This is a genomic window from Cyclobacterium sp. 10D3-21, assembly GCF_055809755.1.
This window is the reverse complement of sequence record NZ_CM147924.1, coordinates 1,499,459-1,557,129: the sequence shown is the minus strand read 5'-3', so window position 1 is coordinate 1,557,129 and position 57,671 is coordinate 1,499,459. Positions and strand designations below refer to the sequence as shown.

Sequence of the window (57,671 nt, the reverse complement as noted above, 5' to 3'; positions counted from 1 at the left end):
CTGATAAGCTTTGGCCATCAGTTCGCTGATGCTAAAATGCAGGGCACAGTGATTTAGCATTTCCTTGAAATCACCCTCAATTTTCTTGTGCCAATAATTACCCATTAATCCTATGTCAGGTAAAACTTCCAACCAATCATCCATCATATGAAAAACCATTGGTTTTTGGAGGTACTGTTGAACCAGGCTACAAAAAATTATGGCCTCTTTTCGTTGGGCTTGTGAATAAATTACATCAGGATTATAATCCTTTAACCACTTTTTAAGTTCTGGTGAAAGTTGCAATGTTGATGCTCCATTCAATACACCTAGCCACCTCAACATGGGATTGATATACCCTTTTAAAGCCTTTTCCCTAAGTGCAGACTTTTTTATTGGCTTCACCTTTTTTTCTTTTTGACTAATTTGGATTTGGCCGGAGGGGTATTTGCGTTTCATTAGATTAAGAGGAAAACGCCATATATGTTCTTTGTACCCTAATTGGTAGTATTGATCGCAAGTATCAAGCTGCGTTTTTTCATTTATTAAATTTCCCAAACAAGCTACAGCAAGTTTATCTTTTGGCCAGCCTTTGAATAAATTAGAGAGTGTAATACCTCCTCCCGAAATAGTATTAAAAGGTTGATTTAGTATCAAAACTTTTGGAAATGCTTTCATTATTTAGCCGTTAATAGATAAAAATAGGTATTATAAAAAACTGAAAAGGTTCTTAGTTTAAGGCAACTTTAATAGCGTTATCTGACAAATTTCTCAGATCCTTAGAATATCCAATACCTACACAAACCCATAAAAGGATGTAATTCAAATCAGTGTTAAATACATTGAGTGGATACAAGGATAAAATCCAAAGAATAATCCAAATACCTGCCACCTTGGATAATAAATTTTTAGAGAAAAATAAAGCCATAAATGCTGAAGGAATAGCCATAAGCAACATCAGCCCCAGGTGAACAACACCTCCTTTCAGAATAATATTCAAATAATCCGTTTCAATCATGAATCGGTACCCAGAGGTGTCATTCATATCAATATTAGGACACCAATACTTTCCATTTATTCCCCTTCCAATTATCCAGTCTACCGCTTCAAAATCTCTAGCCATGGCTATTTCCACCCCCGTGCGGGTATCCTCTAAACCTCTTTCATTCAATTCACTGAAATAAGTGTATTTGTTTTCTCTATAGAAATTGGGTCCATATACCGCCACCACTCCTAAAAATAGGGCAAGAACGGCACTCATAACCAATTTATAATTTGATTTAAAGTAAAAAATAACAAGAAATAAAAACATATGGGCAACGGACAACACCATTATAGCCCTCCTTGCCTTATAGGTAGCAATCCCAATAATCAACAAAAGTACAATAAAGGCAATAAAATTCCTGAATTTACTGTGGTAAATATAAGTTAAAAGCATAAAAGATATCGGAACTCCAAGATGCTTGTAGAAACCTTCAAAAGTGAATTTTTGTGCTACGTTTTCATCATAATGGGCTAATACCAAATCCATAAACATGAGGTTCAGCAAAAGGAAGGCAATACCATAAATAATAATGACATCAAAAATTCTGGAATAAAACTTTAAATTTTTGGGTATTAGCAATATTAGAGGAAAGAAAAGCTTAATAAAGCTTGAAAAAAACAGCCTTTTGGTAAATTCATAAGTGTATACGTATCCATGAAATAAAATAAAAACGGAGTATATCAAATATATCACCAAAGTGATTCTTAGAAAGTAATTTTTAGTGGTAAACTGAACGGTACTCCCCACCGAATAGATCATTCCCAAAATCGCGATTGCCTGAACTAGCTGAATCACTTTGATCATACCAGTGGCATGGGTGGCTGTAAGTGCCGATCCAATTCCATATACGGCTATGCTGGTCCAGAAAATAAGCATTTTCTTGTCCAGATCAGTCGTAAACCTCCTGTACATCAATATTTGACTAGATGAATCCATTATATATTCCTATTTATCAGCTAATTTAGGGGCTACATTTATGAATTTTTCAACATCAAAAAACAATTCTTCAACTTTCTTCAAGGTCTCCTCATCACCATCCCACCATTTTGACTTAAGTAATGCCTGTATTGTATCATCGTCAAATCTGTATTTCATGATTTTTATTGGACATCCTACTGCAACAGCATAGGGTGGAATGTCTTTACTAACCACAGCACCGGCTCCGATTACAGCCCCGTCTCCTATAGTCACACCATCCAATATAGTCACGTTCGCTCCGATGAACACATCATTTCCTATGGTCACCGGAATCAATTCCTGAATCTTACTCACTTTAGAATAAGTAAACCCAACCTGCTTATAGGGGGAATAAAAGGCCGGAGAAGTAGAAATACCATCAATTGGATGAATTCCCCACCCAGACACCAAATTGGGTCCGATGGAGCAAAATTTACCTATGTTAGTATTGTAAATCCTGGCATTTAGGGAAATATAAGTTCCCTTTCCCACTACGGTATTGCTTAGCATGTGGTATTTATAAACCCGCGCTAAAGGATCAATTTTACAATTAATAAGATTGCTACCTAAAATTTCCCAATGGACCTTTTCGTTTTTTGCTGCAATTTTTGCTAAGAGAAAAAGGTTTGAAAAAAAATTTCCTATCGCCTTGAATATTTTTATTCGTTCCATATGTTTTTTGCAGTTTTATTAAGAATTTTATGGGTTTGTATAGAAAAAACAATCCCCATAACTCCAAAAATAAGGGTACTGGCCATGGTAATACCTACTAAACCAAACCATTTCCCAAGCACGATAGCCAGTGGAATGTTGATCAAGGCAGTTGCAGATACCAAGTACAATTGCAATTTAATTTTCCCAATTCCATTAAGAAAAAAGACGTGCATGGTTTGCCATATCGCTACCACTACATACAAACACATGGCTGCAGACAATGCAAAAGGGATCTCCACAGAATCTCCTACCCAAATTTTGTACAAATAAGGAGAAGCAAATAAGACAGCTACTGAGACCAAAATGGCCAAAAACCAGATTTTTCTCATCTTATTAAGGGTGGTTTTGATCCAATCATATTCTTCCTTAACATAAGCATCTGTAAACGCACTCCACATAGGTGTCACTACAATCCCAAACCCCATCGTCACGACAGCAAATAATTTAAAAGCGATATTGAATGGCGTTACTTCTTCTGGTCCGAACAACTGTGTAATAATCACATTATTTGTACTAAATAAGACCAGGGCACCAATTTGAATGACAAAAAATTTAGCTCCTAAAGACATTAAATCTTTTGCCAGACTGAAGTCTACCATTCTAAAAGAAGGTGCAAATCTTTTGTATTCATGGGAGTAAAACCAGATACTAGAACTAATCAATACCAAAACAGGCGTGAAACTAAGCGCAGCTCCTAAATAAACTAAATTCCCCTCCGTTGTTTTAGTAAGCACGAATATCACCATCAAAGAAAATAAACTGCCTAGAAAATTGAATAAAGATGCTTTGGCAGGCTCTTGATTGGCGGTAAGAACAGTGGTTATTAACTTGAGAACAAACTGAAGACAAAAGAAAGTAAATACTATAAGGGCTACTACTCGCAGTTCATCTCCCAATTCAGGAGAAGTATTTAAAATAGATGCCCAATTCAAAAGCGGGTTAATGCCCAAAAATATCAAGAGCAATGTTCCAATAATAATACTTAAAATTGCATACGTTGTACTTACGTATTTTTTGGCCAGATCGTATTTCCCCTGTGCCATACTCTCCGCAAATTTGTTACGTAATCCATGACCAAAACCTATGTCAAAGAAACCAAACCAAGCCACCATTGAGCTTAAGGTAAGCCATATTCCATAGCTTGTTGGATTGACATAATTGATAGTCAAAGGAACCAAAATCAAACTGATGGCAATACTTCCCCCTTTAATTACAAATGAAGCAAGAATGTTCTTTTTTGCTTTTACACTTCTTTTATGCCCTTTATTAATCGCTTTTGTTAAGGATAAGTAAAGGGACGAAATTTTATTTCTCATATGAAAAAATTCTTTGTTCCTCCCACTAAAAATTAGGTCAAACTTTTTTGGTCATTTTGTTATAAACAGCACGTTTCTTCTTTTTGATATCACCCTTTTGGTAATAATCATAACCATAACTCAATTTAGTTTTTCCATCGTTGAGCACAATGACAAGATTTTTTAATTTTTTCTCCTTATTAATATCATTGACATAGGATATTGTATCCGTTGTAGTATAATTATACCTCATAATGTAGGTAGTGAGGTCTGAAAATCTGGATAGGGAAAAAGCGTCTGCCACTTGCCCTACCGGTGCAGAATCGATAATGATGACATCATAAATCTCTTTAAGCTTGTCCATAAAATAACCCACCTTCGGCAAAAGCATCAACTCAGAAGGGTCATCAGGAAGGGTACCGCAACCTATTAGATCAAGATTCCCTGGAAGTTTATCATTTTTCACAATTACATCTGAAACCGTCATGGATTCACTTTGTAAATAATCGGAAATTCCAATATCACTTTCCATTCCCAGGTATTCCAATAGCAATGGTTTTCGTAGATCAAATTCAAGAACAACCACCTTTTTATCAGCCAAACTCATGCTCACACCTAGATTGAGTGAGAAAAAGGTTTTGCCTTCTCCACTGGAACTGGAGGTCACCAAAATTATTTTTTTATCCTTATTAGGCAGTGCAAATTGAAGATTGGTTCGAATTAGTCTGAACTGCTCAGCTACCGGAGTTCTTACGCCTTTTGAAATAGCTATTGGTACTTTCTCATTGTGGTGGGAAACCTCCCCTAAAATCGGGACATTTGTTTGGGAAGTGACATCTCTCTTAAGCTTGATTTTAGTGTTTAATTGGTGGTATATGAAAACCATTACCAATGGTCCGCCAAAACCCAAAATGAAAGCGAAACCCAAAATCAAAATCTTATTTGGTTTGGTAGGCGTACCTCCAGCCATGGCTGGATCTATAATCCTGGAATTACTCACCGTAGTGGCTGCCAGAGACATAGAAGCTTCCTCTCGTTTTTTTACTAAATATTGAAAATGATCCTGCTTTATTGCTTGTTGGCGATTTATCTCCAATAATTGCCTTTCAATTTCGGGTACTTTTCCGCTTTGAATTTCAACTTCCGTAGTTCTGGCCAATAAATTATCTCTAGCAATTTGCACACTGGATTTAATGTTTTTAATGTTTTCCAGTATGTTTCTTTTCATCGAATTCAACTGCTGATCCTTCTCTAATACCAAAGGATTACCTGGCTGGGTTGTCCTTAGCATACGTTCCCTTTCACGTTGCAAATCATTGAACTGCCTGATGTTTGTCATCAAGGTTTGATCTTCTATATTCAGTGAACTGGATACTGCTTGGAAATTATCTTGTTGATCTTGAAGGTATTTTTCTATGGAGGTTAACACATCCAATTGAATGGAATAATTTGCAAGTTGCTCTTTTCCCTGATTAAAGCTTTCAGCATATTGAAGTGCATCTGAACTCAGTTCAGTGATCTTGTTTTGCGTCTTATATTCTTCAACTTGGGATTCAATTTGCCTTAAGTCATTGGTAACAGAGTCCAATTGCTTTTTTATAAAATCGATGGTGTTTTTTGCCGTTTGATTTTTATTCATCATGGCCTCCCGATTGTACGCTTCGATCAGGTTGTTCATAACCAGCATCCCTTTCTGTGGTACAGGATCAGTAAAACTCAATCTCAGCACACTGGCAAGTTTATTCACTATCATCACATCCAGTTTACCACTATACCTGCCTGGCAACGCATAAGGGTTGTTGAATAAAATAATTAAAGTGCTGGGATACTCCATTTTTTGTACGCGTTCTATTCTCAGTTCTCCAAATGGGAAAATTAATTTTTCTCCAAATTGATGGCTGGAAGTTCTTTCCTCTTCATCTTCCAGACGGAACGAAGTAGAATCAAGTACATGGACTTTAAACTTGGTAAGCATTTCTTTATCAAAGAATGCTGCCGAATCATAGCGATCCAATTTCACATTGATGGGTACCTGAGCACCAAAAATTTCCTTGTCTCTGAAGATATTGTCTTCTACATAATAAGAGACATTAAGATCGAGATCCCGAATAGCTTCATACATCAGACTTACCGATTTGAGAACTTCAGCCTCATTTTCAACGATTTTCACCGATTGATAAGTTTCCAACTCAGAATAAATTGCATTCTGCGAAAAATCGGAACCCTTACTGCTATTAATCAATATGGTTGCGCCAACTGGATATTCCGGCGTCGCATATTGAAAGTACGTATAGGCCAACCCAAAACAAAGCACCACACCGATCAAGTACAAATACCAAAATTTCAGGTATTTCATGATCAAGTATTTATAGTCTGTGTTTTCAACTTGTTTGGGTTGAAAATCATCCATCAGCATATCTGACATTTTCATATATTAAGTCTAATTCTAGTCTAGGTAGAAACGTAGGTTGAACAACAATGACACGCCAATAGAAACCATTAATCCAAGTACGGCAAAGTTCCGCTGGTTGGTGCTGGCCTGTACAGCTTTAATTCTGTCTGGTTCAACATACACCACATCATTTTGATGCAACATAAAATAAGGGGAGTTCAGGATATCTTTGTTGTTAAGGTTAAGTCTTACTACTTTCCTAACACCATCTTCATCTCTAATTACCAATACATTTTCTCTTTTCCCATACTCAGTCATGTCTCCAGCCAATCCCAACGCTTCAAGAATAGAGATTCGGTCTGTTTCCAGAGAAAACGTATTCGGTTTGGACACTTCTCCAATTACCGTAATCTTAAAATTAAGATACTGCACGTTGACTATTGGGTCTTTTACATATACACCCAATCGCTGTGCCATTGTGTCGATTGCTTCTTCTTTGGTAAGTCCTTCTAAAACTACCATGCCAAGAACAGGGAAATTTACCTGCCCGCTTTTGTCCACCAAATACCCTTCGTTGATTGGAACGGCAGCATTCATCATTCTTTCGTTATCAGAAGATGACATCACTCCAGCATTAAACAACAAATTGGACTCGGCATTCAAACTGCTAACGGTAATTTTTAATAAATCTCCTTTTTGAATCGTTGGATCTGGGTAATCAACAATTTTCGTTGAGAAATCTGATTCTGAGTCGATGTCACTAAAATAGACTAGATTCCTTTTCGAACATCCAAATAATCCCGAAACGAGTAAAATAAAAGCCAAACTTTTGAATAGGTTCATGTTTTTCATTTGCTATTGAAATTGTTTATCGATATAACCTGATGAATTATCTTAATTGGGGAGAAAGCTAAAAATTTATTTTGCTAAATAATCCTTTAAACAACTCGCAAGTTACTTAATTATCAGAAGAATATGAACTGGGAGGAATAAATTTAATTCAATTAAACTCATCCTTATTCTTCTTTGTACCCCTTAAAGCCTTAAAAAAACCATGACACATTGGACTTGAATTTCATGAAGTAGATGTATTTTATCTTTTAATCGATTTTTGAATAGATAAAATGCATTTTTTCCATTGCTGCCATTTCTTCCAAATTTCTGATTTTTAAAATCCCCTTCCCCTATATATTGTGAAGTAAACTTGAAATAAAATTCACAATTTTTTAAAAATTCGTTATTTAAAGACTAAAATTTGGTTTAGGGTTTAAGCTGAATAACCCTTTTGCTGTTTAGAAATTTAAAACCTAGTACGCTTTATCACTCTTGGTCATTAAAGAAACAGCAGTATCAATGATAATCTTAATGTCAAAAATTAGACACCATTTTCTAACATAAAAGAAGTCCAATCTGAACCTGGAATACAATTCATGATAGTTAGAAATCTCACCTCTAAAGCCTTTACTCTGAGCAAGCCCAGTGATGCCTGGCTTAACCTGATGGCGAGACATAAAATTATCTATTTCTTTTGCAAACTCGATATTCATAGGTACAGCCTGAGGTCGTGGCCCCACAATTGACATGTCGCCCAAAATTACATTTATAATCTGTGGCAATTCATCAAGACTTGATTTTCTTAAAAATTTACCCAATCGAGTAATTCTTGAATCATTCACTGTAGCCTGTTTGAAATCAGCATCTTTGTTTTTTACCATTGATCTAAACTTATAGCAATAGAACAATTCATTGTTTCTTCCATGTCTGAGTTGTTTAAAAAACACACTGCCTCTGGAATCCAATTTGATCAAAATAGCGATAATTGGAAATAACCATGAAACAACAAAAACAAGCGTAAAAAAAGCGATAGCCAAGTCAAAAACCCTTTTCATCAATCTTTTACTGTAATTGTCCTTTTTACCATACAGAATTCCGATTTCTCTTGGTTGTTGCGCTTTAACAAAATTTTCCTCCCCTAAGGCTCGACCAAATTTTTGGTCTACTAAAACATCTTCCATCTCTAACAATCTTTACGAATCCTCTCGAAAACCTTATTACCTATTTAAAAAACATTAATGTATATTTGAAATACATTTTTACAAATATATAAAGCATTTTTCACAATGCAAGGTTTTAAAAGAAAAATTTCAAATAAAAAACTTTTATCTGTATTTAAAATTCATTTTTATGGTATTAAAATAAACCTCAAGAAGGTAAAGGATAGGGAAATAATTCATTCAGCTGCACATTGAGTGTGTAAAAAGTAAGCTCATTCTTATAAAAAACATTTCCTTTATCTCCTCTACCGAGATCAAGAATAGCTTTTTCTTTTAGTATTGAGGCGGATCAGTATGCAGCTTTATTCTTACTAAAAATAGCGCCGATAGTCCAAAACATAATTTTAAAATCCAATGCAAGAGACCAATTCCGGACATAAAAGTGATCCAACTTAACCCTTCCATATATGTCATGAAAACTCAAAATCTCCCCTCTAAAGCCTCTTGTTTGTGCCAATCCCGATATGCCTGGCTTTACCGAATGCCTAAACATATAATTGCTTATATCAGAAGAAAACAAATAATTCATCGGTACAGCATGGGGCCTTGGTCCTACAACCGACATATGCCCTATTAAAACATTTAAAAATTGTGGGATTTCATCTAAACTGGACTTTCTCAAAAATTTACCAAATTTCGTTACTTGATAGTCCTTCTTCGAGGATGGTTTATTGTCATTATCCTGAACTTTAATTATTGTTCTGAATTTATAACACCGAAAAGTTTTATTACCTCTGCCGTGCCGCAGTTGCTTATAAATTATGGGCCCTTTAGAGTCAATCCTAATTAGGAAGGCAATGATTGGAAACAACCATGGCATAATAAAAGCTATAAATAGCAATGAGAAGATCATGTCAAAGCCCCGCTTCACCATTAAATTAAAATTATCACTTAGGAAAATTTTTCCTTCGGGAGTGATATAACCACTGAGTCTATTGGGTAAAAACACCGGCTCGCCCCTTTTTTGCAAAAATTTTTCCATTATAATGATTTGTAAATCACCTGCCTAAAAGTTATAAATCGTTTTATTGTATTTGAAATACAATAAAGCAAATGTATTCAGCATAAGTGGATTAAACAAATTTTTAGAAAGATTTAAAATTAGCCCCCTTAATATTGCAAAAGGTCCGCCATTAGAAATCAATCCGGCGAACCTTAATTAACCATTTAAATTTTGCTTTTATGCAAAAAAACCCTTTAAACCTTTTGTAATGCTGTAGAATATTCCTTTACTGTATGTATAAATAGTTTAACCTTATCTGGGGAAATATCAGGATATACGCCATGACCCAAATTGGCTATATGTTTGTCTCCTTTGAACTGATCAAGCATTTTTCTGGTTTGCGCGACCAAAATTTCATCTTCCGCATATAAAGCCGCAGGGTCCAGGTTACCCTGCAACACTTTCTCACCATTCATTTGCTTACTGACTGTAGCTACGTCCATGTTCCAATCCATACCCACCACTTCACAAGGGAGATTTTTAATATCGTCCAAGGCAAAATAGGCGCCTTTGGCAAATACCGTAACCGGCACCTCCGTAATGGCTTCACATATACGCCTTATGTATTTCATCGAAAATTCACGGTATTGGTAAGGAGGTAAGATACCCGCCCAGCTATCAAATACCTGAACCAAATTTGCTCCTGCTACGACTTGAGCTTTCAGGTATTTGATTGTGGTTTGAGTAATCATTTCTAAAAGCTGGTGTGCCAATTTAGGATTTTGATATAACATTGCCCTGGCTTTGGAAAAGGTCTTACTTCCTGATCCCTCCACCATATAGGCAAAAATAGTCCAAGGAGCACCTGCAAACCCTATCAATGGGACTCTGCCATTCAATCCTTTTTTAGCCAATCTAATGGCTTCTAATACGTAATTTAAAGAATCATCTGGATCTGCAATTTGCAAACGTTTTAAATCTTTGGCAGATCCAATGGTGTCAGGAAACCAAGGTCCCTTCTTCTCTATCATTTTATACGGCAATCCCATGGCTTCTGGAACAACCAAAATATCCGAGAATATAATCGCTGCATCTACTCCCAAAAGGTCCACAGGCTGGATGGTTACCTCGGCCGCCAATGCAGGGGTTTGAGCCAACTCAATAAAACCACTTACACTCTCTCGAACAGCTCTGTATTCTGGCAATATACGTCCTGCCTGACGCATCAGCCATACTGGAGTTCTTTCTACTTTCTCTCCCTTGATGACCCGTAAAAGTAAATCATTCTTTATTTGCATGCCACAAATATAATCCAACTTACCACAAAAAAGAAAAACAGGACTTAAACAATGCAGGCCATTTCTGAAAAGACAGAAATGGCCCTAAAATCTATAATACAAAAATTGTTTGAAATTCTTAATCCAATTTTAAAACATCCTCTTCACTTACACCTAATGCATTTGTAACCGCCTCATAATCATTAAGGTCAATTTTAGCATTGCTTTGTGCATAGACACCAGGCAAATACACAACTCTAAACACTTGTCCCAAGACCGCCTCCTCAGGCAAGGTGGAAAATTCCACATTACTGTTAATAAATATACTGAGAAAGTTAGAGGTAAATTGATATCCATATTCAACTATTGTTCCTCCTTCATAATAATCCGTTAGAGGCACTGCTCTCCAAACTGGATCATCCTCGAAATACCCAACCAATTTAAATACCAGCAAGTTATCACTGGGTTCTATTTCAAATCCTAAGACAACAAAATAATCATTTTCTTCAGTAAAATCTATTTGCGTCTCTATCACCAGGTTTAGTAATGATAGTCCATCTTCTCCATCTACTCCATCTACTCCGTCAACCCCAGCTACTCCTGGGGGTCCTTGAGGCCCTTCTGGGCCTTCACATGCTGGTAGAATCATCACAGCTACCATAGCAATTAGGTATACAATTTTTCTCATAAAATAAAGTTTATCTTTGGTATATCAACATGAGGTTTATGAAAGATAATGTGTAAAATCCCTAATTACAACAAAACATAAAAAAAAACAGCTTACTGAGAAGTAAACTGTTTAGTCAAGTCAACAATGTGTTTCAACTGGTTTTAATTCAAACGCAGTCGTTGGATATCTTTTTCATCTACCCCCAACATCTCCAAAACTGCATTTTGATCTGAATAATCCATTTTCAAGTCTATCCTGTCAGCTGGTAATATTAAAACCCTGAAAATCTGACTGTCGGTATAGCCAGCCTCTAAGGTGTTAAGATTGAAATCACCAGTTAAAAAAATGGAATAATCGTAAAAAGTGAAATCATAATCATAAGTGAAAATACCATCTGTATGAAATACAACCTGGGGAATTAATCTCCAAATATCATTGCCATCCTGGTCCAATCCTCCTAATCTATAAATCAGCACCTTATCAGATTCCAATATATCAAATCCATATTCACCTCTAATTCCAAAATTACCAGCTTGCGTAAAATCTCCTTCTATCTCAAAAACTTCGCCCACGATATTTGTTCCGTCTGCACCTGAAGGCCCCATAGGCCCAACGGGACCTTCACAGCTCCACATAACAAAGGTTGCCACAAATACCAAAACTGACTTCATACCTAATAAACGATTGTTCCTATTCATAATTTTTAATTTAATTACCCATTTTATTTATAGAATCCAAAACCATACCAAATCTATTATTTTTTGGTAAATTCATTTTGACATATAATCAACTGTATTTTTTTCATATTACTTACTAAACAATAGATCGAAAAACATTACCGGCCTATCAGGACTTGTACCTATATCTCTTTACAGGCGATATTTAGCAATCGCCATTCTATATCATGTGATAAAACCACTTCTTGAGAATGGAAAAAAAATCCCATTGTCATATCATGATTTAAGAACCTACTGGGGCCCAAACTTCAACATAATTACTCGAAATTATTTTATCAATGAAGATACCATTAAGCGTTAACCCATTTTCCTGGGCAAACGCTTGAATAGCCTTCTTCGTTTTATCTGGCCCTGGCATAACAAAGCGACTCATTTCCAAAGTAGCAATAATCACCCGATGACATTCCACAGATTGCTGCATCCATGGTGAAGGCAAGCTTTCATCCAATACATCGGATTCATATCCGATAAAAACATGTAAAGAATCTCTTTTCCCTTCAGGTTCTTTATAGTAAATCGTATGCAAAGGATTGTTTTTTCGTGCAAGCTCTACTTCTCGAAAATATTCCCCTATCGCATCATCCTGAGGTATACCCTCAAAATCCACACCTACCAAATTCAAATCAGAGCAATTCCCCAGCTTTAAATCAATAGGCTTAAAACCTCCCAAATAAAAATAAACTGAAACAAGAGCAAGTAACGAGGCACCTAAAAACGGCACAATGATTTTCCCTTTCATTATTAATTTCCAAATAAATACCTGGCACCTATGGCACCCTGGGCTTTTAGGTGAAGCCTATCTACAATTTCCGTCATAAACCCTACTTCTAAAAAAACACTTATCGGTAAATCCTCAAAGTAATAGGCCGATCCCAAGAAAACTTCAGGACCAAAATCAATATTGGTACGCGTCTCTATTACTTCCGGCGAATTGGGGGTGGCATTTGGAGTAGTATAAAAGTAATCGATATTTACGGAGCGAAACTGCAGTCCCAAACCGGCATATACTGTAAGATCACCTTCAGATATATTAAAATCATCACTAAATGACTCTTCATAAATCCCGCGAGCATGAAGAGAGAAAGCGCCAGATACCTGATGCCCAAAATATCTCGCAGAACTAACAGGTCGATTGTTTTCAAAGGTTCTCCTATAATATTGACTGCTATTCTGACTTCCTCTACCCAAAATAGCCTCAACTGAAAACTTGTCTTTTACGGGCGTTTTGTAAGTAATCCCATAAGGATCCCCCATTCGGATACCCAATTGATGTTGTTGTGCATAGGAAGAAATAGAAACTAATAATAAAAATAATGATAATGCGTATTTCATGTCCTCTAACTAAAATTGAATTACTTTAAGCCGAAACAAGCAATAGCCAAATGATTAGCTGGTGACATCTCTCCCCGAAAAAAGATCGGTAAAGGCTATGACAAACGGCATTGCAAAGTCCGGGTTTAACGATGTCTTACAAACGCTGATATAACGGATTAAGTTACATTTTAGCCTGTATTATCTAAAAGGACTTGAAACAAATGATCAAATCTCGTGAGAATCAGGCATGTTGGCATATAAGCGCCTTAATAAGGCAAACTTCAGTGGGTAAAACCCAGAAGTACCCCCCATTTTTCTTCAGTCAATTACAACGGATTTTAACTGCATTTGATGCAACTGTGAATAATAACCAACTTTCTTTAATAAAGCTTCATGTGTCCCCTGCTCAACTATTTCTCCTCTATTTAAAACGATAATCTTTTCCGCTTTTTGAATAGTAGACAACCTGTGAGCAATGATAATAGAGGTTCTACCCTGCATCATTTTCTCAATGGCCACCTGAATCAGTTCTTCCGTTTCTGTATCTACTGATGAGGTGGCCTCGTCCAGAATAATAATCTCTGGATTGTATACCATCGCCCTGACAAAGGATATCAACTGGCGTTGACCTACAGACAAAGTCCCACCTCTTTCCTTCACATCATACTCCAACCCACCCGGGAGTCGCTCAATAAATTTCCTTGCCCCTACCAGTTCTGCCGCATACAGCACCTGCTCCTTTGTAATATCTGGATTACCCAGTGTTATGTTCTGGAAAATAGTATCTGAAAACAAAAACACATCCTGCAATACAACGCCAACATGTTTGCGCAAGGTCGCTAAATCATAATCTTTTACAGGATTTCCATCAATGGTGATTGATCCTTTATTAATATCGTAAAACCGACTGATAAGATTAATAACGGAGGATTTGCCCGCCCCTGTAGCACCCACAAGCGCTACGGTTGTACCATGTTTGACATTAAAACTAATATCCTTTAACACCCACTCTTCATCATTGTAGGCAAACCAAACATTATCAAATGCAATGTCTCCCTTAACTTTCTCAGGTGATAAGTTTCCTTCATCTGGAATTTGATCGTTATTTTCTAGAATACTAAAAATCCTGGATGAGCTCACCACTCCCATTTGAAGGGTATTAAATCTATCTGCAATCATCCTTATGGGCCTGAAGAATAACTGTAGGTACATTATGAATGAAATAAGTACCCCCACCTTGATTTCCATATCAAAAACACCTGTTGCACCATACCATACCACTAACCCAATACCCATTGCCTGAATAATTTCAGAAACGGGGTAATAAATAGAGTAGTACATGACGGATTTGAGATGTGCTTTCCTATGTTCCTTATTAATGGACTGAAATTTCTCGTATTCCCTTTGTTCCCTATTGAATACTTGAATGATATTCATCCCGGTGATATGTTCTTGCAGGAAGGAGTTGAGGTTGGAAACGGCATTTCTGACATCATTAAAGGAAACTTTAACTTTTTCTTTAAAAATATACGTAGAGACAATAAGCAGAGGCAGAGTACATAAACTTACCAAAGTAAGTTGCCAATCTACCCAGAACATCACAGCTAAAATAGCTACCAATTGCAATAAATCACCTATAATTTCGGCCAGCCCCTGACTAAAGACATCAGATAACGTCTCCACATCAGAAATATTCCTGGTCACCAATCTACCTATGGGCGTATTGTCGAAATATTTTAAACGCATTTTCAATAAATGCTTGAATAATTTCACCCTTATATCCCTGATGATCACCTGACCTATCCACCCTGAAAGATAGGTATGACCAAACTGTACCAATGCATGTAAGACCAATAATCCTATCAGCAAGTAAATCATCTTTAATAGTCCGGGAGCATCACCGAGAGTAACGTAATCATCTATTGCCATCTGAATCAACAAAGGCCGGGTGGGCGCCAATACCGCCAAAAGAAGTGTAAGTGACACCAGAACATAGAACCTTTGTTTATAAGGCTTCACAAAACTGTAAAGCTTCCTTAAAACTTTGGTGTCAATTATATCACCACTTTTTACATTTTCTTTGTCAAGTCCCAATATGCTAAAAGTTTACTTGTTAATTTGGTCTGTATAATTCACTTTACTCAGAAACAATCCTTGAGGAGGGGCCGAGGTTCCAGCTAAATTCCGGTCTTTATTGACTATTATTTCTGTGACCCCGGCACTATCGAGGTGTCCCCTGCCAACTTTAACCAAGGTCCCTACTATTGCCCTTACCATTCCTCTTAAGAATCGATTGGCCTGTATATGAAAGACCAAACCGTTACTTGTTTGTTCCCAATAAGCATTATTAATTTCACATATGAATGTTTTTACATTCGTTTTCCTCCTGCTAAAGCACTCAAAATCCTGTTTACCAAGGAGTAATGAAGCTGCCTTAGACATGGCTTCAAGATCCAGGTCATAATAACAATGCCAGGCTTTTCCTGTCATAAAGGGGTCTTTTCTAAAAGTAATGTGGTACTCGTATCTTCGAAAAGTTGCATTAAATCTAGCATGGGCCTTTTCATTTACCTGAAAAACATCGAAAACAGCAATATCTGGGGGCAAAAGCCCATTGATTCTTTTGAGGAAGTACTCACTGGTAAATTCCTGGTCTAAATCAAAATGGGCAAATTGTTGTAAAGCATGCACACCGGCATCCGTACGACCACTCCCCATTATACCAATAGGTTGACGAAAAAGGGTAGACAAAGCTTTTTCCAATTCTTCCTGAACAGAAATGGCATTTGTTTGTTTTTGCCAGCCATGATAGTTGCTACCATCATAAGAAAGTTCTACAAAATAGCGGAGGGATTCATTCATTTCAAGTGCAAAGATAAAAATATACCCTAATTTCAAGTTCGATTTTGAATATTCCTTGCGAAAATTCAAATAACCCATTTTCTTTGTCAAAACATTAAAATATGATTCAAAGAGTTCAAAGTGTATTTCTGCTTTTGGTAGCCATTGCAATGGTTACCTCCACCTTGTCACCTATTTGGTTACAAGTAGACCCAATGCAGACCCAATCTATGGAAATGACAGCATGGTATACCACTGTTAAGGATATCCCAGAAGAAAACATCATTTCCGAAACTGGAAATATTTATATCGGAATAATGGCTTTATTGACGGCTGCAATAGCCATTTTTAGCCTATTTCAATATAAGAATAGAAAGAAACAATTGCTCCTTAATATGGTCAATGCCCTTTTGATGGGCCTTACATTGGGTTTTACAGTCTATACAAGCTATAAAGCCAATGAAAACTTCAACCCAGCTGTAGGAGGTGCCTTTTTAATAGGGTTTTACAGCATTGTATTTGCTTTGATCTTAAATTTGATAGCCAACAGATTTATCAGAAAAGATGAGATGCTCATTCGCTCAGTAGATAGAATCCGATGATTTACTAAACCAAGGATTAAAAGCGATTACATGAGGTAAACAACGCAATATATAGCATCAATATGAAAATTGAAACCATTGCCGTACACGGTGGGAATGTAGTAACTGACCCATTAAAACCTGTAATCCAACCCATTACAATGTCTACAACCTTTGAGCACCAGGAAGGCACAATGTTGTACACAAGATTGGAAAACCCCAATAGAAAATCTCTGGAAGCAGTTTTGTCATCACTCGAAGGGGGAGCAGATGCTGCTGCATTTTCTTCAGGAAATGCAGCAGGAAATGCTGTGTTTCAAGCCCTTCCTGCGGGATCTCATATCATTGCACCTGATGACATGTACCATGGAATGAAGATGCTGCTTCAAACCGTTTATACAGGAAAAATAGAAGTGGATTTCATTGACCTAACCAAGCCAGAACAAGTCCTAAAAGCCATAAAACCAAACACAAGGCTTCTATGGATTGAGACGCCTTCAAATCCACTACTGAAGATTTCAGACATAAAATCCCTGGCTTCAATTGGTAAGAAACATCAACTTATCGTAGCATGCGACAGTACTTTTGCCACTCCCGTTTTCCAACAAGCACTTGGGCTCGGAGCGGATATAGTCATGCACAGCAGCACCAAATACATTAGCGGCCACAGTGATATTCTAGGAGGAATATTGGTAGCGAAAGAGAAAAATACCTTTTGGGAAAGCATTAAAAATGTACAAAGATTGGCTGGGGCGGTCCCTTCCCCTATAGACTGCTACCTATTGACACGAAGTATTAAGACATTGCCTTATCGCATGAGGGCACATACATACAACGCAAGGAAAATAGCAGCATTTTTGAACGACAAGAAGGAAGTAGAAAAAGTCTTTTATCCTGGCCTGGTTAGTCACGAAGGTTTTGAAACAGCCCGGAATCAGATGTCGGATTTCGGAGCCATGTTGTCTTTCCTTATCAAAGGAAATGCTGATGACGCAGACCGTTTGATCGGAAAATTAAAGTATTTTAGTGATGCTACAAGTCTGGGAGGAGTAGAAAGCTTGATAGAACGAAGATCCAAAGTTCAGGGAAACGATTCAAGCATTCCAGATCAACTCATAAGAATGTCTGTTGGAATTGAAAATTGCGAGGACTTGATAGAAGACCTGGATCAGGCATTTGAGGCCACCTTCTAAAAGGTGAATTTATTTTTCCATTTTAGCCAGTGACTTATCAAATAGTCTTTGAGATAAAAGGGGATTTGAAGCATGTATTGAAGCTTGCTTTTCCTTTAACTGACTCAAATACTTCTTATATTTAGACAGGAGCACTTCCATGTTTGCACCTGATTCTATTTCTATTTTTTCAGAGTAAACTTTACCCCGCATTTTCGCCTCAGAAGTAAACCTTGCCAAACCTTCAATAAATATATCGCCTAAAACTTCCCCCATCACACAAATTTCGGAAGCTTTTATATCACCTTGCACTCTACCTGAAATTCCAATAATTATCTTTTTTGGTGTGGTAACATCACCACATACATCTCCTTCTATTCTTATATCACTTACCGCTTCAATATCTCCCTTAATCGTCAATCCAGGAGCAAAAACCGAAGTGGAATTTGCCATCTGCATCTCTGCTTGAATTTTCGTTTCCTTAGTCCACATAAAATCAACTCAATTATTTTGACACTTATCAATACCACCTTTTCAATTTATTACTCAGATGATCAAGCAAATATACGCAAAACCTACTTGTTTTCTTCATGAAATATTGGGGTATAAGGGGATTTCATCCCCAAATATTTCCCAGAACACTTTGACAAGCAAAGTGCACTGCCCTAAATTAAACGCTGAATTCAAGCAGCGCTTATTGTGATAGTTCGCATTTAGTAATTAATTCAAACCATAACCCATCCCAACCGCTAATTGAAGTAGAATTAAAGATAAACCAATCAATGAAAGGTGACTTCCTTTGATTGTTGGAAGGATGGAATCTCTATGCCCTTAGCCCAGTTTATGTTTCAATGATTCATTTTTAAGCAGAATTACTACTTCTTTGAGCTAGCCTCATCTACAAACCTAGGACCAGAATCAAACCATACAATAGGATTACACCTCACAAACCGGTAATGGTGTAATTTCAAGAATAGCAATATATTTTGAGATTAGGGCTTGGCGTCAAGACAAGATTTGACCAGAGGATAATATGGAGATTTTTTCTTTATACGCTAAATAATTCAGGATTTCTTTGTAGTAATTGAATTCGCATCTAAATGCAGAATTCTTTGCATTTCGGAGATAATAAACAGGCGTTCTATTAATTTTTGATCAGGCAAAACTTCTTTTTTGTGATTGCCTCCCAAATATTTCCAAATAATAAACCTGAGCTTTCGAGAAAATAAATTTTTGACCTTAGTTTTTAATTGGATATGATTTTGCTTAAATGGTTTCTGCGATATTTTGGCTTCAGAAATTAAATCTTTAAGATAATCAGGTAAATATTGAGATTTTCGAATTGACTCCAGTTTATAATCATATAACTCATTATTGAGATCCTCTTGATCCAGTGGATCAAAAAAATCCTTACGAGAATAGGGGATTTTATTTTCCAATTGATTAATATATTCGTTCCATATTGGTATACCCACTCTTTGATTTACTGGTAAGGATCTCACTGCATTTAATATTTTTCGAGACAAAAGGGGAGAAAGAACTTCCACGTAAGACAATTTAAAATCCGATAAAGCTGCCAGCACAATCGGAGCTCTGTATTCAGAATAGATCCGTTCAATGAATACATTCATCGACTCCCCCTCCGCAACCCTAAGCTCTTTGGGGAATTCATGCTTTATCTTACCCGAATTCTCCAAGTGGGCAAGATTGGAATAATGCTGACAAGGAAAAAAATTGGTGAATTTATTGGCTTCTTTTTCAGTTTTTACCTTAACATTAAAAGGAAACCCAAAATTCATATCTCCTCGCAGTATCCCCTCAGTTTTACTTTCAAAAACATGTTTCCAAAACGAAAACCCATCCAAATAGGCCTTTATATGGTCAACCCGACCTTCGCCATTTTTCAGGATTCTGTCATAGACTACCTCCAATGGTTCTTTTTCGGAAATGGACATCGCTGAAAAAAAATCATTCTTGATTCCGTATTTATCAGCAATTTTTTTGGCGATATAGCCATCCGTGCCTTTTATTTTGTGATTTCCTCTATGGCCATGGGTATAGGTTTTGATTTTTTTCGCCGCATCATTTTTTGCCAAAAGTGTCAATAAAATTCCCCGACTGTCTCGCCCTCCTGAAAGAGTAACTCCCCACTTATCAGGATCCAACAGAAGCTGATCAAATGTTTGATGAATGGCGTTAATAATCCTATCGGATGCTTCTTTTTCCGTAATGGTCCCACTATCAAAAACGATAGGTTCAGATTTCAATTCAGCAGTCCAGCTTACTTTATCCACAAGTAACGAAGAATCAGGTGGCAACAGCTTAATCCTTTGGTCCCATGATAAAAAAGGCCCCAAAGAACCTGTCGACAACATCCAGGGAATTACCTCCTGATTAAATTCAAATCCCCCTAAATACATCACTATGGCCCTCTGGGATGTAGATGTGATAAAGTACTCCTTATCCATATAATACCAAATAGACCTGGTTCCTGAAACATCGGAACAAATCTCACAAAATTTGGGATGGTCTCTGAACAGGGCAAATGAGCCATCGATACCGGTTTGTCCTATTTCATCCCACTTCATAAATTCCCCAAAAAGCCCCCCTAACATTACACCATTATCGGTCTTAAGCAGGGAGGAAGTTGGATTCATTATTCCATAGGACCACTTTCCGTTGACATATATTTCAGGTTTATTTGCCTGTATATTATCAGGTTCCAAAGTGGTACAGATTTTTAATAATCTATTTTCAATTTCAGGATCAAATTCACTTTTTTTCCAAATACTAATAATTTTAGACATATAAAATTTAGGATAAAACTAACTGTAGGGCATTAGAAGGTTCTATTTTATTCCTTTTCTATAATCAGCTTGGTAGCAGATTTGAAGATACGGGAAAAACGCCATTCGACAAAAGATAATTATTATATTATCTTTTAGTGCTCTTATCAGAAGCTTTGAAAAGCATATAAAATTCTTAACAAAAAATATTCTAGTCAACATTACCATAATTTATTATACTGCCCTGCAAATGCTACTTTAATGAAAAGAGACGAAGAATCCCACCAATAAGACTACATAAAAATTATCTGTAAATTAGTGCATTCAAAAGCTTTAAAGGATCATTATTGTTAATCTTGTAGCGCCTACACAGGCCACTTTGGGGATTTATTTCATGAAATATTCATATTGAAAAGTTTAATTTCTCGGAAAAAGATGCCCGAAAAACACAGTACTTCCTAAATAAATCCGTCAATGGTTATTTAAACCACACCTTTACAAGGTAACCTATGAAAAAATTTAAGTATTTCTTTATATTAATCTTTATTACAATATTAGTACTTACAATTATTGTAAATATCCCCGAAAACAAGAATGAATTAAAAACAACACATTTCACCTTCCTATTTAGCAGCAGTATTGATTCTTTAAGTATTGTTAGCCTTTCAAAAGCATTAGAAAACAGTTATTCAACAATCAGTAGCAATTTAAATACTACACCTTCCGAAAATATTGAAGTGAACGTCTATGCTCAAAGATGGCGATATATAAAAGCAACTGGGCATTGGAGTGCTTCAGGGAATATAGAAGGGATTTCAAGACTCCATTTTTTAGAAAATACCTGGTTAGAAACTGAAATCTCTAAAATCGCCATTCATGAATTTGTCCATTCCGTAGTTCTCAAATTACTAATTGACAAAGAACCGCAACCATTAAACGCTGAAAGATTTGATGGAAAGTTTGAAAATTTTCCGGTATGGCTGTGGGAAGGGATCAGCGTTTATGAAGCAGATCAGTTTTATGCCCCGGATACCTTGGCGTATTTAAACAACGGCAAATACCCGCAAATTTCAGAATTAAACAACCGCTCTGACGGACAAAAAATTTATACTTGTGGTTATACCCTAATAGAGTACATCCTAAAGGAATACGGAAAGGACAAGTTAATTGAACTTATCACATCATACGGGGATTTAAAAAAAGTGCTTAACCTAACAGATGAACAATTTTCAAGAAATTGGTATCATTTCATAAAGAAAAAGTACCAATTAAAATGAAAGGCTGTCTGGATTATACAAAGGGGCTGAGATATAAAGCACCGCCGATCTAGCATTTCAGTAGAGAGTACCTTCAAGAAGGGATATCTTCAATTGCCAGGTTCATACTAAGGCAGGATTTTCAATTGAATCCATTGCCAATCAAATATTCAGTATAGCGCTTTAACCCAACTTGGCTATTGAGTAAATTAACATTTTGATTATTAGTGTTTTACAAAATCAGTGGTACACTACATATTTTTTCACTGCCTTTTGTGTATCCGTACAGCCAGTGGCCTTGTAGATCTGTTGGACTTCCCTGATTGGCTTTGAGGGTTTTCTTATGTGGATATCCTTTTTATCGGTTGGCAGTTCTATGGTCTGGATGGTCTGTGTGGCCATGATGCGCAGGATATTCTTCCAGTCATGACGGATGCCTTTTTTCCGGAGCATGTACCGGATGGTATTTACCAGTTGATAGGCCAATATGGTCAGGTAGATGTGTGCTTCGATCCTTTCGTCATTTTGATGGAAAACTGGTCTGATGCTCAGGTCAGACTTCAGGCATCTGAAGGTAGATTCCACCTCTCTTATGGTGTTGTAAATATCCCAAAGCTCTTTTTCCCCAGGATCCTTATAACTGGTACGGATAAAATATACCCCCTTTTCCTTCTCATCTCGTACCGAGTCGGCCCTGCGTTCCCATTTTATGTCGGTGGCTGTCCCTTTGGACTGCTCTACGTTGACCTGATATCTGCCGGATGCCCGATTGTGTTTTTGCTTTGCCCTGCCGATCCGCTCCCATACTTTTTCAACCTTTTTGGTGCCTCCCTTTTTGTTGAGGGCCGCTCTGATGCCTTGCAGCTCTTCTTCAAAACGCCCTGCCAGTTTTCCGGCCATTGATTCTTCCTTCTTCCTTTTGGCAGCACTCTGCACGTACATCCAGGTGTCTGAATAGCCTTTAGGGTGGAAAATGGCCAGCTTCACTTTGTTCTTGTCCCTGTCGGTAAACTGGCTGACGGTTGTTGCCGCCGAATAATTCCGAAGCCTTTTGCGTGATACGCAGACATAGTCATAGCCCTTTTCCCTAATCAGGGCCAAGTTGTCCTCCGTGGCAATCCCGGCATCCATCACGATGGTCTTTTTATGGGCCTTGCCACTGTGTCTTTCCAGGTCTTCCACCATATCGGAGAGTGTGTTGGTATCAGGCTTGTTGCCTTCGTAGATACGGGAGTGCCGGATAAATCCCTGGGCATTGATAACCCCGGTAAAGACCACCAACGGACAGTCGCTCCTCTTTTCCTTGCTTCTTCCATGGAAGGCTAACTTACTGCCCTTTTTGCCTGTCTCAAAATAAGTATTGCTGATATCGAAGATGACCAGCTTGTCCTCAATGTCAAACATATCGGTGATATGGTCATATAAGAAACTGTCAATCTTCTCTTTGTGGGCGTAAAGTTGATCGGAAACTGCATAAAGCTGTTTATGGGTGATCGAAGAGCGGTATCCGAAACATCCTGCCAGTTCGCTGTTCATCTCCAGCAGCTGTGCGGTTTTGTACTCGGAACTGGAAAAAACAGCCCGTGAGGCGATGGCTATCAGTGCCTTATCAGCCTGCTTACCCTCAAAACCCAGGTTGAGCAGGCATTCCCTTAGCTTAAGCTTGTCCAATACCTGCCTGCACAAATGTTCGCCGCCAAAGCTCTTCACATCGGCCACTTGAAGTCCTTTGATATCGACATGGTGCATCTCGGCCCTCTCGGGTGCCGGGGGGATGGAGACCTGGTCCGGTTCTGGCTCGCCGTATTTGATAAGGTACTTTTCGTAAAGAGACAAAGCCAGTGTGTGCAAATATTCGGGGGCATCATGGGGAAAGATGTCGGGTTGCATGAAAATCTTCGATTTAAGCATGCTCAGGACAATTTTCCGGTTATCCTTGTCTGCCAGAAGGGGGTCTGAGCCCAGGTACAGTATGACGTTCTGTTTGACTTTTCCTTCAATCCTGGAGGTTTGAACCAGATTGTACTGGAAAAAAGTTTTGCTGTCTTTGCTTCGCTGTTTTTTGACTTCCCTGATGAACATGACACAAATATAGGAAATGTAAAATAAACAAACAACAACCGTACATCACTACAAATGAAAAAAGCCAAAATAATCGGCCTTTAAACGCAATAAAGGCACTTACACCTCTGAAAATTCATGAAAATATGATGCGTAGAGCCAAGTTGGGTTAATGAGTCCATGAAAATTGCCATAAACATTTGTCAAGAGTATTGTAATGCTCCATTGCCTATTTTGAATTTAACCCGGATTATGGAAAAGGATTTCCCGTGTTTACGGGAAGTGTTGCAATCCCAAGAATCAGACCAATTGGAGATTATAGCATAGCTCCGCTATGGTGAACCTGTCTACCGTCAGGTAGAATTAAAAACAGCAACGATTGGGTATTTTGATGTGATTTCAGAACGTAATAGATTTTCTATTGCATATTTCGGGTTTAACAGCTAAAAATATATTTTAGCTAAAACCCAGTTAAACATGAAGGGGAAAAGATAAGGGAAAGCTTGTTGGAATCAACCCGCCCATCCATCTCTATCAAGACTACGGTATTGAATGGCTTCTGCCAGGTGTTCCACTTTTATTTCTTCAGACAGCGAAAGGTCAGCAATCGTTCTGGAAACCTTCAATATTCGGTCATAAGCCCTTGCCGAGAGCCCTAGCCGGTCCATCGCTGTTTTTAGCAAGGTTTTACCAGCTTGATTAATTTTCACAACTTCCTTCACCATATGCGAAGGCATCATTGCATTGCAATGAACTTCAGGACTATCAACAAACCTTGCTTGTTGAAATTCTCGTGCGCTGGTCACCCTATCCCGAATAGATTTACTGGATTCCGATTTTCTATCCGAAGTCATCTCGTCAAAATTCACGGGAGTCACCTCTACATGAAGGTCTATCCTATCCAATAAGGGACCACTTACTCTATTGAGGTACTTTTGTACTACTCCGGGGCCACATACGCACTCTTTGTCAGGGTGGTTATAATAACCACAAGGACAGGGGTTCATACTGGCAATCAACATAAAGTTTGCCGGAAAATCTACCGTAACCCTTGCCCTTGAGATCGTGACTCTTCTTTCCTCTAAAGGCTGTCGCATCACTTCAAGAACTGTTCGCTTAAACTCAGGAAGTTCATCTAAAAATAAAACCCCATTGTGGGAAAGGGAAATCTCACCTGGCTGCGGATTTCCTCCTCCTCCAACCAAGGCTACATCACTAATGGTATGGTGGGGCGAACGGAAAGGCCGTTGGGCGATTAACGATGAACTGGCACCTAATTTTCCTGCGACAGAGTGGATTTTGGTGGTTTCTAATGCCTCCTGAAGACTCATTGGAGGCAAAATAGAAGGTAATCTTTTGGCGAGCATGGTTTTACCCGCTCCCGGAGGACCTATCATAATCACATTATGACCACCCGCTGCAGCTATTTCCATAGCCCTTTTAATATTTTCCTGACCCTGCACATCTGCAAAATCAAAGGCGCTTTCCTCCAGGGAGTCATAGAAAAGATTTCTAGTATCGGTAACCAAGGGCTCAATAAGTTCTTTTCCTTCCAAAAAATGAATGGCTTCCTGCAGGGTTTCCACCGGTATTACATCCAGGTTGTTTACAATGGATGCTTCCTTGGCATTTTCCTTAGGTAAAATAAAACCTTTAAAGCCTTTTTTTCTCGCCTCAATGGCTATAGGAAGCACCCCCTTTATTCTCCTTAACTTCCCATCCAGGGCCAACTCCCCCATGATCAGGTAATCCTCCAATTCAGGAAAGACTACTTGCTCGGAGGCTTGCATGATTCCAATGGCAATAGGGAGATCGTATGAGGACCCTTCTTTTTTTATATCAGCAGGCGCCAAATTTATCACTACTTTTTGCCGGGGCATCCTGTAGCCATAATACTTTAGTGCGGACTCCACCCTTTGTTGACTTTCTTTAACAGCACTATCTGGAAGACCCACCATGAAAAAACTTGTCCCCTGACCGACATTTACTTCAATGGTGATCAACTTGGCATCTACTCCTGAGACTGCACTACCAAAAGTTTTGGCTACCATCCTTGAAAGTTTATTATGAAAATTAAAAATCCATACCTGCCCATAAAACCTTCCGCCTATTTAAAGTTTTCTCTTGGCTTGATGGAGGATGGCTCAATGTCCTCTTTAATCCCTTCTGGCTTCTTTTCTATATGACCAACTTTCCCATCTCTTTCAAGGTCAAATACCAAAGCCTTTAGCTCCTTTTTTTCCAATTCAATTTTCTTAATACGACTATTAAGACTACTGGTATAACCCCAATCTGTTCCCCAGGTAATAAGGTAAATTACCAAACCAGCCAATAACCAGGAGACAACTTCTCCGGTCAAAGGAATACTGCCCCACATTTTTTCATAAGTAAGGAAATAAACCAAACTTATACCGAAAAACAAGGCTGTTAAAAGCTGAAATACACTGTTGACTTTTTTCATAACGCGTTCTAAAAGGGTTTCTTTACACAATATACTAAACAGACTGCATTTGGGAAAGTTTATTATACAAACCACCTTTTTGGATCAATTCTTCATGACTCCCCCTTTCCACTATACTTCCTCCTTCTATCACCAATATTTCATCCGCATGCTGTATGGTACTCAATCGATGAGCGATAACCAAAGAAGTTCTGTTTTTCATCAAATTAGACAATGCCTCCTGAACCAATCGCTCCGAGGCGGAATCAAGAGCAGAAGTGGCTTCGTCTAAAATTAAGATTTCAGGGTTTTTCAATACCGCTCTAGCGATACTTAAGCGTTGCCTTTGGCCCCCTGATAACTTACCACCCCTTTCGCCAATATTAGTCTCATAAGCCTGATCAAGGTCCATGATAAAATCATGGGCATTGGCGATTTTAGCTGCTTCCTGAACTTTCTCCAGGGACACCCCTTCCATTCCAAAAGCTATATTATTGAATACCGAATCGTTAAAAAGGATCGACTCTTGTGTCACTATCCCCATTAATTTTCTGACATCTGCAATTTTGTAAGTATTCAGCGCCACTCCATCAATTTTTATTACACCTTTGGTAGGATCATAAAATCTTGGCAATAAATCTGCCAAAGTGGATTTACCCCCACCAGAGGGCCCAACTAAAGCAATGGTACGCCCTTTTTTTAATTCAAAATTTATATCGTTCAATACCGAAGCTTCCTGGTAGGCAAAGCCCACGTTTTCAAAAACTACGGAATTTGTGAATTCCTTTAATTCTCTAGCTTCTGGCGTATCTATGATCAAAGGTTTGGTGTCTACTACAGCAAAAATCCGTCGGGCCGAGGCCAGGCCTCGCTGTATACTGCTTAGTGCTCTGGAAATTTCTTTGGCTGGATTTAGCACTTGTGTAAATAAAATGATATAGGCAATAAATTCACTAGCACTGAGTTCTGAGGTATTGTTAAGTACTAAATTACCCCCATAGAGTAAAATTCCAGCGACTACGGAAACGCCTAAAAACTGGCTAATAGGTGAAGCCAACTCGTTTTTCCTGGCCATGGACACATTCACTCTGGCGTAATAACCCGTCTCAGCTTCAAATTTGTCTTGAACAAATCTTCTTGCCCCAAAAGCTTTCACCACCCGCATTCCACCGATGGTTTCATCCAAAATATTTACTATTCTTCCCAAAGACTCCTGACTTTGTTCCGCTTTTTTTCTAAGTTTCTTGGTGATATAGCCGATGATGGCACCTGATATGGGTATTAGTAAAATTGTAAATAAGGTAAGTTGATAGGACATAAAAAACAAAACCGCAAAGTAAAGAACAATTGTTACTGGCTCTTTAAAAATTACCCTTAGTGACTGTACAATACTGTTTTCGACTTCCTGAATATCATTGGTCATTTTACTAATTAGATCTCCTTTTCTTTCATCTGAGAAATAACCAAGATGCATATTGCTTACCGCATTGAAAATATGCACCCGCATTCCCTGTATAATATCTGCACGGACTTTCGCTAAAACAACCCCTGAGAGATAGGCAAATAAATTACTTAGGAAGACAGATATTACGATGATAATACATACATATACCAATGTCCCGAACCTCCCGTAGATATCGGCTATCTGAAGGAAATAATAGTTAAATAAATGCATGAAATAATTCACGCTGAAGGAAAACGCTGGTTTGTTTGCATAAGCCTGTAATTCATCCTTTCCCACCTGCTCAAAAATTACATCAAACAGTGGTTTTAACAGGGTGAAATTCAACAAGCCAAAAACAATAGCCAGCAACGCATAAGATATATAGGTAGGAAAATACCTCCTGTATGGCCGCGCATAGGCCAATATTCTTAAATATGTATTCATAAATTAAGCTAATTATGCAAGGTGAAAAACAGCTTCTTATCCGTTTCTATCGTTCATCTCCCTGGATTAAAACTGTAACGTGCCATCTCAAGACTTTTAGGGCCTTGGTCGAAATAGGCAATAAACACGCTTAAGCTTGGCGAAATCATTTCAAAATTGACTTACCATCCTATTATGAAACCTTCAACATAAGACAGCCAATTGAAAGTTTCCAAATAGCCAGATCAAGCGTGCAATTTACTATTTTTTAATAGGGGGAATCAGAATTTAAGAAAATTGGAATTAAAAATGTTGATTAAATCTTGCCATATTCAGCCTTAGCGCCAATTGTCCATAGGAGGTTTTTGAAGACAATTCTCCATCAGAGTAGTCTCGTCTTAAGGTTTGTGACAAATCGATGAACAGATTTTGCCGTAACATGAACTGAGCATGGAGAGTAGCCATGCCTACCTTATTTTTAATCCCTTGACCTATATAATTACCATATAAGCCAGTGCTAGTTTGTTGTCTGCTTTTTAATATATCACCGCCGTAGTTATCAGTATCAGTAGGGTCTGCACCATACATTTGGTACATAAAGGTTCCCCTTAAGGTTAATCGTGGTAAAGGCTGAAATGCCACCACAGCTAAGGTCTCCCTGAAATTAGCTCCTCTTGGATGTGTCAGAGGAATACGATAATTGGTATAAGATTGATAATCAAACTTCTCCTGAAAGGTAAATGGTCTTGCCTGGCTGTATTCCAATTGTAAGTCCAGGTTATTAACTCCTGCGACATCTATATACTTATACCCCAACTGCACCCCATGTTTGTTTCGACTCGATCCATCACCAGAAATGCCAAAAAACTCATCAAACACAAACTCATCAAGAACAAACTGGCCATAAACCTGCATACCCTTGGCAGGATGCCATTTCACATCGGTTCCTAGCATAACTTTATCAGGCGTTCCCAACTGATGTTCCACCCACCTGTAAAAAATTACCGGGTTAAAATAATTCCAATCGGCCTCACTTGCCATCACGGATTCAAAAATGCCAACGTTAATTTTATTACCCAAATTGATGCCAAGCCTATGAAATGAAAACCACTTTTGAGGATATCTTCCATCGGTAGGCACACCTCTGGAGGTAATGATATCCGCGGTCATCTGCCCCCATAAATTTGTGAAATCAACTTTACCAATTTTGGTATTAATCCTCAAGAATAAAAAGGGATTAGAAAAATCCGAAAGGACAAGGGATCTTAAGCCTTCTCCTATAAATTGGCTATCATGTCCCATTTGCACATGGATATGTTTGGTAGCTTCAAAGGAGAAATGCCCTCTGGCGGAGAAAAAATTATATCCGTCCTCCCCATAGCGTTTCCAAAAACCCTGACCCGGAATGGCCCCATGGCTTTCTACGTAATCATCCACCCAGCTGGGGAACACCAAATCGGTGGTAGCCAACATGGTATAGAAGCCTATTTTCCTATCAATGCTACCATGGATGGCTATTCCTCGTGTGTTTCTAAATGGAACCCTATCAGCCTCAGGCTCTATACCTCCTTGAAAATATAAAACAGGATTGACATGTACATCTAACACTTCGTCTCTATAATAATAAAAATCCGAAGGTCTTTTATAAATGTGTTTTCCCAATGAGCGTTTTGAAAAAGCCAAGGTATCCGAGGCATATTCCCAGTTATCTTGTAACATGTAGTCGAGATTAAACGCATCTATACTACTGAGATTGGTGGCCTCCTTTTTATATTTCTCAAGAAATTTGGCCACATTATCCCTTTGATAAGGCTTGGTTCCCGTGTGGAAAAATTCATTGAAATCACCATTTTTTATTTCGTACCTTTCCAAAAGATTATAAAAATCCCGATTGAATGGTAACAATGGACTTTGGGCCTGAACACTTGAAATAGCAAAAAGCAAAAACGTTAAAAAGAGAAAAAAGTACCTCATAAAATCGTGTTTTATACTGAGCAGCCTTTATTTTCAAGAAAATGGGCTCATTAAGATCCCGCTGAAAACTAGTCTATTGACTGAATTGGCTGATTATGACATAAAATTAACGAAGTATTTTATATTTGAAAGGGAATGTTTTGGAGAAAATTATAAAAAGGGGTAAATTTGTGCCTCAATTTGAAGAGGATAAAAATAACAGGCTATACAATGAAAAAAGAAATCCATCCTAATTACAGAGACGTAGTTTTTTTAGACACTTCCAGTGATTATAAGTTTATGACCAAATCTACCATTGAAACTGAGGATAAAATAACTTGGGAAAATGGCGAAGATTACCCATTGGTAAAAGTAGAGGTTAGCTCTGCCTCACATCCATTTTATACTGGCAAGAAAATGCTTTTGGATACTGCTGGTAGAGTAGAGAAATTTAACAGAAGATATAAGAAGAAGTAAATTTTTCATATTATTCTTTGAGTTAAAGTCTATCAGAAGCATATTTCTGGTAGACTTTTTTATTTTTGTAATATGGACAATATTGTTTTATTTGATGACCCCAAGAGTAGAGGAAACCTCTTGCCTTTTACATTTACCCGCCCTATAGCAGAAATTAGGATTGGCATTTTTAAAATCAGTGAAAAATGGCAATCCTTACTGCACGCTAAGGACCTCGGTTTTTTGACGCAGAATTATTTGCAGTCAAAATTCCCCCCACTTACTGCTAAGGCGCTGTATATCAATGGGGCTTTGTGTCCGGATGAGGACTTGGTAACCGCCATCAGTGAACTTAAAGAAAACGAAGCCCTATGGCATCAGGATACCCTATTGGCTTCTTCTTTTGATAAGCCAGAGCAATTCCACAGTGATCATTTGCCCGATAAAAAAAGGATAGACTACGATCCGGAAATAAAACTACTTAGCAAAACATGGCAGATTTTTCAGTGGAATGGTGATGAAATCAGGAAGGACTTTAACATAATAACCAAACGAAGGGTATCTTGGGGAACGGACGACCCACATACCCACATGTACAATGAGCCGGCCATATTTATAGAAAAAGGAGCTAAAGTTCGCGCAGCTATTTTAAACGCAACTAATGGGCCCATTTATATTGGGAAGAATACTGAGGTTTCGGAAGGAGCGATGATCAGGGGACCCTTTGCACTATGTGATGATAGCACCATCAGCATGGGTGCAAAAATCCGTGAAAACTCCACCGTCGGCCCTGGCTGCAAAGTAGGTGGAGAGGTTTCCAACACGGTTTTTTTCGGATATAGCAACAAATCGCATGATGGCTATATCGGCAACAGTGTAGTAGGAGAATGGTGTAATTTTGGTGCCAATTCTGTTGTTTCTAATATGAAAAACAACCACATGCCTGTCAAAATATGGGATTATACTAAAGGTGGATTTGGAGACACCGGGCTGCAGTTTTGCGGATCAATGGTCGCAGACCATACCAAGTTAGGAATAGGCACAACACTGAATACAGGCACCGTTATAGGTGTTGGGTCAAATGTGTTTGGAGAAGGATTTCCCAGAAAATTCGTTTCCTCCTTTGCATGGGGGGGCGGAGCTGCTGGCTTTAGCACATTCAAACTCATGAAATTCGAAGAAACTGCTCAAAGAGCAATGGAATTGAAAGGCAGAGAGTTTAATGAAAATGAAAGGGCAATTTTGCAAAAAGTATTTGAAGTCACCAGGCCTTACAGGATTTGGGACAAAGAATTTTAAATTAATCAACCATGCTTTTTTCATCCATTCCAGGACTCGAGGAAACGAAAGTCAAACTCATTAAAGCGATTCAAAACGACCATTTAGCCCATGCATTACTATTTCATGGAAAAGAAGGAAGTCCCAACCTCCCTTTGGTCCTGGCGCTCGCTACTTATATCAATTGTTCTGATCCAGGAGCGGAAGATTCGTGCGGAAAATGTCCCTCATGTCTTAAAATGGAAAAGTTAATTCATCCAGATCTGAATTTTGCCATGCCTCTACCGGCAGTGAAAAAAAACGACGATGAAGAGTCTACTGATCTCCTCTCCTCTTGGAGGTCTTTTGTTCTAAAAAACCCTTATGGGAACCTACAGGATTGGAATTATCATTTAGCGATCAATAAGCCCTTGAGTATTTCTAAAGGTGCTGCCAAACAAATTGTCAAAACACTTTCTTTGAAATCTTTCGAAGGTGGTTATAAAATGATGCTTATTTGGGCTCCGGAAACCATGCATTCTGCCGCAGCTAACGCACTACTCAAGATATTGGAAGAACCCCCTGCCAAAACCTTGTTCCTTATGGTGACTCAACAACCGGAAAGCCTTCTGACCACCATTCTATCCAGGACTCAAAAAATACATGTGAGGAATTTTTCCGATGACGAAATTAAAAATTTTCTGGTAGAAAAAGGTTTGTCTACAGCTGTGGCAGCAGCGCAAATCGCTCCTCTGGCTGATGGAAATTTAAGAGAAGCCATGTTGCTTTCCCGCAATACCGAAGACAAAAACACTTTGATCTTCAGAGATTGGCTCAGAAACTGTTATTCTGTTAAAATACAAGAACTTGTTAATTTCGCAGACCAAATCACAAACTTTACAAAAGAAGGCCAGAGAACTTTACTATTAACAGGAATCAATGTCATTCGTGAATCCTTATTAAACAAGGCTCAATTAAATGAATTGATGCGAACAAGTGATGAGGATAGAGAGTTTATAGTGAAATTCAGTAATGCTGTACTAAATGATGAAAAGCTGTCAAAGATTTACACGGCCTTAAACGAGGCGCATTACCATATCGAAAGAAACGCAAACCCTAAAATCCTATTTTTGGATCTGGCATTTAACCTGGCTCGAATTATGAAAGCAGCTTAATGCAATAATATCAGAACCAACATCACAATTACTCAAGTAAAGCTTAACTTTAAGCCATGGAAAAAATTATTATCGGGAGGAAAGAAACAATTGATCTTCCAGAATGGGGCATTACAGCTATCAATGCCAAAGTGGACACAGGTGCTTATAATTGTTCCATCCATGCATCTTCAGCAGTTGAAGTAGAAGTAGAAAACAAAAAGATGCTGGAAGTAATTCTACTTGACCCAGAAGACAAGGGGTATACTGGAGAAAAAATATACATTAGTAATTACAAAGTAAAGAAAGTAAAGAATTCCTTTGGCCACATTGAAAAAAGATTTTTAATACATACCACCATAACATTAGGAAACAATAACCTTGAGGTGGCCTTTACCCTTTCTGATCGTGCCAAAATGAAAAATGCTGTGCTAATAGGGAGAAAAATCCTTAAAGGAAGGTTTTTGGTAGACGTTGAAAAAGTGAACCGTGCTCCCAAGAAAAAAAATAAACGATAATGAAAATAGCCGTATTATCCAGAAATCCACAACTATACTCCACTAAGCGTCTCATGCAGGCCATCCGAGAGGCAGGCCATGAAGCCTTGGTTATTGATCACTCAGCTTGTGATTTGGTCATTGAGCAAACGGGACCTTATATCATCTATAAAGGTGAAAAGCTGACGGGCATCGATGCAATAATCCCCAGAATAGGGGCTTCAGTGACCTTTTACGGTACTGCCGTAGTCAGACAATTTGAATTAATGGGTGTATTTTCCGTGATTGAATCTCAGGCAATTGTTCGAAGCCGGGACAAGTTGCGGTCCCTTCAGATTCTATCCAGAGAGGGTTTAGGGATGCCTAAGACCGCATTTACAAATTTCTCTAAAGGTGGAGAAAAACAAATTGTAGAAATGGTTGGAGGGGCGCCATTAATTATAAAATTACTTGAAGGAACACAAGGTCTGGGTGTAGTTTTAGCTGAAACAAGGAAAGCTGGGCAATCCGTAATAGAAGCTTTTCACGGACTTAAAGCCCGAATAATTGTTCAGGAGTTTATCAAAGAAGCAAAAGGTGCCGATATTAGGGCATTTATAGTGAACAACAAAGTGGTTGGAGCCATGAAAAGGCAAGGAGCAGAAGGAGAATTTCGCTCCAACCTACATAGAGGAGGAAAAGCAGAGGTAATTAAGCTTTCACGTGCAGAAAAGTCAGCTGCCTTAAATGCAGCCAAAGCCCTTGGACTTTCCGTTGCTGGGGTAGATTTGCTACAATCAGATCGTGGCCCTTTAATCTTAGAAGTAAATAGTTCTCCTGGTTTGGAAGGAATAGAGAAAGCTACAGGAATAGACATTGCTGGAAATATCATTTCATTTATAGAAAATTCTGTCCAGAAAAAAAACGCAAAAAGGAAATCGGATTCGTAATGAAATCAATTAGAATAGGAACAAGAGGAAGTAAACTGGCTTTGTTTCAAGCCAATTATGTGGCAGATTTATTGACCAAAAATGGCATCACTACCACTATTGTACCCATTGAAACCAAAGGGGATAAAGTCTTGGATGTATCCATTTCAAAAATAGGAAGTAAAGGCGTTTTTACGGAAGAGTTGGAGGCTAAATTGGCGATCGGAGAAATAGACATAGCCGTGCATAGTGCCAAAGATTTGCCATCGCGTCTTCCTGATGGATTTGAGATTGTCGCCTTTACCGAAAGAGAAAAAGTAAACGATATAATCATTAGCCATAAAAATGATTTTCCAGACTTAAGTGACAGCAGTAAGTCCATCGTACTGGGCACCTCTGCCACCAGGAGGATCGCCACCTTAAAGTATTTTTATCCCCATGTCAAAACTGTTGACATTAGAGGCAACTTGCAAACGCGAGTAGCGAAAATGGAAAGTGGTATTTGTGATGGCCTTCTCTTGGCCTATGCTGGCGTACACCGTATGGGATACGATGCGCTTATCAAGAAAGAATTACCAATAACAGAATTCACTCCAGCAGTGGGGCAAGGAAGTATAGGGGTAGAAATTCATGACAGTTTGGATGCTAACCTTAAGTCCATCATAAAATCAGCCGTCAATCATAACAAATCGGCTACTTGCCTTAAAGCGGAAAGAAGCTTTTTAAGAATCCTGGAAGGTGGTTGTAGTATTCCTGCTTTTGCATTGGCCAGATGGGAAGGCGACACTTTGGTGCTTGAGGGTGGATTAATGCAGATAGATGGAAAAGAAAGACTCTTTGCTTCCTATAGTGGAACAGAGGAAGATGCGGAGCAACTTGGTGAAAGACTAGCTGAGGACATTAAATCACGTGGTGGAGACAAATTGTTGAAAGAAATTAAGCAAAGACTAAATGGCTAAACATTCATTTATAAGGATACTCACAGGTGTACTTTTTCTAATCGTTGCTGTTTCATGCGCTACTGAGAAGGACTACCTTATTACCTTTGATACGGAATATGGTAAAATGTATGCCATTCTATATGATGAGACCCCTGTACATAAAGAGAATTTTATAGACCTGGCCAGTTCGGGTAGGTACGATTCAACCACATTTTATAGAATCATTGAGGATTTCATGATACAAGGAGGGGATGTATTTAATAAGGAAGGTATAAATCCAGAAGATTGGTACACCCTGCCTGCCGAGTTTAATGAAAACTTAATCCACGAGAAAGGCAGCATAGCCGCCGCAAGGCAAGGAGACAACACCAATCCTGAAATGAGATCAAGTGGCTGTCAGTTTTACATAGTCGAAGGTAAGGTTTACGATGAAACAGCTTTAACGACCGATATAAGGAAACTTCAGCAAGCATTTTCCAAATATCTCCAACTTGACAGCAATTCAGAATTAAGAAATAAGTACAGCGAACTATATCAGAAAGGTGAATATGACAGCATAAATTCCCTAATGCTTTCCAATAAATTAGTACTGGAAAAATTTTTTAACTTAAATTTGGGATTAGACAAAAGAAAAAATCAGATTCAAGCCTATACTACAAAAGGAGGTACGCCTCATTTGGACGACACCTATACTGTATTTGGAAAAATAATAAAAGGTCTGGACGTTTTGGACGAGATAGCTTCCTTGGAGACAGCTGGAATTAATAAGCCGATTACACCCGTTTACATGAAAGTAAATGTAGCGTTAATATCAAAAAAGAAAATAGCTAAAGAATATGGATATCAATATCCTCAAAAATAATAAGCCAAAAATACTGATCACAGGGGCAAATGGTTTGCTGGGACAGAAGATCATAAAAGAGATACTTATTGAAGGAAAATACAACGCCATAGCTACTGGTAGAGGAAATTGTCGATTACCGACAGAATGGGGGGGGTACATTTATGAAGAAATGGACATTACCAAACTTTCAGACGTAATGGACGTGTTTAAAGTCTACAAGCCTGATTATGTCATTCATGCAGCTTCAATGACCGACGTAGACAGGTGTGAAGTAAACCGGCATGCCTGTTTTGAACAAAACATAGCAGCAACCATGAATATCATGAAAGGTAGCGAACATGCAAAATCCCACTTGATATTTATATCTACAGACTTTATTTTTGATGGCAAAAACGGACCATATGATGAATTGGCAAAGCCAAATCCGCTGAACTATTACGGCAAAACAAAATTAGACACCGAAGTTGCCGTTCAAGACTACAAATACAACTGGTCTATCGTCAGAACAAATTTGGTTTATGGAATTGCACACGACATGAGTCGGTCTAACATTATTCTTTGGGTCAAAAAAGGGCTGGAACAAAACAAAGAACTTAGCTTGGTTGACGATCAATTCAGGACCCCCACACTTGCTGAGGATTTAGCAAATGGTTGCCTGCTTATTGTAGAGAAGAATGCTACAGGAATATTTAATATTTCAGGAGACGAATTATTAACTCCTTACGATATGGCCATCAAGACGGCCAATTTTTTTGGGCTAAACACTGAAGGAATAAAGAAAACAGATTCTAGCATTTTCACTCAGGTAGCTACCCGGCCTTTAAAAACTGGACTCGATATTTCCAAAGCAAAAAATATTCTGGGTTTCAAACCTAAAACTTTCACAGAAGGGATTGCTATTTTAGCAAAACAAATTAAATTAGCTAATTATAAAATGTAAACATTTTTTTATTTTGAACCTCTATCAACTCACCCAATAATATGCAAAACGCTAGTAAGACACCCTCCCGCGGACAATGGGGCTCATCATTTGGTTTCATCATGGCTGCCGGTGGATCAGCCGTTGGATTAGGTAATATTTGGAGATTTCCCTACATAACTGGACAAAATGGTGGAGGAGCTTTCGTATTTGTTTACTTAGTTTGTGTCCTTTTGATAGGACTACCATTACTATTGAATGAAATTGCATTGGGTAGAAAATCTGGAAAAAACCCAGTTGGCGCTATCAAAGAAACGGGGGGAAACAGATTTTGGCAGTCTTCGGGGGTTTTATGTGTAGTTGTTTGTTTTGCGGTACTTAGCTATTACTCTGTAATCGCCGGCTGGACTATAGGTTATATATTTACTGAATTGATAAATTTACCTGTAGATTTTGAGGTATTTATTCAGACACCACTATACGTAGTCCCTCTCTGCATGATCTTTATACTGCTAACCATCAGCGTTGTTCTTGGAGGAATTTCTGGAGGAATCGAAAAAGCAGCAAAATTTTTGATGCCCATTTTATTTATAATAATCCTTCTCATTGCTGCCAGGGCAGTGACGCTACCTGGCGCATCAAAGGGGATTGAATATTACCTTTCTCCGGATTTTAGCAAAATAAATGGTAAAGTAATTTTATCTGCACTTGGTCAGGCATTTTTCAGTCTGTCAGTAGGCTGGGGTTTGATGATCACCTTTGGATCCTATCTCCCTAAAGGAAATAACATTATCAAGTCTTCCTTATGGATAGCAGGAATGGACAGTACTGTAGCACTCATGGGAGGCTTAATGATCTTCCCAGCACTCTTTGCATTGCTACCTGGAGTGAGTCCTGATGAAGGACCAGCTTTAGTATTCAATGTTCTACCGAGGGTTTTTGACCAAATTGAGCCATTTGGAAATATTATTGGCGGATTATTCTTCCTGCTTTTATTGGTGGCTGCTCTGACTTCAAGCATATCCATGCTAGAGGTACCAGTCGCCTATTTTATAGATGAAAGAAAATGGTCTAGAAAAAAAGCCACCTGGACATTGGGTATTGCTGCTATGTTTTTAAGTATTCCATCTGCTCTGGCATCAGTTAAGGGAAATTTCTTTAACCTTATCCACATCGACTTCTTTGGAAATGATATAATTGGCTTTTTCAACCTTATGGATTTCTTCTTTGGCACCTTGGCCATTGTGATAATATGCTTAATGTTAAGCGTTTATTCTGGATGGATTAAAAACGTTAAAGATTTTGCAACAGAGCTTACCATTGGGGCACCATCATTTGACGGATTTCCAAGAATAGCCTGGATATTTTTTATCAAATGGATATGTCCTATTGTGATAATACTTGTCTTGCTCAATATGGTCGGCGTATTTGGAGCACCAGAAGCAGCATGATTTTAACATTGCGGCTTTAGCATGCCTCAGGCTGATTTACAAAAATTAAAAAAAACTAAAAAAGGCAACCATAATGGTTGCCTTTTTTAGTTTTTTTAGTAGCCTATAAGCTCCTCCTATTGCATGATGAAATCACTTTCTGAGAAAGGCCAGGGATCTTGTTGTATAATCCGGTATAATAATTACCAGGTTCTTGGAAGGTCCTTATTATCATCCTCCATTCCTGAAGAAGAAGTATTTGTGTAAGTTCTTACCTGTGGTTTTGTAATAGGTTTAACCGGCACTTCCTTTTTCTCTGAACTCCTGTCGTCCAACATGGAGTAAAGCTCCTCTCTGCTCACAGAATTGATCTTGCTAGATTTAGAAGCGTCATCTACAGCGTTAGGCGAAACTACCTGTACACTGCTATTGATTTGAGCTCCTTTATGTATATGTATAGAACTGGTAATGATACTACCTGACACCTTTGCATTCGAAAAAACCGTGGTATCCCCTTTAATGTATAAATCACCTACCACTTCACCATTGATACTGATCTCTTCGGCAATTATGTCTCCAGTTATGGAAGCTTTTTCTCCAACTACCACTTTTTTATCTGTCCTAATACTCCCCACGAGTATACCATCTGCCCTGATATCACTTTTAGAAATAATATCTCCTGTAAGTTCAAACCCCAATGATAAAACGGTTACTTTACCTACATTGGCTTCTTTATTCTGTTGCTTGTTGGATCCAAATTTCATATTATCAATCTCCTTTATCTTGTTTAAAAGTAGTCAGTATTGTAGAGCTATTCCCTAAATCTAGTCCTACCGCTTTGTCCTTGGCCCCACCATTAATGGCCAAACTATTGAAGCAATAGCCTATAGACGCCATTTGCTCGGGCGATTCTGGAACGTGAACATTTAATAAGCCATCAAATTCATCCTTAAACAAATTAACAAGCTCACTGTAATTCGCTCCTCCACCTGCTAAATAAATATCCGCTGATTTAGTGAAATCGCTATCAGAAAATGCTTTTCTCAAAGATGGAGAAATTACATCATTGTAATATTGAGTGATTACCTGCTTTCTAAGTTCTTTCAGATCTAAACGTTTTCTGTTTAGAATAATTGTGCCTTCACTAAAATATTGATCGATCTGATGCTCTGTTTTTAGATCTAAATAATTGTCTTTTTGAAGCTCACGGGTAATAAGGTTTATCGCATATCTTAAGCCAAAGGTAGAAACACTGGATCTCTGAACCAAACCGCCTTCCGTACTTAAAATTGCTTCCATGGTACCATATCCCAAACTGATCATGAAAAAGTTTTTGGGCGCTTCACTGTAAAGTTGTCTTACAGCCATGCTACAACCCACAACCTCAGGAATAACAGCCACTCTATCAACTTCGACGGCCATTTTTTTCTTACCCCCACCGCCAAAGGTTTGGGTATCATATTCTATAATATGCTCATTTTCAAGAAGTCGGTAGGCATTTTCTTTAAACACCTGAAAAGTAGAGAAGGGGAAACCTGTGGTAACAGTGATCGGGCTACCTAATTTCTGAGAGGCCAATAGAAGACCTGCTTTTAAAAAAATTCTATAGTCATTCTCCTCAGGAGAACTATTTATATTTCTATGAGGAGATGTTCCTTCGGATAAAGCTAAATCCCCAACCAAATATCCTATGTTGTCGTGATATATCTTAAGCCCTGAAACTAAATCTCTTGCCACATTCCTGAGTTCGAGATTACTACTTTCCAATACACTTGGGTACTTTATTACTTCTATCATGGAAATTATTTTTATCCTTTTTTAAAACGGTTATCCTTTTTTCTTATAAAACAATCTCAAAAACTAACTGCTTACTATATGACCTTTCAAATTTACACCATAAAACTTAACGTTCAAGATCAGATGTCAGGACACAAGTAATAAACCTTATGTTTAAAGACAAATTAAAGGAACCTTAGCGAAATAACAAGCTTGATACTCAAGTTTATGTTCATTTTTTTGTAAATGGTTAAAAATAAAAGATTTTCTAACAAAGTTTAAATTTTTTATCCTGGTAAAAGCCGAAATTAACGTTTACTATTTGAATTTGATTAGTTTTGTTATTCAACCAAATCATAAATATTATGAGACGGATGCCAATCACAATCCTATTACTCGCCCAAATTTTTACCTTTTCACCATTATTAGCTCAAGAGTTTTCCATTGGACCCAAAATTGGTGTTTCCCAGGGAAATATTTCGGTCAATGGAAGTACTTTCAGTAGTGGAAACGATAAAATAGGTTATCATGCAGGCCTTTTTGCCAGACTTGGAGGCAACCATATCTTTATACAGCCTGAAGTTTTGTATACCAACACAGGTGGGGAATTTACCAGTACACAAGGAAACAATACCGTTAGCTACACTGCCGAATTTGATAAAATAGATGTCCCTATTATGGCAGGATTTAAAATTGCGAAATTCTTTAGAGTACAAGCAGGGCCTACCTTGGCATTTATCCTAAACAGTGATCTTTCTTCGAGTTCCACCCTTGCCGTAAAGCCGGACTATAAAAAAGCAACTATCGCCTATCAGGCAGGCATTGGTTTTGACATTGCCAATTTTATAATAGATTTTAAATATGAAGGTCCCTTGGGAAAACTAGCAGACACCTATGTCGGTCTACCTACCGATCAGAGACAAAACCAGCTAATTCTATCCCTTGGCATCCGGCTTTTTTAAAAAAGTCAGGTAGCTATTCATTTCCCGCTAAACTATCCAGGTATTGACGGGATTTCTGAGGGGATTTTTTAAATTCACTTGGTGTCAGACCTGTGATCTTTTTGAATTGGGTAGAAAAATATTGAACACTGGCATAGCCAAGTTTCCAGGCAGTCTGACTGATATTGAACTCTCCAAAACTTAACCACTCCTTTGCCTTTTCTATCTTTAACGCAATGAAATATTGTTCTATAGTCATTCCCTGAGAATTACTAAACAATTGGCTAAGCTGACCATAATCAACTCCCACTTTTTCCGTCAGTAATGCAGAAATAGGGGCGTTAAGTGCTGATGGGTCTTTCTCAAAAAGTTGTATCAAGGTGAATTTCACTGTTTCTACCCAAACCATTTCTCTGCTTTTAGCAATGGAAAAACCCAATCCCCCCAATTCTTTTTCAAATTGTTGAAGCTGGAAAGGCTGGAGTTCATGCTGGAGAACTACTGATCCGAGTTTCACTTCTTCAAAAGGAATCCTCATATCAATTAATACCTCCTTCACCGCCATGATACACCTGGGACAAACCATATTAGTAATAGGAATTGTAAGCATTTCTAGACAACAATGCTTTTGGTAAAAAAATTTCAAAAACTAAAGATGGCAACCCTGAGCAATACATTCTTAATAGAAGACCTAAACTTTTATAGTTTACTTGTGAATCAATCACGCTACAAAAGTCATTTTTTGACAAAAAAAAAGAGGCTGATAAATCAGCCTCTTTTTAGTAATTAGTGGTTAAGCGATTAGTACTTTTTAATTAATTGACAAAAATAAATTTGCCCTCTCCATTTTCTTCTACTATTTTAATGTCTATATTTTTCATAGACTCAAGGTTTGTAAACTTGAATTTCTTTCCAAAAGTTAAACCTGTTATTGCCTCTTCATAAATCAGGTGTCCATTGTCATAAATTTCTACCGATTTACTTGCACCATTTAGGTTACTCATAGTAAGCGCCAATGTCTTGTCATCTACTGCAATCATTCTAGCAAAAAAAGTTTTCTCAACTTCCTGAGAATCAAGAACAATATCAAAATCAGACAGCTTTCCATCTTTGCCATTGAAGACCTCTAACTGATAGCTTCCAATGTCCAATTTGTTCAAGTTGTAATTTTTGTAAAATACTTTTTCAGCATCGATTACATCTCTAAAAATAATTCTATTCGTTTTATCCTTGATGGCAACGGTCACCTTACCCTCAGGTATTTCCAGATATTTCAGTTGAAACTTGTTATTACCTACTTTTTCTAGGGTAACGATAGGATTCTCAACAGGTGCAGTGGCAAAAACTGTTGATGTTAATGTGAATGCGAGAATTGTAGCAATAATTAATCTCATGATCGTAAATTTTTAAAGGTATGTTAGCTTTAAAAACCTCTGCCAGGAACTTCCTAACATTTCTTTATTGAGGCTAATTACTTTGGGCAGGTAATTGAGCTAGAATTAGCAATCATTGGTCTGTGATATATTTTCATCTTCTTTTAATCAGTCTCTTGGATACTGCTTCAGCCCTGGGCTGGCAGTATTTCGCTTTTAGCTTGTATATGAACTGATAGTTCGGAAATTTCAATACTTCATAGAACCCTTTTGGCTACTTCTATTTTTATGACTTACGTAAGCATGACACAAATGTAATTGAGCAATAAATGAATTGCAAATATTTCAATAAAAATATGTTATAATTATTTTATACATAACATTTTGCCTAAATATTATGTATTCCTAAATTTCATTTCATATCAAAACAGAATCACAGTATTAACCTGCAGGCATATTTTAAACCATGTTAAAGCAAAAAATCAAAATTTAATTTTTTTTAGTTATTTTTAACACCATAAAAATCTATTTTAACATATTTTTTAATTAGTAAGGGTATTACACAAACCTAATCTTCTAATTTCAATCGATAAAAAACATTATACTCCCTTTCAACCAGCGGTTCAAGGTTATCATTAATGAAAATTTCACCCCTTTCGTTGGCAAAATCCAGCACACCATGAACAGGAAGTTCTTCCACCACCCCTATTTGTTTGCCGTCCTCAATTACCAGGTAAAAGGTCTTTACAAAGTTCTTTTTGGCTTCCTGGTACTCTGGTAAATCATTAACTCTTGAAGATTGTGCCATCAAACGTTCCAAAACATCTTCAGGAATCCTGGTTTTAAACTCCGCAATAATCCTATCCCCAACAAAGCTAAGCGCTGTAAATCGAGGATAAGAAGAAGTATACTCTGCTTCTTTAGCAATTTTTGGGATTATCTGAGGCCTATACTTATGCCTAAGGGCTACTTCATGTAAAAGAACAGGTTCATTTCCAGAAAAATCATAAATAAACAATTGATTACTCACTCTTGGGAGCACGGCCATCAGATGCTTACTTCTATGATAAGCAATAAATGGCTCTGAATTCCCTACATACTTCCGCTCTTTCCTTGGACCCCATGTTTCAGGGTAAGCATTAAACTGCTTGAGAAATTGATCTTTTACCCTATAGGTAAAAATCGTTTTTACGGAATCATAATACACAGGTTTGTCCCGATTCTCTTTGGACATAGAACCAGGATCAAAGAGATTGTTCTCAATCCCTATGAGCATCTCCTCACCCTCTTTTAAAAAACCGCTAAAAAAAGTTTGGTAAGAACTCATCGTCACCCCAAAAACACCTAAACTAATCGATTCTAACACTTTTGTTTTTTCACCATCCAGATTAAAGATTTGAAACCTGTATAAAATATCTTTAGCCGCAAATTTCTCTTCTCCCAAAAAATTATAACCAAAAGCGCCATTGGCCCCTATACTATTTGGCCCGTCTTCAAACACTTCGTAGTCTTTAATTACTTCTCCATTTTTACTGATCAGGTAAGGCTTTCTGCTTTTACTCCCTCTCATTAAAAAAAAATCCCCTGATAACTGCTGGTCATCCATACCCAGGGGCTCTAGAACATCCACTACAACACTGTCAACTAAGACAAAGGACATCTTACGCTCAGGGCCCTGCTCTTCCTCTGTATTCTTAGAGGAACAAGCACAAACAATCAATAGGGCAACAAAGGAATTTCGAAGGAATAACATTTGATAAATTTAAGTTTAAGTCTTTATCCGAAATATTAAAAAGCCATTCATTAACAACTAATTAATACAAGACACTGAAAGGATGCATTTAGAAAGGTAATTCTTTTGATTTCACCAGGCTTAATGTCAACCAACTTATGGGAGAATAAACCCGGATTATGTAATAGATTATCTATTGCATATTTCGGGTTAAAGCACAAAAGTACTTGAAATGAAATCACCATTTCTATATTTCAGGTTATAATCGGCCGGTATTTAAATAACGATAAACTGACTATGTCATAACAGCAAAAAGTAAATTATTATAATCCCCAGGGCCAGCTTATAATTAACAGGACCTAAAACAATCGTTATGATCTAAACATGTCTCTTCCATAAGAATACTGGAAGGGCCAAAAACACCCCCACAATGCTAAACACCAAGCCTCCAATGGTACCTATAGCCAATGAAAACCAAAAAATCTCGCCTTGTCCCTCCATTACAAAGGGAATCAACCCAAAACAAGTAGAGAGAACCGTCAATAAAATAGGCGTAGCCTTTCCTCCCACCGCTTTTAGCACATTTCGGTTATAGTTGCCTTTGCTACGGTTATTAAGGTCATTGACAATGAATATCGCAGCATTCACAGCCAATCCACCAAGCATCACAAAAGCAGCATATCCTCCCTGGTCAAAATAAAAGTCAAACAATGAAAATATCAGGAACAAGCCAATAAACGAGATGGGTATAATAAAAATGATATACAAAGGCTGCTTGAAATTTTCAAATAGAATGGAACAAATAAAGAATATCCCAACGATTAGCACCAATAACAGGCCATATTGTCTTTTGGCTTTGTCATAACTCCAATTATTGGTTTGTTTGCTTATTGAATAACCTATTGGCATGTTAGCTTTCATCTCTTCCATGACTTCGTCCAGGTACTCCCCTCCAAATTTTGCAGAGCCCATATAATCAAAGGACACCAGGCGAATATACTGCCGGTCCTCCTTATGAAGCGCATTGGTGGTTGTTTCCTTATTCAAAGAGCCAAAACCTGACACCTTGAAAATCTTGTCTTCACTCGATATCAAACTACTGTTTTCAAGATCAAACCTTGAGAACCGGTCTGATTTTTTTTCTTTAACCACAACCCCATATTTATCATTGTCAACCTCCAAAAACAAGGAAGGCTGCTCATGTTGAGACAAATCTTTGAGTGCATTTACCACCTCATATTGATTGGCTCCTGCCATGGCCAGTAATCGCTGGTCAAACCGCAAAACATATTCTTCTGTCTTTTTCTCGCTCCAACCCCGCCGTTCGTTGGTATTTACCTCCTGGATTCTTCTATGCGACAATAACTTTTCGGCCAAAATCTCTGACTGTCTTTCAAGTTCAGAATAATTATACCCTCTCAGTTCCGCTCGAAACGAAGGGATTCCATCGCCACCTGGCCCTACATAAAAGCCCTGTCCAACGCCATATATACTCCATCGAACACCACTCCAATCAGTTGACTTCATTGCGAGCTTTCCCTTAAGCCTGTAAGGCAAAGCAGAGGTTTCATGGGCTTCTTTAAAGGTGATTTCAATGCGTGCATTTTGTCCGGAACTTACTGTGGTAACAAATTTATCCACTCCTTCCACTCCTTTAAGGAAAACTTCAAATTCACCCATAATAAAGTTCATTTGCTCTAAAGTATTCCCAAATGGCAGGGTGGCATTGACATAAAGCCTGGTTCTTTCTGCCTCTCTATAGGAAGACTTTTCAAACACACCACGAACAAACATCCTGAAAGATCCGCCAAGAGACTTGTCCACATAGGGTCTAATCTCCTCCTGATAATAACTATTCCCCACCGTTTTGTTGTACCATTCATGTCCCTCCCAACTTGACGGAAGGTAAAACACAGGCAGCCCAAACAATAAAATCAGCATGACTATAAAAGTTTTTCTGAACTTTGCCGTAAACCCTATAAACCGACTAAAGCGAGAAAAAGCTACAACACGTTTTCTTAGCTGAGGCAGGGTAAGCCTTTTGATTGCTTTTTGCTTCTCTCCGAAAAGCAAATCATACATGGCCGGAGTAAACAATAAGGCGACCAGTAAAGAAACGCCGAGCATTACGGCTACTACCACAGAAAACTCCCCAAGGTTTCGCCTATCGTCTTCAGGTAATAAAAAGACCATTAACAATGCCACAATGGTGGTAAGTGAGGCTGCCAGAAGTGCTAAAAACACTTTTCTATTTTTATGCTTGTGCAAATGATCAATCATAATAATGGCATTGTCGACAATCAAACCAAAAGAAATGGTCAAGCCGGCCAATGAATACATGTGAATGTTCACTTTTAACAAGTAGAGTATAATCACTGTTAGGCTAACATTGACGATGATGCCTAAAAACAAGGTGAGTAAATATTTAAAATTACGGTTGATTAAAAATATAAATACCACCAAAATTAAAATAGACAATCCGGATCGTTTGTATATTTTCTTCAGCTCCTTATCGAGAAAGGAAGTGTCGTCAAACTCCAACCTGACATCAAACCCTTCCGGAAGATTCACTTTCGAAGCAGTCATTATTTCCTTTATCTTCTGGGCCAGCAGCACCTTGTTTACCCCATCCCTATTGGTAATGGTAAGGTTTACTGAATTGTTGCCATTGATCCTGTAGAAATTCTGGGGAGCTGATTCCTCGAGGGTAAGCGTCGCTACATCTTTGAGGTAAATGGCTTTCCCTTCCACCCTTCCTAATAATAGGTTCTCCAAAGCGGTTTTATCTGCGATAGACCGATCAATCTCCAAAAACATGGATTCACCTGAAACGTTCATCGCCAGGCCTGGATAGTTCCGACCAAAAGAATTCCGAATTCTACTCTCCAAACTGGACCTTGAAAACTTTAAAGATTGTAGTTTTTGAATGTCATAAATAACATATAAGTAAAGCTCATTTGCTCCACGAATCTCTATGGTTTCAATTTCCTCAACGCTATTTAATCCAGTTACAAGAATATCCTCAGCAATTTTCTTGATCTCAAAAGAAGCAAATGGCCCATTGATGCTATAGGTTAGAATAGGTTTTTTTTCCTGAATGCTCTTTTGTGAAGATTGGGTAACGTTCGGATAGCTAACCTTGCTGTCCAATGAAGGGAAAACCTGTCGGATCAATGCTGCGACTTCAAATTTTTTGTAGTCCATATCCGTGCGTTTGTCAAAACGCAATTGAATACTACCAGTATTGTATTGAGATACCGAAGTGGTTTTTTTCAACTCCGACAGTTGGGTAAATGCTCCTTCCAAAGGGGATGTAGCCAGCTTCTCCACCAGTTCTGGAGAGGCGTCACTAACATAATAACTGATATTTAATATTGGTTCCTTCTCTGGGGGATTGAGATCCACAGACAATTTGGGGATCAATGCGATTCCAATAATTGAGGCTACAAAAAAGAGGATTACTACTCGAAAAGGTGTCATTTCAATCCTTTATAGAAGTTAGCTACTAAACATTTATGTTCCATATGGGCTTGATTACTATTATACAATTTCATAAAAATAAAAAGCAACATAATCCTTTTCATCTTCTACTACAGGTTGATGTATATTACTATCAGCAAAAAGATGTCCGCCTTTAAATTTAAAGCGGACGTCAATATGCCCTTCCCATAATTTTTTATCTCCTTTTATAATTTGATAATAAGTAATTTTGTATTCTTTAACCAGTGCCATAAAATCCTCTCCTCCCAGCAAATCTTGTGGCAGGGCATCCACTTTATCCTGTGGTGCCGCCCCCTTATACCCAGTAAGGAAATAACCGTTGGATGTCGAAAAATGAACATATTCAGATCCAGCCAGCTCATTGAACACACCATTACCTAAACCTTCCACAGGAAATGGCTTAACCTGAACATATTTATCTGAGGGATTTAAAGCTACCTTGCCGAGTAATTTTAACCCGGGAAATGAATATTTGTAGATTTCCGGGGAATTGGAAAACAACAAAAACAACTCATCTCCCATCACAATGGAATGAGGGGCCGGTTCCCTGTATTTGCCCGGATGTTGGATGATTTGTGATTCCTTGGGAATATATTGTTCTGCAATAATTGCTTTCTTTTTAAGGTCATATACCGTCAAAAAAGGAAAACGAGACAAATAATCTTCTTGATCAAAAAAATCTTTAGCTTGATTGTCAGGGGACCTATTTGCAAATATTTTATCACCGACCAGCCGGATAGCAAGTCCGGCACCTAAGGAATGGGTATAAAGGTTGAATGATGCGGATTCTTTCTCTAAAAGATTAAATCCCAAATCATAGGTATAAATACCTCCAGAAAAGGGGAAAATCAAAATCTGGTCATCCCCATAATAATGTGCGGCAAAAAAATAGTTTCCAAAACTATCTTTCCCATCCGCAGACAGATTTTTGCTTAGAACAACATCACCATCTTCAGTAACACGTGAAAATTCTTTTCTTTGGTAATCATACATTAAGTATTCAGACCTGTCAGGCTTGATATCAATTATAGTCAAATTTCCCAAATAATCTACAATCAGACTATCTGTTACTATAAATTGCGGCGCATCATCTTCAGCAATGCCTCTCTCGTTGCTAGATGAGCAGGAGAATTGAGTGCATATCAGTAAAAACAGCACAAAATATGACCTTGCAAGATATCTCATGTTTATTGGTTCATAGGTTCATAAACGCTTGGACAATCGGATCAGGTTATAAATACTGACTGATTCAAGAATGATTTGCCATGTCAAACTTATTCTAATTTCGATACTTTTTGTTCGATAGGACCTTTGTCAAACATGGCCCCTCAGCCAAAACTGGTTAGCGTAATTCTATTAAAACTAAAAAAATAATTTGAAAATCAAAAATAATACCCTAATTATAAATCCGAAATCTATAATGGGAGAAAAGTAACTTACAGTGGCTGACTTTTAAGCCCTAATGGGCTGTATTGGTATTAAACAATTTCAGCCAAAAAAGGGCAATTATTCTAAACGAATAATTGCCCTTTAAACAATCCTAATATCAATAATTATCAGCCATTATTTGGCATAGTTCACTGACCTCATTTCTCTAATCACAGTTATTTTTATTTGGCCAGGATACTGCATTTCTTTTTCGATTTTTTGAGATATCTCAAAGGATAAATTACTAGCAGTAGTATCACTTACATTGTCTGCATCTACCATTACCCTTAATTCTCGACCTGCCTGCATGGCAAAGCACTTATTTACTCCCTCAAAGCTCAAAGCAAGTTCTTCCAGGTCTTTAAGCCTTTTGATATAGCTATCCATAATTTCCCTACGGGCTCCAGGACGTGATCCAGATATGGCATCACAAGCCTGAACAATAGGTGATAACATAGAAGTCATTTCTATTTCATCATGGTGAGCTCCGATAGCATTGATAACTTCAGGATGCTCTTTGTATTTTTTGGCGAGCTCCATACCTAGGATTGCATGGGGCAATTCTGCTTCTTCAGGGTACACCTTTCCAATATCGTGAAGCAAGCCTGCTCTTTTGGCCATCTTGGCATTGAATCCCATTTCAGCAGCCATGGTAGCACAAAGCTTGGCCACTTCTCTGGAGTGTTGCAAAAGGTTCTGACCATAGGAGGATCTGAAGCGCATCCTTCCAACCATCTTAATTAGTTCAGGGTGCAATCCATGGATTCCAAGATCAATACATGTTCTTTCTCCAATTTCGATAATTTCTTCATCGATATTCTTTTCGGTCTTGGCGACCACCTCTTCGATTCGTGCTGGGTGGATTCTTCCATCCTGAACCAAACGGTGTAGTGACAGTCTGGCGATTTCTCTTCTTACAGGATCAAAGCCTGATATTATAATCGCTTCAGGTGTATCATCAACGACAATTTCCACTCCTGTGGCAGCTTCCAGGGCTCTGATATTTCTTCCTTCTCTACCGATGATCTTACCTTTAACATCATCACTTTCAATATTAAACACAGACACGCAGTTTTCTATTGCATGTTCGGTCGCCGTCCTCTGTATGGTATCCAAAACAATTTTCTTGGCTTGTTTGGTTGCGCTTAGCTTCGCTTGATCCAGAATATCCTTAATATGTGAAGAAGCCTTGGTTGCCGCTTCATCTTTAAGCATTTCTATCAATTGCTCTCTGGCCTCTTCTCTGGTGAGTAGGGCCACCTTCTCAAGGTCTGTTATGCGTTGATGAGTAACCTTATCAAGTTCATCTTTGCGCACCTGAACGGCATGCAATTGGGCACTGAGGTTTTCTTTTTTACTATCTAACTCAGCTTCTTTGCGCTTAATTTGCTCCATTTCCTTAGAAAGGATCTGCTCACGTTGCTTGAGTTTATTTTCATTGGTGATAAGGATGTTTTTCTTTTTACCGACTTCCTCTTCAAATTCTGTTTTCAGCCTAAGGTATTTTTCCTTGGCCTCAAGGACCTTGTCCTTTCTTACCCCTTCTGCTGTTATTTCCGCCTCACGAACTAAACTTCTTGCTTTTTCGCGAGCCTCATTCTCAATTTTCTTACTGTTATTTTTAATAATGAATCCTGCCAGGACTGCCCCGATCAAAACGCCAAGTGCGCCGGATAATATAATGTATATTGAAATTCCCATAGATATATTTGAGTTTATCTACCGGATAGAATGGGTAACTGCGTTGTTGGGACGAAATAAACTACAATACATCAGAGCAATGATTCAAGATTTTGGTTAACATGCTGAAGCACTTGCTTTACATGCTCACTACCTTCGGTATGGTCATCCTTAATTTCAAGGAATTCCACCATGCAATCGAAAGCCACCATTGCCAGCAAATCCTGGCGATCCTCCAGACCAAATTCCTCTCTGTACTTTTTTATCTTATCGTTAATTAATTTCCCTACCCGTCTGATTCGGGCTTCTTCATCGGTTTTCACTTTCATGGGATATTCCCGATCCCCAATTTTAATTCTTATCGAAAGTGTATCCATATTATTCAGACAGGTAAGTAATAATTTTATCGATTTCTTTTATATAGTCATCAATTCTCCCCTTCAATTCAGCAGATGCTTTATTTTCTACCGGTATGTTTCTTACAATTTTACTAATTTTAATTTGATTTTTAAAATCTTCGAGTGCTTCTTCCTGGTCGGACAGTTTCTTTTGATAGACTAAAAGTTGATTTTTGAGGGCATTATTTTCCTGTTCAAGTAATCTTACCTTTTTTTCTACCTGTTCAGATAGGGTTTCTAATTTTTGAAGCTCCTCGTAAACCTTCATATTATTTTCTGATCAAAGCACCGGCATTTTTTTCGAAGGTGTGCATTAATTTCCCCATCGTTTTGTCTATAACCTTGTCAGTAAGGGTTTGCTGGTTGTCTTGTAGGTAGAAACTCAAAGCATAGGCTTTCTTTCCTTCCTCCAATTTATCCCCTTTGTACATGTCAAAGACATTAATTCTTTTCAATAATTTACCACCAGCTTTTGTTGCCATTTGCCGAATCTCATCAAAAGTAATCTCCTGATCAATAACAAGAGACAAATCCCTTCTAACCTCAGGAAACTTTGATATTTCTTGAAATTTACCCTGAGATTTAGCCAGTTTGCTGAGTCTTTCCCAATCTAGCTCTGCAAAATACACTTCCTGCTTCACATCAGCTAACTTACAAACATCAGGGGCAAGAAGGCCTATGCTCCCTAAAGGCTTATTATTTACTATCAACTCTAAACCGAATGAAAAAGGACTCGACTCCACAACGTTAACATCGGGCTGAGGGATGTTTAGTTTTGTCAATAAGGCCTCCACTATGGCATACAAATCTGTAAAATTAACTGGCTTTACGGCATTCATCCAATTTTCACGGGTAGAATTACCTGTCAAGAAAAAGGATAGCTTTTTCCCTTCATCATAACCTTCTGAAGCCTTCGCATACACCGACCCAAATTCATATAATTTCAGATCCTTCTGTCTCCTGTTGATATTGTGGGCCAAAACTTCCAAACCTGTAAACAATAGGCTTTGACGGAGTACACCAAGGTCCTCACTTAGCTTATTCAAAATAACAACATCCTTTTCTTGTTCCAGAAAAGGTGCCTTGTCCGCATATTCTGACTTTGTAAGAGAATTGGTCAATATTTCACTATAGCCTATGCCTGCAAGCATTTCTGAAACCCTGTATTGTAATTTATTGGTGTCTTTTTCAGGATGCTCCGCAAGGAAGTCTGCTTGATAATTTTCCTTCAGGGGTATGGATTCAAAGCCATAAATTCTCAGGATTTCCTCAATGATGTCTGCCTCTCTGGTCACATCTACCCTATATGGCTTTACTATGGCTACAAAACCAGCCTCAGTTTCATTGCTTACTCTTATCTCTAATGCTTCCAGAATTTGTTTAATTCTCTCCTTACCAATTTCTTGTCCGATCAAACGATTGACATGTTGATAACTGACAGGGATTTCGAAATCTGCAACCGGCTCAGGATAGAGGTCCACAATTGGGGAACTAATAACAGCTCCTGTTAGCTCTTTGATTAGCAAAGCAGCCATTTTCAATGCGAAAACCGGCATGTTTGGATCTGTTCCTCTTTCAAAGCGAAAAGAGGCATCTGTTTTGATTCCATGAAATTGAGCGCCCTTCCTTACCACGTCTGTACCGAAACAAGCGCTTTCCAGAAATATTGCAGTGGTTTGATCACTTACACCAGAATCAAGTCCACCAAGTGTACCTGCAATACAAAGCCCTTTCGAATTGTCACAAATCATCAACTCCTCCCCAGACAGCGTTCTTTCTTTACCATCCAAAGTGACGAATTTCGTTCCGGCTGGCAATCGTTTAACCTGTATTTCATCCCCTTGAATCTTTGCTGCATCAAAAGCGTGAAGGGGTTGACCAAGGTCGTGTAGAATAAAATTGGTAATGTCTACTACATTGTTGATGGGCTCTAGCCCGATGGCTTTAAGGTAATCCTGAAGCCATTTGGGCGATGGGGCTACTTTTACATTACTAAGTGTAAGGCCTGAATACCTGGGACAATCCTGGTGGTCCGCTACACTTACTTCAATAATCCTGTCCGAGTTATCTATTTTGAATGCATCTACATCCGTCAGAACAAGGTCCTTGTTTAAAAGTGCCTTTAAATCTCTGGACACTCCCAAATGTGATGCTGCATCCGCACGGTTTGGAGTTAAACCAATCTCTAATACTTCTATTTCTTTAATGTCAAACAACTGACCTACTCCACTTCCATTGGGAAGGTCTGTAGCTAATACTAAAATGCCCTCATGTCCTGTTCCAAGGCCTAATTCATCTTCGGCACAGATCATCCCTAAAGAAACCTCTCCTCTGATTTTGGCCTTTTTAATTTCAAATGATTCACCAGATGAAGGATACAACGTGGCTCCTACTGTCGCCACTGGTACCTTTTGGCCTTTAGCTACATTAGATGCACCGCAAACAATGGGCACTATCTCAGTCCCTATATCCACTGTGGTAAGGCTAAGTTTATCTGCATTGGGATGAGGCTCACAGCTCAGCACTTCCCCTACTACTATGCCTTTAAGGCTTCCTTTTATTGATTCGTATGTCGATATTCCTTCTACTTCCAGGCCTCCTGCAGTAAGCAAGTCGCCAATTTCTTTAGTAGATTGATCGAATGGTATATAATCTTTGAGTCGATTGATCGAAATTTTCATTATTACGGTTTTGACTAAGATACAAATTTACAATAATTGACCTCTACTGAAAGATTATTTTTCGTAATTTTTCTCCCCTGCCCTAATGGGGATATCCAAAATATTTTCTCTAGGTGGGATGGGGCAAGCAAAATCAGGATTATAAGCACAATAAGGGTTATATGCGAGGTTAAAATCAATGGTAATAGAGGAAGACCCATCTTGGCGCAGATTGATATATCTACCACCACCATAAGTTTCCTCAGTACTTGTCCCGTCAGCAAATGCTAAAAAAAAGTTTCTTAAATCAACTTCATCTTCAGCTTGCAACAATAAAAGTTTGATTGTTTCACCATTGAGTTCAAATTCCACAAAGGAATGCCTGATGTATCTTTCCAGGGTGCCGTCTGACATGGGTATTTCCACAATTCTTTTGTTGGGAACCGGCACAAGTCTTCCCCTCACCTTAAAAGAAGGATCTATTGGAAAAAAATCCAATGAATCAAGTGCTTTTTTTTGCTCTTCCTTTAAAGGGGAATCAATATTAAACTTCAAAAACTTAAACTGACGCTCTCTTTCCGCTTTAATATTTTCAATATAAAGTTCAGGATCAGTAGTACCAGTAAAGGTATAGATCAGAGAACCAAGGACTACCGTACCTACTAAGGCCAGCAATAAATAATTTTTATTCATAGTAATTTAGATCATGCTTTCATCTGCAAAGCTAAAATAGCCAACATCTGTGAAAATCACATGATCTAATACGGGAAGCTCTAAATTTTTACCAACCAGACATAGTCTTTTGGTAAGACCAATATCGGCAGAAGACGGCTTTAAATTCCCTGAGGGATGATTATGCACCAAAATAATAGCACTTGCTAAATATTCCATACCAAATTTAAAAATCAATTTAGGGTCTGCTATTGTGGCAGAGGTTCCTCCTTGACTAATCAATTGCTTTTTGATGACCACATTGCTGCGGTTTAAAAACAAAACGTAAAAATACTCGACTGCCTCATCAAGCAATTCTGGTCGCATAAGCGCATATACATCCGCCGAAGAGGTGATTTTTGCTTTTTTCTGAGGCTCTGCCCCCTTCCTTCTTCTACCGAGCTCTAAAGCGCTCACTATGCTTATGGCCTTGGCCTCTCCTATCCCTTTAAATTTCTTTAAATCATTTACAGACAACCTTGCCAATTGAGCCAAATCATTGTTTACACTTTGTAAGATGTACTTGGAAAGGTCTACGGCGCTGAGATTTCGGGAGCCCGAACCTATCAAGATGGCGATTAATTCCGCATCTGTTAGCTGGGCCTTACCTCGTAACAATAATTTCTCTCGGGGTCGATCCTCCTCAGCAAGGGCAGATATCCTGATTGACCTGTAATCATCCATAGGCAAAAAACGAATAGATTCAGTTGACAAAAAAACTTCGAAATCGGCATTGTTGGTTAGCGTTGATTCCTAAACTCCTGATTAGATAGGGAATACCCACTAAAAATAGGAAAAAATAGGCATAAAAAAAACCCTACTGAAAAGCAGGGTTTAAATGTTTTATACAAACAGACTCTTATAGAGCGTTAACAAACTTGGTCAATTTAGACTTTTTGTTCGCAGCGTTGTTCTTGTGAAGAACGTTTTTCTTTGCCAGTCTGTCCAACATGGATGTAACCTGGTTTAAAAGTTCCTGAGCTTCCGCCTTGTCTTCAGTGTTTTTCAATCTTTTGATGAAAGTCCTGGTGGTTTTGGCCTGGTACCTATTTCTTAACCTTTTGGCTTCATTTGCACGAATTCTCTTTAAAGCCGACTTGTGATTTGCCATATTATATATAATTAACTTTTCCTTTTTTGCTTCTATTGGATCGCAAATTTAGCAGTTTTATTTTTAATTGCAAAACAATTAATCAAATATGGCCAAATAGAAGGTTTCGAAATCTACAATTTTTTCACTATTTTGAGTTTGTGATAGTGTATTCGTAAATGAATATGAAAACAGTACTATTTTTATTCCTTTTGCTAAGCAGTGGCTTTCAAGAGCTTACTGCATGGGGCTTTTATGCCCACAGGTTGATCAACAAGCAAGCTGTATATTCACTTCCTCCGGAATTGATGGTTTTTTTCAAACCACACCTAGGCTATATTTCTGATAAAGCCGTCAACCCAGACAGAAGAAGATATGCCGTAAAAGGGGAGGCTGAAAAACATTATATTGACTTAGATATCTATGGTGACAGTGCTATTTACAAACTTCCCCGATTCTGGGCAGAAGCCAAAGCCATACATGGTGAAGACAGTTTGAGAAAACACGGAATATCGCCATGGAGCACTTATCAGACGTTTCAAAATCTTATTTACGCCTTTGAAAAAAAGGATACCCAAGCCATTCTTAGATTGGCTGCTGACCTTGGCCATTATTTGGGGGATATCAACGTGCCCCTCCATAGCACAAAAAATTATAATGGTCAGTATACCGGCCAATATGGAATCCATGGATTTTGGGAAAGCCGACTTCCTGAATTGTTTGCTAGCGAATACGATTTCTTTGTGGGCAAGGCGAGTTACCTTGATTTTCCCCAAGACGAAATATGGAAGGCGATAGCAACTGCCCATTTTGCGTTGGACTCCGTCTTTGGTTTCGAAAAAGCATTGACAAAGGAATTTCCTGAGGATAAAAAATACAGCTATGAAGATCGGGGAGGCATTACCACCAGGGTGTATTCAAGAGAATTTAGCAATGCCTATCATCAAAAGCTAGGCGGGCAGGTCGAGCGTCAAATGAAAAATACGGTAAAGCTAATTGCTGATTTTTGGTACAGTGCCTGGATTTTGGCAGGACAGCCAGAACTGGGGTACCTGGATCCAGACCGGATCCAGGTACCCCATGAAAAGGACAGTATCTACGTCCCCAATGATTCATTACAAAACATCAGAGAGCACAAGACCTTTTTTATTTTTCCAGAATCATTTTTTTGGAGGAATTCAGGTAAGCCTTTATACTTCTTGCAAGCTTTTCAAAAGTATTGCGAAAGACGTCCTCGTTTTCTTCCAGTAGGGTAACTCTAAAGCCTCTCAAATCAGAACAAAATGAACTTACTGGAACTACACAAATTTTTTCAGAGGCTAGCAAATTATAAACAAACCTTTTATCATTTGGCATATCCTTTTCTTCAAGCCACTTGTCCAGAAGTACCTTTATCGCCTTGTCCTCCACAGGAAGAAATTGATCTTCGTCTAATACCCCCTCATCGAAAATGACTGTGTTGTAAAATGCCCCTTTCGTTTTGTTAAACTTAATGCCTTCGACATTTCCTAAAACCTCTTCCATAATCCTACTTCTGGTTCCTATGGCGGCATTGGCTGTCACCCTGTATTCCTTATAGGCAGGGTGACTCATGATTTTAGGTATGGCAAGCTGGGGCAAAGTGGTAGAACACACTTCTAT

51 protein-coding genes (2 of these 51 running past the window's edge) are annotated in these 57,671 nt (G+C 38.2%); 14 read left to right on the top strand and 37 right to left on the bottom strand.

Annotation, left to right across the window (positions count from 1 at the left end; translation table 11 throughout):
• The 15 genes from AC0L7T_RS06510 to truA all read right to left on the bottom strand — a co-directional run.
• Nucleotides 1–657, bottom strand: the 5' end (the start) of a protein-coding gene (locus AC0L7T_RS06510; protein ID WP_473341688.1) for a glycosyltransferase family protein. 681 nt of this gene lie to the left of the window's left edge; only the first 657 of its 1,338 coding nucleotides appear in the window; the start codon lies at nt 655–657; the stop codon falls past the left edge of the window.
• A 52-nt stretch (nt 658–709) separates the two neighbouring features.
• Nucleotides 710–1,960 (bottom strand): hypothetical protein, encoded by a 1,251-nt coding sequence (locus AC0L7T_RS06505; RefSeq protein ID WP_473341687.1) that lies wholly within the window; start codon nt 1,958–1,960, stop codon nt 710–712.
• 9 nt (nt 1,961–1,969) lie between these two features.
• A complete protein-coding gene (locus tag AC0L7T_RS06500; protein WP_473341686.1) occupies nt 1,970–2,653 on the bottom strand; it encodes a CatB-related O-acetyltransferase in 684 nt (227 codons plus the stop codon).
• A complete protein-coding gene (locus tag AC0L7T_RS06495; RefSeq protein WP_473341685.1) occupies nt 2,641–4,011 on the bottom strand; it encodes a lipopolysaccharide biosynthesis protein in 1,371 nt (456 codons plus the stop codon). The genes AC0L7T_RS06500 and AC0L7T_RS06495 overlap by 13 nt, the downstream gene beginning before the upstream one ends.
• Before the next feature lie 37 nt (nt 4,012–4,048).
• On the bottom strand, nt 4,049–6,421 hold the full coding sequence (locus AC0L7T_RS06490; RefSeq protein WP_473341684.1) for a GumC family protein: 2,373 nt from the start codon (nt 6,419–6,421) through the stop codon (nt 4,049–4,051).
• 15 nt (nt 6,422–6,436) lie between these two features.
• On the bottom strand, nt 6,437–7,234 hold the full coding sequence (locus AC0L7T_RS06485) for a polysaccharide biosynthesis/export family protein (RefSeq protein ID WP_473341683.1): 798 nt from the start codon (nt 7,232–7,234) through the stop codon (nt 6,437–6,439).
• Nucleotides 7,235–7,689: 455 nt separating this feature from the next.
• Entirely contained in the window at nt 7,690–8,397 is a 708-nt protein-coding gene (locus AC0L7T_RS06480; protein WP_473341682.1) for a sugar transferase, read from the bottom strand.
• A 328-nt stretch (nt 8,398–8,725) separates the two neighbouring features.
• Nucleotides 8,726–9,418 (bottom strand): sugar transferase, encoded by a 693-nt coding sequence (locus AC0L7T_RS06475; RefSeq protein ID WP_473341681.1) that lies wholly within the window; start codon nt 9,416–9,418, stop codon nt 8,726–8,728.
• Between the two features lie 215 nt (nt 9,419–9,633).
• Nucleotides 9,634–10,677, bottom strand: coding sequence for a uroporphyrinogen decarboxylase (gene hemE / locus AC0L7T_RS06470; protein ID WP_473341680.1), 1,044 nt, complete (start codon nt 10,675–10,677; stop codon nt 9,634–9,636).
• Nucleotides 10,678–10,795: 118 nt separating this feature from the next.
• Nucleotides 10,796–11,344, bottom strand: coding sequence for a hypothetical protein (locus tag AC0L7T_RS06465; RefSeq protein WP_473341679.1), 549 nt, complete (start codon nt 11,342–11,344; stop codon nt 10,796–10,798).
• Nucleotides 11,345–11,487: 143 nt separating this feature from the next.
• Nucleotides 11,488–12,024: a hypothetical protein gene (locus AC0L7T_RS06460; protein ID WP_473341678.1), complete on the bottom strand. Its 537-nt coding sequence runs from the start codon at nt 12,022–12,024 to the stop codon at nt 11,488–11,490.
• 262 nt (nt 12,025–12,286) lie between these two features.
• A complete protein-coding gene (locus AC0L7T_RS06455; protein WP_473341677.1) occupies nt 12,287–12,802 on the bottom strand; it encodes a hypothetical protein in 516 nt (171 codons plus the stop codon).
• A gap of 2 nt (nt 12,803–12,804) precedes the next feature.
• Nucleotides 12,805–13,395 carry a hypothetical protein gene (locus tag AC0L7T_RS06450; RefSeq protein WP_473341676.1) on the bottom strand — a complete coding sequence of 197 codons (591 nt, stop codon included), beginning with the start codon at nt 13,393–13,395 and terminating at the stop codon, nt 12,805–12,807.
• Between the two features lie 300 nt (nt 13,396–13,695).
• Complete coding sequence (locus AC0L7T_RS06445) at nt 13,696–15,471, bottom strand: ABC transporter ATP-binding protein (RefSeq protein ID WP_473341675.1); 1,776 nt, start codon at nt 15,469–15,471, stop codon at nt 13,696–13,698.
• 12 nt (nt 15,472–15,483) lie between these two features.
• Nucleotides 15,484–16,239 (bottom strand): tRNA pseudouridine(38-40) synthase TruA, encoded by a 756-nt coding sequence (truA, locus tag AC0L7T_RS06440; RefSeq protein ID WP_473341674.1) that lies wholly within the window; start codon nt 16,237–16,239, stop codon nt 15,484–15,486.
• Between the two features lie 101 nt (nt 16,240–16,340).
• Here truA and AC0L7T_RS06435 point away from each other — a divergent pair, with 101 nt between their 5' ends.
• Nucleotides 16,341–16,820 carry a DUF4293 domain-containing protein gene (locus AC0L7T_RS06435; RefSeq protein ID WP_473341673.1) on the top strand — a complete coding sequence of 160 codons (480 nt, stop codon included), beginning with the start codon at nt 16,341–16,343 and terminating at the stop codon, nt 16,818–16,820.
• 62 nt (nt 16,821–16,882) lie between these two features.
• Nucleotides 16,883–17,992 (top strand): trans-sulfuration enzyme family protein, encoded by a 1,110-nt coding sequence (locus tag AC0L7T_RS06430; protein WP_473341671.1) that lies wholly within the window; start codon nt 16,883–16,885, stop codon nt 17,990–17,992.
• A gap of 9 nt (nt 17,993–18,001) precedes the next feature.
• Here the strand turns inward: AC0L7T_RS06430 and AC0L7T_RS06425 are convergent, their stop codons facing one another.
• Nucleotides 18,002–18,463: a bactofilin family protein gene (locus AC0L7T_RS06425; RefSeq protein WP_473341670.1), complete on the bottom strand. Its 462-nt coding sequence runs from the start codon at nt 18,461–18,463 to the stop codon at nt 18,002–18,004.
• A gap of 572 nt (nt 18,464–19,035) precedes the next feature.
• Nucleotides 19,036–20,778 carry a hypothetical protein gene (locus tag AC0L7T_RS06420; RefSeq protein ID WP_473341668.1) on the bottom strand — a complete coding sequence of 581 codons (1,743 nt, stop codon included), beginning with the start codon at nt 20,776–20,778 and terminating at the stop codon, nt 19,036–19,038.
• 488 nt (nt 20,779–21,266) lie between these two features.
• Here AC0L7T_RS06420 and AC0L7T_RS06415 point away from each other — a divergent pair, with 488 nt between their 5' ends.
• On the top strand, nt 21,267–22,034 hold the full coding sequence (locus tag AC0L7T_RS06415; protein ID WP_473341667.1) for a hypothetical protein: 768 nt from the start codon (nt 21,267–21,269) through the stop codon (nt 22,032–22,034).
• A gap of 219 nt (nt 22,035–22,253) precedes the next feature.
• Here the strand turns inward: AC0L7T_RS06415 and AC0L7T_RS06410 are convergent, their stop codons facing one another.
• The 5 genes from AC0L7T_RS06410 to AC0L7T_RS06390 all read right to left on the bottom strand — a co-directional run bounded on the left by AC0L7T_RS06410 (nt 22,254) and on the right by AC0L7T_RS06390 (nt 30,355).
• Nucleotides 22,254–23,762: an IS1634 family transposase gene (locus AC0L7T_RS06410; protein ID WP_473338654.1), complete on the bottom strand. Its 1,509-nt coding sequence runs from the start codon at nt 23,760–23,762 to the stop codon at nt 22,254–22,256.
• Between the two features lie 824 nt (nt 23,763–24,586).
• Complete coding sequence (locus AC0L7T_RS06405; RefSeq protein WP_473341666.1) at nt 24,587–26,125, bottom strand: YifB family Mg chelatase-like AAA ATPase; 1,539 nt, start codon at nt 26,123–26,125, stop codon at nt 24,587–24,589.
• A 56-nt stretch (nt 26,126–26,181) separates the two neighbouring features.
• Nucleotides 26,182–26,535, bottom strand: coding sequence for a DUF485 domain-containing protein (locus AC0L7T_RS06400; protein ID WP_473341664.1), 354 nt, complete (start codon nt 26,533–26,535; stop codon nt 26,182–26,184).
• A 34-nt stretch (nt 26,536–26,569) separates the two neighbouring features.
• The gene (locus AC0L7T_RS06395) at nt 26,570–28,402 is read right to left on the bottom strand and encodes an ABC transporter ATP-binding protein (RefSeq protein WP_473341662.1); all 1,833 of its coding nucleotides are present in this window, start codon (nt 28,400–28,402) and stop codon (nt 26,570–26,572) included.
• 282 nt (nt 28,403–28,684) lie between these two features.
• Nucleotides 28,685–30,355 carry a hypothetical protein gene (locus tag AC0L7T_RS06390; protein WP_473341661.1) on the bottom strand — a complete coding sequence of 557 codons (1,671 nt, stop codon included), beginning with the start codon at nt 30,353–30,355 and terminating at the stop codon, nt 28,685–28,687.
• A 210-nt stretch (nt 30,356–30,565) separates the two neighbouring features.
• Between AC0L7T_RS06390 and AC0L7T_RS06385 the strand changes: the two genes are divergently transcribed.
• From AC0L7T_RS06385 to AC0L7T_RS06345, 9 genes are all read left to right on the top strand, one after another.
• Complete coding sequence (locus AC0L7T_RS06385; RefSeq protein ID WP_473341659.1) at nt 30,566–30,811, top strand: type B 50S ribosomal protein L31; 246 nt, start codon at nt 30,566–30,568, stop codon at nt 30,809–30,811.
• 72 nt (nt 30,812–30,883) lie between these two features.
• Nucleotides 30,884–32,089 carry a putative sugar nucleotidyl transferase gene (locus AC0L7T_RS06380; RefSeq protein ID WP_473341658.1) on the top strand — a complete coding sequence of 402 codons (1,206 nt, stop codon included), beginning with the start codon at nt 30,884–30,886 and terminating at the stop codon, nt 32,087–32,089.
• Nucleotides 32,090–32,100: 11 nt separating this feature from the next.
• On the top strand, nt 32,101–33,222 hold the full coding sequence (locus AC0L7T_RS06375) for a DNA polymerase III subunit (RefSeq protein WP_473341657.1): 1,122 nt from the start codon (nt 32,101–32,103) through the stop codon (nt 33,220–33,222).
• 56 nt (nt 33,223–33,278) lie between these two features.
• Complete coding sequence (locus AC0L7T_RS06370; protein WP_473341656.1) at nt 33,279–33,719, top strand: ATP-dependent zinc protease family protein; 441 nt, start codon at nt 33,279–33,281, stop codon at nt 33,717–33,719.
• Complete coding sequence (rimK, locus tag AC0L7T_RS06365; RefSeq protein WP_473341655.1) at nt 33,719–34,627, top strand: 30S ribosomal protein S6--L-glutamate ligase; 909 nt, start codon at nt 33,719–33,721, stop codon at nt 34,625–34,627. Before AC0L7T_RS06370 ends, rimK begins: the two co-directional genes overlap by 1 nt.
• Nucleotides 34,627–35,565, top strand: coding sequence for a hydroxymethylbilane synthase (gene hemC, locus AC0L7T_RS06360; RefSeq protein ID WP_473341654.1), 939 nt, complete (start codon nt 34,627–34,629; stop codon nt 35,563–35,565). Before rimK ends, hemC begins: the two co-directional genes overlap by 1 nt.
• The gene (locus AC0L7T_RS06355) at nt 35,558–36,409 is read left to right on the top strand and encodes a peptidylprolyl isomerase (protein ID WP_473341653.1); all 852 of its coding nucleotides are present in this window, start codon (nt 35,558–35,560) and stop codon (nt 36,407–36,409) included. Before hemC ends, AC0L7T_RS06355 begins: the two co-directional genes overlap by 8 nt.
• On the top strand, nt 36,384–37,331 hold the full coding sequence (locus AC0L7T_RS06350) for an SDR family oxidoreductase (protein WP_473341652.1): 948 nt from the start codon (nt 36,384–36,386) through the stop codon (nt 37,329–37,331). Before AC0L7T_RS06355 ends, AC0L7T_RS06350 begins: the two co-directional genes overlap by 26 nt.
• 41 nt (nt 37,332–37,372) lie before the next feature.
• Nucleotides 37,373–38,761, top strand: coding sequence for a sodium-dependent transporter (locus tag AC0L7T_RS06345; RefSeq protein WP_473341651.1), 1,389 nt, complete (start codon nt 37,373–37,375; stop codon nt 38,759–38,761).
• 182 nt (nt 38,762–38,943) lie between these two features.
• Here AC0L7T_RS06345 and AC0L7T_RS06340 read toward each other — a convergent pair whose 3' ends face one another.
• The gene (locus AC0L7T_RS06340; protein WP_473341650.1) at nt 38,944–39,504 is read right to left on the bottom strand and encodes a bactofilin family protein; all 561 of its coding nucleotides are present in this window, start codon (nt 39,502–39,504) and stop codon (nt 38,944–38,946) included.
• Between the two features lie 4 nt (nt 39,505–39,508).
• Complete coding sequence (locus tag AC0L7T_RS06335) at nt 39,509–40,537, bottom strand: ParM/StbA family protein (protein ID WP_473341649.1); 1,029 nt, start codon at nt 40,535–40,537, stop codon at nt 39,509–39,511.
• Between the two features lie 344 nt (nt 40,538–40,881).
• Between AC0L7T_RS06335 and AC0L7T_RS06330 the strand changes: the two genes are divergently transcribed.
• The gene (locus AC0L7T_RS06330) at nt 40,882–41,478 is read left to right on the top strand and encodes a porin family protein (protein WP_473341648.1); all 597 of its coding nucleotides are present in this window, start codon (nt 40,882–40,884) and stop codon (nt 41,476–41,478) included.
• A gap of 13 nt (nt 41,479–41,491) precedes the next feature.
• On the opposite strand, the gene AC0L7T_RS06325 is transcribed toward AC0L7T_RS06330, so the two are convergent.
• From AC0L7T_RS06325 to rpsT, 12 genes are all read right to left on the bottom strand, one after another.
• Nucleotides 41,492–41,995, bottom strand: a complete 504-nt coding sequence (locus AC0L7T_RS06325) for a helix-turn-helix domain-containing protein (protein WP_473341647.1) — start codon at nt 41,993–41,995, stop codon at nt 41,492–41,494.
• 277 nt (nt 41,996–42,272) lie between these two features.
• Nucleotides 42,273–42,851 (bottom strand): hypothetical protein, encoded by a 579-nt coding sequence (locus AC0L7T_RS06320; RefSeq protein ID WP_473341646.1) that lies wholly within the window; start codon nt 42,849–42,851, stop codon nt 42,273–42,275.
• A 547-nt stretch (nt 42,852–43,398) separates the two neighbouring features.
• Nucleotides 43,399–44,583: a hypothetical protein gene (locus AC0L7T_RS06315; RefSeq protein WP_473341645.1), complete on the bottom strand. Its 1,185-nt coding sequence runs from the start codon at nt 44,581–44,583 to the stop codon at nt 43,399–43,401.
• A 357-nt stretch (nt 44,584–44,940) separates the two neighbouring features.
• Nucleotides 44,941–48,042 (bottom strand): efflux RND transporter permease subunit, encoded by a 3,102-nt coding sequence (locus AC0L7T_RS06310; protein WP_473341644.1) that lies wholly within the window; start codon nt 48,040–48,042, stop codon nt 44,941–44,943.
• 60 nt (nt 48,043–48,102) lie between these two features.
• The gene (locus AC0L7T_RS06305; protein ID WP_473341643.1) at nt 48,103–49,248 is read right to left on the bottom strand and encodes a hypothetical protein; all 1,146 of its coding nucleotides are present in this window, start codon (nt 49,246–49,248) and stop codon (nt 48,103–48,105) included.
• 378 nt (nt 49,249–49,626) lie between these two features.
• Entirely contained in the window at nt 49,627–51,192 is a 1,566-nt protein-coding gene (gene rny, locus AC0L7T_RS06300; protein WP_473341642.1) for a ribonuclease Y, read from the bottom strand.
• A 71-nt stretch (nt 51,193–51,263) separates the two neighbouring features.
• Complete coding sequence (locus AC0L7T_RS06295) at nt 51,264–51,548, bottom strand: cell division protein ZapA (RefSeq protein ID WP_040416997.1); 285 nt, start codon at nt 51,546–51,548, stop codon at nt 51,264–51,266.
• A 1-nt stretch (nt 51,549) separates the two neighbouring features.
• Nucleotides 51,550–51,837, bottom strand: a complete 288-nt coding sequence (locus AC0L7T_RS06290; RefSeq protein ID WP_473341641.1) for a hypothetical protein — start codon at nt 51,835–51,837, stop codon at nt 51,550–51,552.
• Nucleotide 51,838: 1 nt separating this feature from the next.
• Nucleotides 51,839–54,250 (bottom strand): phenylalanine--tRNA ligase subunit beta, encoded by a 2,412-nt coding sequence (gene pheT / locus AC0L7T_RS06285; protein WP_473341640.1) that lies wholly within the window; start codon nt 54,248–54,250, stop codon nt 51,839–51,841.
• Nucleotides 54,251–54,304: 54 nt separating this feature from the next.
• Nucleotides 54,305–54,922 (bottom strand): DUF1684 domain-containing protein, encoded by a 618-nt coding sequence (locus AC0L7T_RS06280; protein WP_473341639.1) that lies wholly within the window; start codon nt 54,920–54,922, stop codon nt 54,305–54,307.
• Between the two features lie 6 nt (nt 54,923–54,928).
• Complete coding sequence (radC, locus tag AC0L7T_RS06275; protein ID WP_473341638.1) at nt 54,929–55,624, bottom strand: RadC family protein; 696 nt, start codon at nt 55,622–55,624, stop codon at nt 54,929–54,931.
• A gap of 175 nt (nt 55,625–55,799) precedes the next feature.
• Nucleotides 55,800–56,051: a 30S ribosomal protein S20 gene (gene rpsT, locus AC0L7T_RS06270; RefSeq protein WP_020892768.1), complete on the bottom strand. Its 252-nt coding sequence runs from the start codon at nt 56,049–56,051 to the stop codon at nt 55,800–55,802.
• Nucleotides 56,052–56,215: 164 nt separating this feature from the next.
• Here rpsT and AC0L7T_RS06265 point away from each other — a divergent pair, with 164 nt between their 5' ends.
• Nucleotides 56,216–57,286 carry a zinc dependent phospholipase C family protein gene (locus AC0L7T_RS06265; RefSeq protein WP_473341637.1) on the top strand — a complete coding sequence of 357 codons (1,071 nt, stop codon included), beginning with the start codon at nt 56,216–56,218 and terminating at the stop codon, nt 57,284–57,286.
• On the opposite strand, the gene AC0L7T_RS06260 is transcribed toward AC0L7T_RS06265, so the two are convergent.
• Nucleotides 57,177–57,671, bottom strand: partial view of a pyridoxal phosphate-dependent aminotransferase gene (locus AC0L7T_RS06260; protein WP_473343356.1) — the end only. 837 nt of this gene lie beyond the right edge of the window; 495 of the gene's 1,332 nt are visible here — the last part of the coding sequence; the start codon falls outside the window, past its right edge; the stop codon is at nt 57,177–57,179. The two genes, AC0L7T_RS06265 and AC0L7T_RS06260, sit on opposite strands and share 110 nt — an antisense overlap.

What these genes read in the sequence shown, in the direction of transcription:
- AC0L7T_RS06505 (WP_473341687.1), bottom strand. Translation starts at nt 1,960, where the DNA reads ATGGATTCATCTAGTCAAATATTGATGTACAGGAGGTTTACGACTGAT.
- AC0L7T_RS06500 (WP_473341686.1), bottom strand. Translation starts at nt 2,653, where the DNA reads ATGGAACGAATAAAAATATTCAAGGCGATAGGAAATTTTTTTTCAAAC.
- AC0L7T_RS06495 (WP_473341685.1), bottom strand. Translation starts at nt 4,011, where the DNA reads ATGAGAAATAAAATTTCGTCCCTTTACTTATCCTTAACAAAAGCGATT.
- AC0L7T_RS06490 (WP_473341684.1), bottom strand. Translation starts at nt 6,421, where the DNA reads ATGAAAATGTCAGATATGCTGATGGATGATTTTCAACCCAAACAAGTT.
- AC0L7T_RS06485 (WP_473341683.1), bottom strand. Translation starts at nt 7,234, where the DNA reads ATGAAAAACATGAACCTATTCAAAAGTTTGGCTTTTATTTTACTCGTT.
- AC0L7T_RS06480 (WP_473341682.1), bottom strand. Translation starts at nt 8,397, where the DNA reads ATGGAAGATGTTTTAGTAGACCAAAAATTTGGTCGAGCCTTAGGGGAG.
- AC0L7T_RS06475 (WP_473341681.1), bottom strand. Translation starts at nt 9,418, where the DNA reads ATGGAAAAATTTTTGCAAAAAAGGGGCGAGCCGGTGTTTTTACCCAAT.
- hemE (WP_473341680.1), bottom strand. Translation starts at nt 10,677, where the DNA reads ATGCAAATAAAGAATGATTTACTTTTACGGGTCATCAAGGGAGAGAAA.
- AC0L7T_RS06465 (WP_473341679.1), bottom strand. Translation starts at nt 11,344, where the DNA reads ATGAGAAAAATTGTATACCTAATTGCTATGGTAGCTGTGATGATTCTA.
- AC0L7T_RS06460 (WP_473341678.1), bottom strand. Translation starts at nt 12,024, where the DNA reads ATGAATAGGAACAATCGTTTATTAGGTATGAAGTCAGTTTTGGTATTT.
- AC0L7T_RS06455 (WP_473341677.1), bottom strand. Translation starts at nt 12,802, where the DNA reads ATGAAAGGGAAAATCATTGTGCCGTTTTTAGGTGCCTCGTTACTTGCT.
- AC0L7T_RS06450 (WP_473341676.1), bottom strand. Translation starts at nt 13,395, where the DNA reads ATGAAATACGCATTATCATTATTTTTATTATTAGTTTCTATTTCTTCC.
- truA (WP_473341674.1), bottom strand. Translation starts at nt 16,239, where the DNA reads ATGAATGAATCCCTCCGCTATTTTGTAGAACTTTCTTATGATGGTAGC.
- AC0L7T_RS06435 (WP_473341673.1), top strand. Translation starts at nt 16,341, where the DNA reads ATGATTCAAAGAGTTCAAAGTGTATTTCTGCTTTTGGTAGCCATTGCA.
- AC0L7T_RS06430 (WP_473341671.1), top strand. Translation starts at nt 16,883, where the DNA reads ATGAAAATTGAAACCATTGCCGTACACGGTGGGAATGTAGTAACTGAC.
- AC0L7T_RS06425 (WP_473341670.1), bottom strand. Translation starts at nt 18,463, where the DNA reads ATGTGGACTAAGGAAACGAAAATTCAAGCAGAGATGCAGATGGCAAAT.
- AC0L7T_RS06420 (WP_473341668.1), bottom strand. Translation starts at nt 20,778, where the DNA reads ATGTCTAAAATTATTAGTATTTGGAAAAAAAGTGAATTTGATCCTGAA.
- AC0L7T_RS06415 (WP_473341667.1), top strand. Translation starts at nt 21,267, where the DNA reads ATGAAAAAATTTAAGTATTTCTTTATATTAATCTTTATTACAATATTA.
- AC0L7T_RS06410 (WP_473338654.1), bottom strand. Translation starts at nt 23,762, where the DNA reads ATGCACCATGTCGATATCAAAGGACTTCAAGTGGCCGATGTGAAGAGC.
- AC0L7T_RS06405 (WP_473341666.1), bottom strand. Translation starts at nt 26,125, where the DNA reads ATGGTAGCCAAAACTTTTGGTAGTGCAGTCTCAGGAGTAGATGCCAAG.
- AC0L7T_RS06400 (WP_473341664.1), bottom strand. Translation starts at nt 26,535, where the DNA reads ATGAAAAAAGTCAACAGTGTATTTCAGCTTTTAACAGCCTTGTTTTTC.
- AC0L7T_RS06395 (WP_473341662.1), bottom strand. Translation starts at nt 28,402, where the DNA reads ATGAATACATATTTAAGAATATTGGCCTATGCGCGGCCATACAGGAGG.
- AC0L7T_RS06390 (WP_473341661.1), bottom strand. Translation starts at nt 30,355, where the DNA reads ATGAGGTACTTTTTTCTCTTTTTAACGTTTTTGCTTTTTGCTATTTCA.
- AC0L7T_RS06385 (WP_473341659.1), top strand. Translation starts at nt 30,566, where the DNA reads ATGAAAAAAGAAATCCATCCTAATTACAGAGACGTAGTTTTTTTAGAC.
- AC0L7T_RS06380 (WP_473341658.1), top strand. Translation starts at nt 30,884, where the DNA reads ATGGACAATATTGTTTTATTTGATGACCCCAAGAGTAGAGGAAACCTC.
- AC0L7T_RS06375 (WP_473341657.1), top strand. Translation starts at nt 32,101, where the DNA reads ATGCTTTTTTCATCCATTCCAGGACTCGAGGAAACGAAAGTCAAACTC.
- AC0L7T_RS06370 (WP_473341656.1), top strand. Translation starts at nt 33,279, where the DNA reads ATGGAAAAAATTATTATCGGGAGGAAAGAAACAATTGATCTTCCAGAA.
- rimK (WP_473341655.1), top strand. Translation starts at nt 33,719, where the DNA reads ATGAAAATAGCCGTATTATCCAGAAATCCACAACTATACTCCACTAAG.
- hemC (WP_473341654.1), top strand. Translation starts at nt 34,627, where the DNA reads ATGAAATCAATTAGAATAGGAACAAGAGGAAGTAAACTGGCTTTGTTT.
- AC0L7T_RS06355 (WP_473341653.1), top strand. Translation starts at nt 35,558, where the DNA reads ATGGCTAAACATTCATTTATAAGGATACTCACAGGTGTACTTTTTCTA.
- AC0L7T_RS06350 (WP_473341652.1), top strand. Translation starts at nt 36,384, where the DNA reads ATGGATATCAATATCCTCAAAAATAATAAGCCAAAAATACTGATCACA.
- AC0L7T_RS06345 (WP_473341651.1), top strand. Translation starts at nt 37,373, where the DNA reads ATGCAAAACGCTAGTAAGACACCCTCCCGCGGACAATGGGGCTCATCA.
- AC0L7T_RS06340 (WP_473341650.1), bottom strand. Translation starts at nt 39,504, where the DNA reads ATGAAATTTGGATCCAACAAGCAACAGAATAAAGAAGCCAATGTAGGT.
- AC0L7T_RS06335 (WP_473341649.1), bottom strand. Translation starts at nt 40,537, where the DNA reads ATGATAGAAGTAATAAAGTACCCAAGTGTATTGGAAAGTAGTAATCTC.
- AC0L7T_RS06330 (WP_473341648.1), top strand. Translation starts at nt 40,882, where the DNA reads ATGAGACGGATGCCAATCACAATCCTATTACTCGCCCAAATTTTTACC.
- AC0L7T_RS06325 (WP_473341647.1), bottom strand. Translation starts at nt 41,995, where the DNA reads ATGAGGATTCCTTTTGAAGAAGTGAAACTCGGATCAGTAGTTCTCCAG.
- AC0L7T_RS06320 (WP_473341646.1), bottom strand. Translation starts at nt 42,851, where the DNA reads ATGAGATTAATTATTGCTACAATTCTCGCATTCACATTAACATCAACA.
- AC0L7T_RS06315 (WP_473341645.1), bottom strand. Translation starts at nt 44,583, where the DNA reads ATGTTATTCCTTCGAAATTCCTTTGTTGCCCTATTGATTGTTTGTGCT.
- AC0L7T_RS06310 (WP_473341644.1), bottom strand. Translation starts at nt 48,042, where the DNA reads ATGACACCTTTTCGAGTAGTAATCCTCTTTTTTGTAGCCTCAATTATT.
- AC0L7T_RS06305 (WP_473341643.1), bottom strand. Translation starts at nt 49,248, where the DNA reads ATGAGATATCTTGCAAGGTCATATTTTGTGCTGTTTTTACTGATATGC.
- rny (WP_473341642.1), bottom strand. Translation starts at nt 51,192, where the DNA reads ATGGGAATTTCAATATACATTATATTATCCGGCGCACTTGGCGTTTTG.
- AC0L7T_RS06295 (WP_040416997.1), bottom strand. Translation starts at nt 51,548, where the DNA reads ATGGATACACTTTCGATAAGAATTAAAATTGGGGATCGGGAATATCCC.
- AC0L7T_RS06290 (WP_473341641.1), bottom strand. Translation starts at nt 51,837, where the DNA reads ATGAAGGTTTACGAGGAGCTTCAAAAATTAGAAACCCTATCTGAACAG.
- pheT (WP_473341640.1), bottom strand. Translation starts at nt 54,250, where the DNA reads ATGAAAATTTCGATCAATCGACTCAAAGATTATATACCATTCGATCAA.
- AC0L7T_RS06280 (WP_473341639.1), bottom strand. Translation starts at nt 54,922, where the DNA reads ATGAATAAAAATTATTTATTGCTGGCCTTAGTAGGTACGGTAGTCCTT.
- radC (WP_473341638.1), bottom strand. Translation starts at nt 55,624, where the DNA reads ATGGATGATTACAGGTCAATCAGGATATCTGCCCTTGCTGAGGAGGAT.
- rpsT (WP_020892768.1), bottom strand. Translation starts at nt 56,051, where the DNA reads ATGGCAAATCACAAGTCGGCTTTAAAGAGAATTCGTGCAAATGAAGCC.
- AC0L7T_RS06265 (WP_473341637.1), top strand. Translation starts at nt 56,216, where the DNA reads ATGAAAACAGTACTATTTTTATTCCTTTTGCTAAGCAGTGGCTTTCAA.